Source organism: Flavobacterium erciyesense (assembly GCF_018069925.1).
GTDB classification, from domain to species: Bacteria; Bacteroidota; Bacteroidia; order Flavobacteriales; family Flavobacteriaceae; genus Flavobacterium; species Flavobacterium erciyesense.
Genome location: NZ_JAGPXB010000019.1, coordinates 1 through 57069 on the forward strand (window position 1 = coordinate 1; position 57069 = coordinate 57069).

At 35.9% G+C, this 57069-nt stretch carries 47 protein-coding genes; 31 read left to right on the forward strand and 16 right to left on the reverse strand.

Going from position 1 to position 57069, the window contains the following annotated elements; genetic code table 11:
* Together KBJ98_RS14370 and KBJ98_RS14375 are read left to right on the forward strand one after the other, a co-directional pair.
* The coding region (locus tag KBJ98_RS14370) for a methylmalonyl-CoA mutase family protein (RefSeq protein ID WP_210791674.1) at nt 1-3165 on the forward strand (3165 nt) is incomplete at its 5' end.
* 277 nt (nt 3166-3442) lie between these two features.
* Nucleotides 3443-4309 carry an alpha/beta hydrolase gene (locus KBJ98_RS14375; protein ID WP_210791675.1) on the forward strand — a complete coding sequence of 289 codons (867 nt, stop codon included), beginning with the start codon at nt 3443-3445 and terminating at the stop codon, nt 4307-4309.
* A 91-nt stretch (nt 4310-4400) separates the two neighbouring features.
* Here the strand turns inward: KBJ98_RS14375 and KBJ98_RS14380 are convergent, their stop codons facing one another.
* Both KBJ98_RS14380 and KBJ98_RS14385 read right to left on the reverse strand, forming a co-directional pair.
* On the reverse strand, nt 4401-4970 hold the full coding sequence (locus tag KBJ98_RS14380; protein ID WP_210791676.1) for a DUF1543 domain-containing protein: 570 nt from the start codon (nt 4968-4970) through the stop codon (nt 4401-4403).
* Nucleotides 4971-5124: 154 nt separating this feature from the next.
* On the reverse strand, nt 5125-8499 hold the full coding sequence (locus KBJ98_RS14385) for a T9SS type B sorting domain-containing protein (protein WP_210791677.1): 3375 nt from the start codon (nt 8497-8499) through the stop codon (nt 5125-5127).
* A gap of 536 nt (nt 8500-9035) precedes the next feature.
* Between KBJ98_RS14385 and KBJ98_RS14390 the strand changes: the two genes are divergently transcribed.
* Nucleotides 9036-9533, forward strand: a complete 498-nt coding sequence (locus tag KBJ98_RS14390; protein ID WP_210791678.1) for a hypothetical protein — start codon at nt 9036-9038, stop codon at nt 9531-9533.
* Between the two features lie 52 nt (nt 9534-9585).
* Here the strand turns inward: KBJ98_RS14390 and KBJ98_RS14395 are convergent, their stop codons facing one another.
* Nucleotides 9586-10530: a TerC family protein gene (locus KBJ98_RS14395; RefSeq protein WP_210791680.1), complete on the reverse strand. Its 945-nt coding sequence runs from the start codon at nt 10528-10530 to the stop codon at nt 9586-9588.
* A 156-nt stretch (nt 10531-10686) separates the two neighbouring features.
* Nucleotides 10687-11700 (reverse strand): glutamine synthetase beta-grasp domain-containing protein, encoded by a 1014-nt coding sequence (locus KBJ98_RS14400; RefSeq protein ID WP_166136859.1) that lies wholly within the window; start codon nt 11698-11700, stop codon nt 10687-10689.
* Between the two features lie 259 nt (nt 11701-11959).
* Between KBJ98_RS14400 and KBJ98_RS14405 the strand changes: the two genes are divergently transcribed.
* The 11 genes from KBJ98_RS14405 (at nt 11960) to KBJ98_RS14455 (ending at nt 23176) form a co-directional block, all read left to right on the forward strand.
* Nucleotides 11960-14149, forward strand: coding sequence for a glutamine synthetase III family protein (locus KBJ98_RS14405; RefSeq protein WP_210791682.1), 2190 nt, complete (start codon nt 11960-11962; stop codon nt 14147-14149).
* A 466-nt stretch (nt 14150-14615) separates the two neighbouring features.
* The gene (locus KBJ98_RS14410) at nt 14616-15842 is read left to right on the forward strand and encodes a hypothetical protein (protein WP_210791684.1); all 1227 of its coding nucleotides are present in this window, start codon (nt 14616-14618) and stop codon (nt 15840-15842) included.
* Nucleotides 15843-15905: 63 nt separating this feature from the next.
* Entirely contained in the window at nt 15906-16400 is a 495-nt protein-coding gene (locus KBJ98_RS14415) for an uL18 family ribosomal protein (RefSeq protein ID WP_210791686.1), read from the forward strand.
* 4 nt (nt 16401-16404) lie between these two features.
* Entirely contained in the window at nt 16405-16803 is a 399-nt protein-coding gene (locus KBJ98_RS14420) for a hypothetical protein (protein ID WP_210791688.1), read from the forward strand.
* Nucleotides 16804-16826: 23 nt separating this feature from the next.
* Nucleotides 16827-17126, forward strand: coding sequence for a CsgE family curli-type amyloid fiber assembly protein (locus KBJ98_RS14425; RefSeq protein WP_210791690.1), 300 nt, complete (start codon nt 16827-16829; stop codon nt 17124-17126).
* A gap of 11 nt (nt 17127-17137) precedes the next feature.
* Entirely contained in the window at nt 17138-17542 is a 405-nt protein-coding gene (locus KBJ98_RS14430) for a curli production assembly/transport component CsgF (protein WP_210791692.1), read from the forward strand.
* A 1-nt stretch (nt 17543) separates the two neighbouring features.
* Nucleotides 17544-18941 carry a CsgG/HfaB family protein gene (locus KBJ98_RS14435; protein ID WP_210791694.1) on the forward strand — a complete coding sequence of 466 codons (1398 nt, stop codon included), beginning with the start codon at nt 17544-17546 and terminating at the stop codon, nt 18939-18941.
* Entirely contained in the window at nt 18938-20476 is a 1539-nt protein-coding gene (locus KBJ98_RS14440) for a carboxypeptidase regulatory-like domain-containing protein (RefSeq protein WP_210791696.1), read from the forward strand. Before KBJ98_RS14435 ends, KBJ98_RS14440 begins: the two co-directional genes overlap by 4 nt.
* Nucleotides 20477-20642: 166 nt before the next feature.
* Entirely contained in the window at nt 20643-21482 is an 840-nt protein-coding gene (locus KBJ98_RS14445) for an OmpA family protein (RefSeq protein ID WP_210791698.1), read from the forward strand.
* A gap of 98 nt (nt 21483-21580) precedes the next feature.
* Nucleotides 21581-22759 carry an AIR synthase related protein gene (locus KBJ98_RS14450; protein WP_210791700.1) on the forward strand — a complete coding sequence of 393 codons (1179 nt, stop codon included), beginning with the start codon at nt 21581-21583 and terminating at the stop codon, nt 22757-22759.
* A gap of 60 nt (nt 22760-22819) precedes the next feature.
* Entirely contained in the window at nt 22820-23176 is a 357-nt protein-coding gene (locus tag KBJ98_RS14455; RefSeq protein ID WP_210791701.1) for a hypothetical protein, read from the forward strand.
* 427 nt (nt 23177-23603) lie between these two features.
* Here the strand turns inward: KBJ98_RS14455 and KBJ98_RS14460 are convergent, their stop codons facing one another.
* From KBJ98_RS14460 to KBJ98_RS14475, 4 genes are all read right to left on the reverse strand, one after another.
* Nucleotides 23604-26483 (reverse strand): M16 family metallopeptidase, encoded by a 2880-nt coding sequence (locus KBJ98_RS14460; protein ID WP_225899147.1) that lies wholly within the window; start codon nt 26481-26483, stop codon nt 23604-23606.
* A gap of 41 nt (nt 26484-26524) precedes the next feature.
* A complete protein-coding gene (locus KBJ98_RS14465; RefSeq protein WP_210791703.1) occupies nt 26525-27001 on the reverse strand; it encodes a DinB family protein in 477 nt (158 codons plus the stop codon).
* A gap of 45 nt (nt 27002-27046) precedes the next feature.
* Nucleotides 27047-27616: a hypothetical protein gene (locus KBJ98_RS14470; RefSeq protein WP_210791705.1), complete on the reverse strand. Its 570-nt coding sequence runs from the start codon at nt 27614-27616 to the stop codon at nt 27047-27049.
* Between the two features lie 69 nt (nt 27617-27685).
* The gene (locus tag KBJ98_RS14475; protein WP_210791707.1) at nt 27686-28600 is read right to left on the reverse strand and encodes an ABC transporter substrate-binding protein; all 915 of its coding nucleotides are present in this window, start codon (nt 28598-28600) and stop codon (nt 27686-27688) included.
* 275 nt (nt 28601-28875) lie between these two features.
* Between KBJ98_RS14475 and KBJ98_RS14480 the strand changes: the two genes are divergently transcribed.
* From KBJ98_RS14480 to KBJ98_RS14490, 3 genes are all read left to right on the forward strand, one after another.
* Entirely contained in the window at nt 28876-30204 is a 1329-nt protein-coding gene (locus tag KBJ98_RS14480; protein ID WP_210791708.1) for an ATP-binding protein, read from the forward strand.
* A 5-nt stretch (nt 30205-30209) separates the two neighbouring features.
* A complete protein-coding gene (locus tag KBJ98_RS14485) occupies nt 30210-31448 on the forward strand; it encodes a tetratricopeptide repeat protein (protein ID WP_210791709.1) in 1239 nt (412 codons plus the stop codon).
* Between the two features lie 126 nt (nt 31449-31574).
* Entirely contained in the window at nt 31575-32015 is a 441-nt protein-coding gene (locus KBJ98_RS14490) for a hypothetical protein (RefSeq protein WP_210791710.1), read from the forward strand.
* An 80-nt stretch (nt 32016-32095) separates the two neighbouring features.
* On the opposite strand, the gene KBJ98_RS14495 is transcribed toward KBJ98_RS14490, so the two are convergent.
* The 5 genes from KBJ98_RS14495 to KBJ98_RS14515 form a co-directional block, all read right to left on the reverse strand.
* Nucleotides 32096-33343: a peptidylprolyl isomerase gene (locus KBJ98_RS14495; protein WP_210791711.1), complete on the reverse strand. Its 1248-nt coding sequence runs from the start codon at nt 33341-33343 to the stop codon at nt 32096-32098.
* Between the two features lie 23 nt (nt 33344-33366).
* Entirely contained in the window at nt 33367-34491 is a 1125-nt protein-coding gene (locus KBJ98_RS14500) for a peptidylprolyl isomerase (protein WP_210791714.1), read from the reverse strand.
* A 15-nt stretch (nt 34492-34506) separates the two neighbouring features.
* Nucleotides 34507-35172, reverse strand: coding sequence for a gliding motility-associated peptidyl-prolyl isomerase GldI (gldI, locus tag KBJ98_RS14505; RefSeq protein WP_210791716.1), 666 nt, complete (start codon nt 35170-35172; stop codon nt 34507-34509).
* 4 nt (nt 35173-35176) lie between these two features.
* Nucleotides 35177-36181 carry a DHH family phosphoesterase gene (locus tag KBJ98_RS14510; protein ID WP_166136950.1) on the reverse strand — a complete coding sequence of 335 codons (1005 nt, stop codon included), beginning with the start codon at nt 36179-36181 and terminating at the stop codon, nt 35177-35179.
* Between the two features lie 81 nt (nt 36182-36262).
* A complete protein-coding gene (locus KBJ98_RS14515) occupies nt 36263-37504 on the reverse strand; it encodes a chloride channel protein (protein WP_210791718.1) in 1242 nt (413 codons plus the stop codon).
* A gap of 343 nt (nt 37505-37847) precedes the next feature.
* On the opposite strand from KBJ98_RS14515, the gene KBJ98_RS14520 reads away from it, so the two are divergent.
* Nucleotides 37848-38507 (forward strand): hypothetical protein, encoded by a 660-nt coding sequence (locus KBJ98_RS14520; RefSeq protein ID WP_210791719.1) that lies wholly within the window; start codon nt 37848-37850, stop codon nt 38505-38507.
* Between the two features lie 72 nt (nt 38508-38579).
* On the opposite strand, the gene KBJ98_RS14525 is transcribed toward KBJ98_RS14520, so the two are convergent.
* Nucleotides 38580-39107: a hypothetical protein gene (locus KBJ98_RS14525; RefSeq protein WP_210791720.1), complete on the reverse strand. Its 528-nt coding sequence runs from the start codon at nt 39105-39107 to the stop codon at nt 38580-38582.
* Nucleotides 39108-39277: 170 nt separating this feature from the next.
* Here KBJ98_RS14525 and guaA point away from each other — a divergent pair, with 170 nt between their 5' ends.
* The 6 genes from guaA (at nt 39278) to yidC (ending at nt 47362) form a co-directional block, all read left to right on the forward strand.
* A complete protein-coding gene (gene guaA, locus KBJ98_RS14530; protein ID WP_210791721.1) occupies nt 39278-40807 on the forward strand; it encodes a glutamine-hydrolyzing GMP synthase in 1530 nt (509 codons plus the stop codon).
* 161 nt (nt 40808-40968) lie between these two features.
* The gene (locus KBJ98_RS14535; protein ID WP_210791722.1) at nt 40969-42912 is read left to right on the forward strand and encodes a PBP1 and LysM peptidoglycan-binding domain-containing protein; all 1944 of its coding nucleotides are present in this window, start codon (nt 40969-40971) and stop codon (nt 42910-42912) included.
* A complete protein-coding gene (locus tag KBJ98_RS14540) occupies nt 42912-43313 on the forward strand; it encodes an OsmC family protein (protein ID WP_210791723.1) in 402 nt (133 codons plus the stop codon). The genes KBJ98_RS14535 and KBJ98_RS14540 overlap by 1 nt, the downstream gene beginning before the upstream one ends.
* Nucleotides 43314-43376: 63 nt before the next feature.
* Entirely contained in the window at nt 43377-43607 is a 231-nt protein-coding gene (locus KBJ98_RS14545; protein ID WP_210791725.1) for a DUF3820 family protein, read from the forward strand.
* Nucleotides 43608-43772: 165 nt separating this feature from the next.
* Nucleotides 43773-45386: a CTP synthase gene (locus KBJ98_RS14550; RefSeq protein WP_210791727.1), complete on the forward strand. Its 1614-nt coding sequence runs from the start codon at nt 43773-43775 to the stop codon at nt 45384-45386.
* A gap of 65 nt (nt 45387-45451) precedes the next feature.
* A complete protein-coding gene (yidC, locus tag KBJ98_RS14555) occupies nt 45452-47362 on the forward strand; it encodes a membrane protein insertase YidC (RefSeq protein ID WP_210791729.1) in 1911 nt (636 codons plus the stop codon).
* Between the two features lie 447 nt (nt 47363-47809).
* On the opposite strand, the gene KBJ98_RS14560 is transcribed toward yidC, so the two are convergent.
* On the reverse strand, nt 47810-48772 hold the full coding sequence (locus KBJ98_RS14560) for a fasciclin domain-containing protein (protein ID WP_210791732.1): 963 nt from the start codon (nt 48770-48772) through the stop codon (nt 47810-47812).
* 429 nt (nt 48773-49201) lie between these two features.
* Here KBJ98_RS14560 and KBJ98_RS14565 point away from each other — a divergent pair, with 429 nt between their 5' ends.
* The 5 genes from KBJ98_RS14565 to KBJ98_RS14585 all read left to right on the forward strand — a co-directional run bounded on the left by KBJ98_RS14565 (nt 49202) and on the right by KBJ98_RS14585 (nt 54232).
* Nucleotides 49202-49918 (forward strand): toxin-antitoxin system YwqK family antitoxin, encoded by a 717-nt coding sequence (locus KBJ98_RS14565; protein WP_210791733.1) that lies wholly within the window; start codon nt 49202-49204, stop codon nt 49916-49918.
* Between the two features lie 73 nt (nt 49919-49991).
* Entirely contained in the window at nt 49992-51179 is a 1188-nt protein-coding gene (mnmA, locus tag KBJ98_RS14570; RefSeq protein WP_210791736.1) for a tRNA 2-thiouridine(34) synthase MnmA, read from the forward strand.
* Nucleotides 51180-51244: 65 nt separating this feature from the next.
* Nucleotides 51245-52858: a S8 family serine peptidase gene (locus KBJ98_RS14575; protein WP_210791738.1), complete on the forward strand. Its 1614-nt coding sequence runs from the start codon at nt 51245-51247 to the stop codon at nt 52856-52858.
* A gap of 15 nt (nt 52859-52873) precedes the next feature.
* A complete protein-coding gene (locus KBJ98_RS14580) occupies nt 52874-53818 on the forward strand; it encodes an NAD(P)H-dependent flavin oxidoreductase (RefSeq protein WP_210791740.1) in 945 nt (314 codons plus the stop codon).
* Between the two features lie 3 nt (nt 53819-53821).
* Nucleotides 53822-54232: a hypothetical protein gene (locus KBJ98_RS14585; RefSeq protein ID WP_394369384.1), complete on the forward strand. Its 411-nt coding sequence runs from the start codon at nt 53822-53824 to the stop codon at nt 54230-54232.
* Nucleotides 54233-54249: 17 nt separating this feature from the next.
* Here the strand turns inward: KBJ98_RS14585 and KBJ98_RS14590 are convergent, their stop codons facing one another.
* Nucleotides 54250-54690 carry a DUF4268 domain-containing protein gene (locus tag KBJ98_RS14590; protein ID WP_210791742.1) on the reverse strand — a complete coding sequence of 147 codons (441 nt, stop codon included), beginning with the start codon at nt 54688-54690 and terminating at the stop codon, nt 54250-54252.
* 96 nt (nt 54691-54786) lie between these two features.
* On the opposite strand from KBJ98_RS14590, the gene KBJ98_RS14595 reads away from it, so the two are divergent.
* Both KBJ98_RS14595 and KBJ98_RS14600 read left to right on the forward strand, forming a co-directional pair.
* Entirely contained in the window at nt 54787-55428 is a 642-nt protein-coding gene (locus KBJ98_RS14595; protein WP_210791744.1) for an NUDIX hydrolase, read from the forward strand.
* A 94-nt stretch (nt 55429-55522) separates the two neighbouring features.
* Entirely contained in the window at nt 55523-56332 is an 810-nt protein-coding gene (locus KBJ98_RS14600; protein ID WP_210791746.1) for a lysophospholipid acyltransferase family protein, read from the forward strand.
* The last annotated feature ends 737 nt before the right edge of the window (nt 56333-57069 follow it).

Genomic DNA, 57069 nt, shown 5'->3' on the forward strand with positions numbered 1-57069 from the left:
GAAAAAGGAGCGGGTCAAATAAAAATATTTGGTGGCGGTGGTGGTGTAATCCTACCTTCTGAAATTGCAGAATTACAAGCTTACGGAATTACCCGTATCTATGCACCGGATGATGGGCGTGCCATGGGATTGCAAGGAATGATAAACGATTTAGTTCAAAAAGCTGATTTCCCAACAGGAAATCAACTGACTAATGAGTTGGAGCAATTGGAGTCGAAAAACCCTACAGCATTAGCGCGTATTATTTCTGCAGCCGAAAATTTCCCTGAAGTTGCCGCTAAAACTTTAGAAGCAATTCAAGAAAAAAATGCCAATAGCACGACTCCAGTTTTAGGAATAACAGGTACAGGTGGTGCTGGTAAATCATCTTTGGTTGATGAATTGGTACGTCGTTTCTTGATTGATTTTCCTGAAAAAACAATCGGTTTAATTTCTGTTGACCCATCAAAAAGAAAAACAGGTGGCGCACTTTTAGGCGATCGTATTCGTATGAACGCCATAAACAACCCTCGTGTTTACATGCGCTCTTTGGCTACACGTCAATCTAATTTGGCTTTATCAAAATATGTTGCCGATGCGATTCAAGTAATCAAAGCAGCCAACTACGATATTATTATTTTAGAAACTTCAGGAATCGGCCAGTCTGATACTGAAATCATGGACCACTCTGATGTGTCTTTATATGTAATGACACCAGAATTTGGTGCGGCTACCCAATTAGAAAAAATCGACATGCTTGATTTTGCTGATTTAGTAGCGATCAATAAGTTCGACAAACGAGGCTCACTTGATGCCTTGCGCGATGTTAAAAAGCAGTACCAGCGCAACCACAATTTATGGGATGCTGATTTAGATTCGTTGCCAGTTTTTGGAACTATTGCTTCGCAATTTAATGATCCAGGAATGAATACGCTCTACAAAGCCATCATGGACAAAGTAGACGAGAAAACAAATTCTGACTTAAAATCGACCTTCCAGATTACGCGCGAAATGAGTGAGAAAATTTTCGTAATTCCGCCACATCGTACGCGTTATCTTTCTGAAATTGCCGAAAATAACCGAAAATATGATGAAACTGCACTTACTCAAGTGGAAGTGGCTCAGAAATTATACGGTATTTACAAAACGGTAGAGTCAGTTTCAAATACGACTTTAGTGCTAAACAAAGCCGGAATTGATGATGCTTTTGTGAGTGCTAGTCAGCCAGAATCGCAACTCTTTTTACAGTTGTTGTTGAAAGAATTTGATCGTGTAAAGATGAATTTAGACCCGTACAACTGGGAAATCATTTTAACATGGAAAGAAAAAGTAGATAAATACAAAAATCCGGTGTATACCTTCAAGGTGCGTGACCGCGAAATTAAAATGGCTACGCATACAGAGTCGTTATCGCACACGCAAATACCAAAAATTGCTTTGCCAAAGTACCAAGCTTGGGGCGATATTTTACGTTGGTCGTTGCAAGAAAATGTACCAGGTGAATTCCCTTTCGCTGCCGGATTGTATCCTTTTAAACGTGAAGGTGAAGATCCATCTCGTATGTTTGCGGGAGAAGGTGGACCTGAAAGAACCAACAAGCGTTTTCATTATGTGAGTGCGGGATTACCTGCAAAACGTTTGTCTACTGCTTTTGATAGTGTGACATTGTACGGTAATGATCCTCACGTGCGTCCTGATATTTACGGAAAAATTGGAAATGCAGGAGTATCGATCTGTTGTCTTGATGATGCTAAAAAATTATATTCTGGTTTTGATTTGGTTCATGCTATGACATCAGTTAGTATGACTATTAACGGACCAGCACCTATGTTGCTTGGGTTTTTTATGAATGCAGCTATTGATCAGCAGTGCGAATTATACATAAAAGCCAATGATTTAGAAGCTGAGGTTACCGCTAAAATTGAAGCGATTTATAAAGAAAAAGGTGTAGCAAGACCGAAATATCAAGGCGAATTGCCAGCAGGTAATGACGGTTTGGGATTAATGCTTTTAGGTGTTACTGGTGATCAGGTTTTACCGCAAAATGTATATAACGAAATTAAAGCAAGAACTTTATCACAAGTTCGTGGAACGGTTCAAGCAGATATTTTAAAAGAAGATCAAGCACAAAACACTTGTATCTTTTCTACTGAATTTGCCCTCCGATTAATGGGTGACGTTCAAGAATATTTTATTGCTAAAAACGTTCGAAATTTTTACTCCGTTTCTATTTCAGGGTATCACATCGCTGAAGCTGGTGCAAATCCAATTACGCAATTGGCATTTACCTTGTCCAACGGATTCACTTACGTAGAATACTACTTGAGTCGCGGAATGAATATCAATGATTTCGGACCAAACTTATCGTTTTTCTTCTCAAATGGTGTCGATCCAGAATATGCAGTAATTGGTCGTGTAGCACGTAAAATTTGGGCGAAAGCCATGAAAAACAAATATGGAGCGAACGAGAGAGCACAAATGTTGAAATACCACATTCAAACCTCAGGACGTTCATTGCACGCACAAGAAATTGATTTCAACGACATTCGTACGACCTTGCAGGCTTTGTATGCGATTTATGACAACTGTAACTCATTGCATACCAATGCGTATGACGAGGCAATTACAACGCCTACGGAAGAATCAGTACGTCGTGCAATGGCAATTCAATTAATCATTAATAAGGAATTAGGTCTAGCCAAAAACGAAAACCCTATTCAAGGTGCTTTTATAATTGAAGAATTGACTGATCTTGTTGAAGCTGCAGTATTGTTAGAATTTGACCGAATTACAGAGCGTGGCGGTGTTCTTGGTGCTATGGAAACAATGTACCAACGTAGCAAAATTCAAGAAGAAAGTTTGTACTACGAAACATTGAAACATACTGGCGAATTCCCAATTGTGGGCGTAAATACATTCTTGAGTTCAAAAGGTTCTCCAACTGTAATACCTGCCGAAGTAATTCGTGCTACTGAAGAAGAAAAACAATATCAAATTGATATGTTGAATAATCTTCACCAATCAAATCAAGATAAAGTAAATGAACAATTGAACAGTATTCAAGAAGCAGCCATTAAAAACCAAAATTTATTTGAACATTTGATGGAAGCAACTAAAGTATGTTCGCTTGGGCAAATTACAGCAGCTTTGTTTGAAGTAGGCGGACAGTACCGCAGAAATATGTAAGCAGAGAACCACTTTTTGCGGAGCAAAAAAGTGTGTGAATCGCTTATCCCGATTTCTGTCGGGATCTCAGAGAACCACTTTTTGCGGAGCAAAAAAGTGTGCGAGTTGCTTATCCCGCTTTTGGGTGGGATTTTATCAAATAAAATTTAATTTAAGTCAAGCTTAATTGCAATAATAATTCAAAGGTCTTTCTTCACAGAAAGACCTTTGTTTGTTTTGTGGATATCTAAGTCAAATAAAAGTAATGTGTTATATTTACATATTAAACTTTATAACTATGAAAAAATTTCAAGTATTGCTGGTTTTCTGCTTGTTAGTGGTGACTATGAATATGTATGCTGCGAAGGTGGATACATTGCAAATTCCAAGCGTTGCCATGAGTAAAACCTATAAGGCTGCTGTAGTTTTACCTAATTCGTACGCAAAAAGCAAAAGTAATTACCCAGTTTTATATTTGCTACACGGTGCTTATGGACATTTTAATGATTGGCTGTCTAAAACTCCAGATAAAATGCTAGTTCATAATTTAGCAGATAAATACAACATTATTATCGTCATGCCCGAAGGCGAAACTTTTAGTTTTTACTTAGATAGCCCGGTTAATAAAGGCAGTCAATTTGAAACCTATATCACCAAAGAAGTAGTTCAAAAAATAGATCAAACCTATAGAACGGTAGCTGATAAAAAAGGTCGGGTAATTTCTGGATTGTCAATGGGAGGACACGGCGCTATGTATCTTTCAACAAGACATCCTGAATTGTTTAGTGCTGTGGGTAGTATGAGCGGTGCTCTTGATATGGGTAGTATTGTTACGCCTGAGAGTAAAGAGCGTGTGACCAAATTGTTAGAGCCTGTATTTGGGCCAAATGGTGCTCCTCAAGAAGTTTATGCTGCCAATGCGGTGATGAATATGGTTGATAAAATCAAAACTAATAAACTACCAACCATAATTGATTGCGGGGTAGATGACTTTTTGATAGAAACAAATAGAGAACTGCACCGCAGATTGGTCTATGCCAAAGTACCGCACGAATATATAGAGCGTCCAGGTGCACATACGTGGGAATATTGGGAAAGTGCTTTACCAACTCATTTGTTATTTTTTCAAGGAGTTTTAAAAAGTAATGGAGTTTTGATTCCGTAAATTAGCGTGATTTAGTTCTAAAAAAAGGTCTTTCAGAAATAACTGAAAGACCTTTTTTGTGGAGTCAAGTAAAAGAAAGTTTATAAAAGTATTACTTTAAACCACTAATTTTTACATAACCAATATGTAACTGATCATCTTCAATAACATTTTCCGATTTTGTTATTTTCAAACCGTAAAGTAATTTCGTTGTTGAAGGAAGCATATCATCTACTCGATAACGATCATCCACATCAACACCATATTTTTCGTCAATATGTGATTCCGCACCTTTAAAACCGCAATGTTTAAAAAAGGCGGTGGTTTTTGATTTTCGTGTTGCCAGTCCCAAGGTTTTAGCAACTGCAAGCATTTTGTAATGATATTCTTCAAAGTCATTTTCTTTGTAACCACCTAGATTGAGAAAAAATAATTTTTCTGTGCTACTTTCATCAGAATGTTCGCGTAGCACAATTTCAATATGGTGATTGTTTACGTGAGTCACTTCGCGCCAAGCATCAATATGAATTTTGCCTTTAGCTTCAGGCCAAAAAGCTTTCATTTGAGGAACTAAATCTTTGAGTGAAGTTCCTATTCCAAAAAAAATATCGTGCTGTTCTGTAAATCTTCCATCCGGCTTGCAGCCTAGCATGATCATGTATAATTTGTGTTTTGTATCCATAATTGAAAAGTTATTCTATCCAGATGAGTTTGTTTTTTTGCGCCGTAGGATTTGCCTTGTTTTGATTTATGTTTGGGTTGCATTTTTTATCAGAGCAAAAGTAAATTTAATATTTTTCTAGTCAATTTGTAAAACCACAGTTATTAGAATCGTGCTATCTTTTTAAACTAAAATGGCCTCGGTACTCTTTTCCATTTTCTCTAGTAACCACAAACCAGTAGTCATCAGATGAAAGGTTATTCCCATTGTGTTTACCGTCCCAAGAATCGGCATTTTGTAATGTTTTAAAAAGCTTACCATAGCGATCAAAAATATTTACTTTTAAATTTGGTTCTGTATTCGAGAATTTAATTGACCAAGTATCATTATGACCATCTCCATTTGGAGTGAAAAATTTAGGGTACATTAGTAAAAATATATTTTCTTGAGTGATTCCACACCCTTTTTTATCGCGAACATAGACCTTATAATCGCCACTATTTAATCCTGAAAAAATATTGCTATCTTGATAATTTACGCCGTCTATCGAAAATTCATAATTTCCAATGCCATTTGAATTTATTATAATAACGTTTTCCGCGTCAGTCCAGTCTTGAGTTTGGATATTAATTATTGTTGCGGCATTTGACAAAGTAACCGTGAAATTTTTTGTTGTAGAACATTTTTGTGTTCCATGATCGATTGTTGCTGTAACATAATAATTACCTGGTTGTGAAATTGTAATTGATTGTGAGGTAGAACCATCGGACCACAAATAGCTGTAGGAATTATTATTAGCATTAATGATGACACTTTCGTTTTGGCAAAGAACTACTGTATCTGAAATCGTTTTTAAAGAAGGAGTTTCTAAAAACGAAAAGTTTATTTGGGCAATACTTCTGCAATTATTTGGAGATTCTATTGATACATATACAAAAGGCTGTTTTTTTTGTAACTCAAAAGTTTTAAAATTATAAATTTGATTACTTAAGTTTAAATTTTGAGCATCTGTCAAAGATAAAAAGTAATAGTAATTATGATTGGTATAATCTGCTGTTAGGTAAGCATTATAATCTGTTAAATTTATTCGTTCAATTTCGTTATTATCAATATCACAAATGTTTGCATGGTAGTCAGAAACAACTGGGCTTGGTAGATACGTTGAGTTGAAATTTACATCAAGAGATTGTGAATAACAATTATTCTTTTTTACCAGTAATGTATAGTTGAAATTGCCGGATAGATTTGATAAAGTGTTATCTGATGACCAAGTAATACCATTGTCAAAGCTATAAAGGTCAGCTAGAGTTGTTATGGAGATATTACCATAAGTATTACAGCCAGCGTCAGTTATTTGGTATGTTGGACTTAATTCTATAAAATCTCGAAGATGAACAGTTATTTGGTCGGATTCACAATTAACACCATTCCGAACTTTTAGTTGATAGTAATTAGCAGAAAGTTGATTAAAAAATGCAGTGCTAGACCAAGTAACACCGTTATCTATGCTATACTCTTGTGCTTGGGTTAGGATTTTAATACTGCCGTTATTTCCACAGCTTGGATTACTAATAAAATATTCAATTTTAACACTTGATTTGTAAGCCTCTAAAAAAACAAGTTCTCCTACGGAAGTACAATTTTTTGCATCTTTTATTTTTACGATGTGATAACCTGGCTGTAAATTTGTTGCAATGTTGTTGCTTGACCAAGTGTTTCCATTGTCAAAGCTGTATTGCTCCGCTTGTGTTACTACTGAAATTGAACCTAGTGATCCGCAACTAGGTTGTGTGAAATTAACTGTAGGTTTTTCTATATTATCTTCCCCGACAAAAACAATGCTTACTTGAGAGATGCAATTAAATTGATTTCGGACCATTACGTAGTAATCTCCAGAACTTAAATTAGTAAATTTTGAGTTGGTGGACCAGTTGACACCACCATCTATGCTATACTCATGGGCAAGTGTAGAAAAGCTTAAAGTACCACCAACACCGCATCCTATATTCGTAGTAGTTGCCTGTGGCTGAGGAAGTCTGAATGGTTGCATTGCAATGTGTTTAGGTATGCTTATGCATCCCAACAAAGTTTTAATTCTTATTTTATAATCAAAAGAAGGATTTGGTGGTAAGTTTTCCAGGGTCGGATTTGTTGTCCAAGTCACACCATTATCAAAACTATAGGCTAATGCTGGTGTCGTTACTGTAATTGATCCATTTGATTGACATCCTGGCTGAATTACGGTTAACTCTGGCTCCGTATAAATAGTTGCAATAGGTGGAAAAATAAGTGTAACATATCGTGCACTTGATATACATCCATTTTTTTTAATTAAGATTTGAATTGGATTATAAGATGCATTTAAATTTTCTTTTGAGGGGCTTGTTGACCAAGTAGCACCATTATCAAAACTATATTCATCTGCTGGTGTGGTGATCGTTATAGTTGTTTCACCAGGAAAGCAAGGCGATTGGTCAATTGTATAATCAGGAATATCAAGCACGGTGTTCACATTGTAAAAAGGACTTATTTTACACAACCCAGATTTGCTAATCTTTACTTGATAATTCCCAATATTAGTTGTTTCATTAGGTACGCTTATTGTACTATTTGTAGCTCCAAAAATTGCAATTCCATTTTTATACCATTGAAAAGAATAGCCTCCGCCGATATTTGAATCAATACTGGCATTCAATTTTAATGTATTTTCACAGAAATTACCAGTTGGGTTAATTTTTAACCCTAAATTGGAGCTAGTGTTTAAAATGAGGTTGTCAAGATAAAAATACGGAAAACAGGCCATGTAGCTGCTTTCATCGGAATATGTGTCAGGTAGGTTGTTTGGAGCCCCCAACATGATCGAATTTACATTTATTGAAGGGGTAAAAATAATGGTTAATTGATTCCAGGTTTTTGAAGGTAGGTATGTTGCGGTTCCTAATGCTTGCCAGCCCGGTGGGAAATTGTTTGTGCTTGGTGGTGTACTCGTGTCGCAGTCTGCTCTTCCGTACAAAGTAATTTCAATTTTCCCAGCGTTCAATATGCCGTCATTGCAAACTTGACCGATATTTGGGCCGGTATCAATAATTCTGCCAGATGTAGAGGAGGCGATGTCAAAATTTAACTGATATTTAGTACCGGCTACTAGCGTCATAGTTGTACAGCTAGCGATAAACTCTTTATAATCTTGTGAAACTAATATTCCAGCAACGCCATTACCATTAGAGGGGGGGAGAGGATAAATTCCAGCATCTGTTGCAGATGCTGGTACAAAACCACAAGAATTAATATAATCTGAAGTTCCTGAGCTCGGTAAAAACCAATTTGTAGCGGCATTAAATTGTGCAAAATTATTTGGACAAAAGTTCTTTTGTTCAAAATTATGGTTTTTAAGGAAACTAGAGCTAATTGTGTTTTGACAAGCACAGTCGGTATCATTCAAATCAATTTTGCCATCTGAATCATCATCAATGCCGTTTTCACAATTTTCTTGTCCGAAAGAATGAGAGCTTATTAAGACAAAAAAAAGTAAGAAAAATAATTTCCGCATAAACATGTTTTGTTTCAACTTTTTAAATTTCGAGCCACAAATACCAATATCAAATTAGTGCTGACAATGTTCATGTACTTCACTTATATTGCTAAATTGGTAGCATTGTGCTAAGATACTGTTTTTTGTGTAGGAAAAACGTGAGTTCAGTACGTTTTATCTTATTTTCAGAAACTACTAATTCAAAAACTATTTTTTTTCAATTGATTTGGGGTGGTTGTTTTTAATTAGTTAACTCAAGAAGTTAAAATATTGCACTACTATTTTAAAGAGCAGGAGTATTATTTGAAAAAAAGGGATTTAGATCTGTTTTTCTACATTTTTTTTGGTTTAAGTGGCTTGTGGGAATGTTTAATTTGGAAGTAAATATCATTTTATAAAAAAAAATAAAGCCTTGGAAGAAGTCAAAGTATTGAAATTATTAATAAAATTACTTGCAATAAATGTCAAGCTGCGTTTGCTTGATCTTTAAAATTAAAGTTTGGCATAGTTCATGAATAGTCATTTTCAACACAAACCATAAAAACATAAAGATCATGAAAAAAATTACCTTATTGTTGGTTTTCATCGGGATGATTACACTAACAAGCTGTGAAGTTACAGAAATATATGATGAGACGGATGCACCAAGAACAGAAGTATTTGAAGTAAACACTTCATTTAATAGATTGAATAATTACGAAAGAAGAGTGATTTTTGATCCACCAATATATTCGTCTGATTCCGTTTTGGTATATCACCTGTATGACGTAGTAAATGGCCAAGATGTTTGGAAATTAATGCCGCAAACCTATTATTTCTCCGGAGGAGATGAATTAGATTTTAACTTTGACTATACTAGGTCTTATGTTGATATTTACCTTTCAGCTAATTTTGATTTGAATTCTTTGTCGCCTGATTGGACTCAAAATCAAACCTTTAAAATTGTAATTATCCCTGACGGTTTTGCAAAAACTATAGATAAAAATAATATGAGTGCGGTATTGTCTGCTCTAAAGGTATCACAAGCTGATGTTAAGATGATCAATTTGTAATTCAAATTACAATTATAAAAAAAGGAAATCTCTCGATTTCCTTTTTTTATTTTTACTCTGATTGTTTTGCTTTTTGTAGCGAAACAATTATCCCTACGCCTAAAGCCACGGCTATAAAAGCTAACGAAACCCATTCAGGCAATTTTATAAAATCATGAGCAATCATTTTAACACCTACAAAACTCAAAATTGCAATCAAGCTGTATTCTAAGTAGCTAAATTTAGCCAGCATATTGGCAAGGAAAAAATACATAGAACGCAATCCTAAAATAGCAAAGATATTCGAACTAAAAACTAGAAAAGGATCATTGGTAATAGCTAAAATAGCCGGTACACTATCTATTGCAAAAACAACATCCATCACCTCTATTACAACTAGTGCTACAAAAAGTGGGGTTGCAGCAGTAATGTGTCTTCTTTTTACAAAAAAATGTTCCTCATCAATATGATTCGAGATTGGCATTATTTTTTTTAGACTCTTGTAAACGAATGATTTTTTGGGTTGAAATTGCTCGTCATCGCCACTAAACAACATTTTCATCGCTGTATAAATCAAGAATGCACCAAATATATAGGTCATCCATGAAAACTTATTAATCAGCATTACACCAAAAAAGATCATTAAACCTCTAAAAATAATGGCTCCAAGTATACCCCAAAACAATACGCGGTGTTGGTATTTTTGTGGAATTTTGAAAGCTGCAAAAATAATGGCTATCACAAAAATGTTGTCAATACTTAACGAAAGTTCGATTAGATAGCCTGTTATAAATTTCATTGCAGCTGCACTAGGTTTAAGTGCATCTGGGTTGGGAATATAATTGGTGGTATAAAGCCAGTAAACAACTCCGGAGAAAAGAAACGATAATGTAACCCATATTCCAGTCCATTTCCCAGCTTCTTTTGAGCTAATGATATGTGGGTTTTTATTAAATACTCCCAAGTCTAATGCTAAAAAAACGAGAACTGCAGCTAAAAAAGTGATCCAAACAATCATAAGTTTTATTTTAAAATGTAGCACAAAGATAGTTCGAGAATCTTGAAACAAGAATAGTATTGCAGATAAAGTTGAGGGCTAAATATTAAAAGATAGTTAAAAAAAAATGCCCTCAGTACAGAAGGCATTTTAGTTCAAAAAATATAGTGTTCAAAATTATAAAGCAGAGTTTACTGTTTTGATAATTCTAGCTGCAATTTTATATGGATCACCGTTTGAAGCTGGTCTACGATCTTCAAGCCATCCTTTCCATCCTTTTTGAACGGTCATCAATGGAATACGGATTGAACATCCTCTGTCAGATACTCCATAAGAGAAATCGTTGATTGAAGCGGTTTCATGTTTTCCGGTTAAACGCTGGTCGTTGTAAGCTCCGTAAACCGCGATGTGCTCTGCAGTTACAGGTCTGAAAGCTTCACAAATTTTTTCGTATGTTTCTTGAGAGCCACATGTTCTTAAAACTTCGTTAGAGAAGTTGGCATGCATACCAGAGCCATTCCAATCAGTATCTCCAAGTGGTTTTGGGTGGTATTCAATGTAATATCCGTATTTTTCAGTCAAACGATCTAGTAAGTAGCGCGCTACCCAAATTTCGTCACCTGCTTTTTTAGCACCTTTTGCAAATAATTGAAATTCCCATTGTCCGCAAGCAACTTCTTGATTGATTCCTTCAAAGTTAATTCCTGCAGCAATACAAAGATCAGCATGCTCTTCAACTAATTTTCTTCCGTGAGTGTTTTTTCCGCCTACTGAACAGTAGTACATTCCTTGTGGTGCTGGATAACCTCCAATTGGGAAACCAAGAGGCAATAGTGTTTTGGTATCCATAATAAAGTATTCTTGCTCAAATCCGAACCAGAAATCACCATCATCATCAATAGTAGCTCTTCCGTTTGAAGGATGTGGTGTACCATCTGCATTCATAACCTCTGTCATTACTAAATAACCATTGATACGAGTAGGATCTGGATAAATTGCTACTGGAACTAATAAACAATCAGACGAACCACCTTCGGCTTGTCTCGTAGATGAACCATCAAAAGACCAATTTCCAAGTTCTTCTAAAGTTCCTTGAAAGTTTTCATGCTCTTCAACTTTTGTTTTACTTCTAAGATTTTGTGTTGGTTCATAACCGTCTAACCAAATGTACTCTAATTTTATTTTCGCCATGACAATTTAAATTACTTCGTGATTATTAATGGTACAAAATTAAAATAATTTTTTTAACCGTAAAATTTAGGGGGTTGTTTTTGTAATTTAATATGTTATTTTTTGAATATGATTATTTTTGATAGGGGTAAAACTATATATTGGTAATTTTATGGGGGCTAAATATAGAATTCTATAAATGCTGAATTAAATTTTCAAACGAAATTGCTTATATTTGACCTTTATCAAAATCAGGAATACTAATTTAAACAAGAACAACATGCCAACATTACGTTTTCAAGCTTTAAGAGAAGCAGCTACTAGAAAGCCCGTTCAATTTGATGAAACAGGAAAAAAATCAGTCATTTTTGGTTCGAATGTATTTAATGACAAAGCCATGAGACAATTTTTGACCTCAGATGCTTTAAAAGGAATACAAAATGCAGTGCAACATGGTACTAAAATTGATCGCAAACTAGCAGATTATATTGCCATGGGAATGAAAGAATGGGCGCTTTCAAAAGGAGTGACGCATTACACGCATTGGTTTCAACCTTTGACAGGAACAACTGCTGAAAAACATGATGCTTTTTTTGAAACCTCTTTTGATGGTAGTGATCCGGTAGAAAAATTTGGTGGTGCGCAATTGGTTCAACAAGAGCCTGATGCCTCTAGTTTTCCTAATGGTGGTATTCGAAATACTTTTGAAGCTCGAGGATATACTGCTTGGGATCCTACTTCTCCGGCCTTTATTTTTGGAACAACCTTATGTATTCCAACTGTGTTTATTTCTTATACAGGGGAAGCTTTAGATTATAAAACACCTTTGCTTCGTGCGCTTATGGTTATGGATGAAGCCGCTACTGAGGTTTGTAAATATTTTGATAAAAATGTAAAAAAAGTTACTGCCACTTTAGGTTGGGAACAAGAATATTTTCTGATAGACCGCGCATTAGCTAATTCGCGTCCTGATTTGATTATGACCGGACGAACACTTTTAGGACATACATCTGCCAAAGGACAGCAGTTAGACGATCATTATTTTGGATCGATTCCAACGCGAGCTCTTACCTACATGAGAGATTTGGAGCAAGAATGCATGTTACTTGGCATTCCAGTTAAAACTAGACATAACGAAGTAGCGCCAAATCAATTTGAATTGGCTCCTATTTTTGAAGAAACTAATCTTGCCGTAGACCACAACTGTTTATTAATGGATGTGATGCAAAAAGTTGCGGAGCGTCATGATTTAATGGTGTTGTTCCACGAAAAGCCTTTCAAAGGTGTAAATGGTTCAGGTAAGCATAACAACTGGTCTTTGGCTACAGATACAGGAGTTAATTTATTGAGCCCGAGCAAAACACCAATGAGTAACCTACAGTTTTTAACTTTTTTCATAAATACGATAAAAGCAGTTAATGATAACGAATCCTTGTTAAGAGCCGCTATTGCATCAGCAAGTAATGATCATAGGCTTGGAGCCAATGAAGCACCACCAGCCATAATTTCGGTTTTTATAGGTGAACAATTGACCAAAGTTTTGGCCGAGTTAGAAGGTGTTACCGCAGGCAAATTATCACCTGAGGAAAAAACAGAGTTAAAATTGAATGTAGTTGGTAAAATCCCAGATGTACTTTTAGATAATACAGATAGAAACAGAACTTCTCCGTTTGCTTTTACAGGAAACAAATTCGAATTTAGAGCAGTAGGATCAACAGCCAATTGCTCTAATGCAATGACTACCTTAAATGCTATTGTTGCTAAGCAGTTGCGTGACTTTAAAGTTGAGGTTGATGCATTGATTGATTCAAAGGATATGAAAAAGGATGATGCGATTTTTAATGTATTGCGCGAGTACATCAAGCAATCTAAAAAAATCCTTTTTGAAGGCGATGGCTATAGTGAAGAGTGGGAAGTTGAGGCAAAAAAACGCGGGTTGAGTAATTTTAAAACTACGCCAGAAGCTTTAAAAGCTAGAATTTCAAAACAATCTTTAGACTTGTTCTCAGAGTTAAACATCATGAATCACGTTGAACTTGAAGCACGCTACGAGATTGAATTAGAAGAATACACCAAAAAAATTCAAATAGAAGGGAGAGTTTTAGGGGATATTTCTAAAAACCACGTGATACCAACGGCAATTCGTTATCAAAATACTTTGATTGCCAATGTAAAAGGTTTGAAAGATATTTTTGGTGCTGAATTTGAGACTATAGCTAAGGAGCAAATCATATTAATCAAAGAAATTTCAGGTCATATTGAAGGCATCAACTCAAAAGTAGAGGAAATGACAAACGAAAGAAGATTAGCCAATACGTTAACCAACGTACAAGAAATGGCTGAAGCGTACTGCAATAATGTAAAACCTTACTTTGAAATTATTCGCAATCACTGTGATAAATTAGAGTTACTTGTTGATAATGAAATTTGGACACTGACCAAATACCGTGAACTGCTGTTTACAAAATAATTTAATTTACATTTTGACCGGAAAGCTCCTCTACTAAGAGGAGCTTTTTTTAGTTTCACAACTTGTGGGATTGTGCTCTCCAAAGTTTTTTTAGGTAGAAGTCATCATTTTATATTAAGAAATGTTTAATTATATATTATCAAATAAATACTTGGATTTATGATAAATTAGCAATGTCAAACCTAACTTTTAATGGTATTTATAATTTAGTACAAAAAAGTGTGTTATTTTATTTTACTACAGTGTAGTTCGTCGATGTAGGATTACTTTTCATCGAAAAATAATTTACTAAATTGAAAAACAGGTATTTATACGTGCTTTTTTTGATTCGTCTTTTCTATCTTTGATATGTTGAAAGACAAAAAAGATGTATTTTTTTGTTGTAAAATATGAAGAAGGATCCCCCAAATCACTTTTTTGAACCTACATAATAACTTGTATTAACAACCAATTAAATATATTTATTATGAAAAAAGTAGTTTTAAGCATCTCCGCGATGCTGATGTCCGTTATCGGATTTGCACAAGCCAATACAAGTACCGTTAGTTCTGTTGGAACAGGCAACAATGCAGCTGTAAACCAAACTGGTAATCTAAACGATTCTAAAGTTAATCAATTAGGGTCTAATTTCGTTGATGGAGGGCATTATAATAATGCTCAAGTAATGCAAAACGGTAAGAAAAACAAATCTGATGTTAAACAAGCAGGGGATCAAAATTTTGGCTCAGTTTCTCAATTAGGAGACAAAAATAAAGCAAAAATTGATCAAGGAGTTGGAAATGCAGAAACGAATTCGGCTTCTACAACTCAGGTGGGTGACATGAATACCTCTAGTCAAACTCAAAGATTTGACAATAACATGGCAACTGTATTGCAAAATGGTGATAGAAATAAAGCGACCCAAAATCAAAACTCAGGTCCAAATCAATCTCCTGGAAATACCGCACTTGCCATACAAAATGGTGATGACAATACTTCATGGCAAAACCAAGATGGAAGTAGTAATTCTGCTACCGTTAATCAATCAGGAACTAATCATGATGCCATTCAAGATCAAATGGGTTTAAGTAATGTGGCTTTATCGAATCAAAGTGGAGATAACAATACATCAACTCAAATGCAATCTGGTAGTGGTAATAATGCCTATGTATCTCAATCCAATCTTAATAATATTGCCGGTCAATCACAAGTTGGAGATAGTAACAGCGCTGTAATATGGCAAGACCAACCGGGATCATTAGGAAGCGATCAAGCTTATCAAATACAACAAGGAAATGGTAATTATGCAGCTGTAGATCAAGGTACTTCTGGAAACGATTTGCCTTTGGCAGCTGATTTTGGGTCAATTGACATTACCGCTGTAGGTGGCGTTACAGTTCCTTTTGCACCACATGGATCAAATTTGGCAGTTCAAGTACAAATGGGAGACAGTAATGTTGCCTATGCTAGTCAAGGCGGACAATTAAATCAATCGTACAGTTGGCAAGATGGTATTGGAAACAACACCAAAAGTTTTCAATATGGTAGTGGAAATATTGCTGGATCAGGACAATTAGGTGATGGCAATTTCTCAAGATCGTTGCAAATTGGAACATCAAACATGTCAGGCACTGGGCAATCAGGAACAGGTAATGTTAGTGCTACTTTCCAAAATGGAACTGCTAATACTGCTTTAGTATTGCAGTCTAACTAAAAATAATCTTAACTGGATGAATTGTTTAATGCAATTCATCCAGTTTTTTTAAATTTTCTCAAAATGAAAAAATTTATTGCATTTACCGGATTATTTTTTCTTTTCCAGTATAATAACTATGCTCAGGCACAGTTTGCATTAGCTGAAAATTATACTAAAGCTGAAACACAAATAATATTGTCAAATCAATATGAAAAAGCAATTGGCAATGTTGGTAATAATAATGGGGTGTATATACAGCAAATTGGGGATTTTAATTCAATAAGCACTAATGTACTTGCAAATAGTGCTGAAATAAAGCTTTACCAACAAGGTGATGGCAATAGTATAGCCGTTTCAAAAGAAGCTGTTTCGGTACAGCAAAGAATAATACAAAAAGGTGATAATAACACCGTTTTTGATTATGGTGGTTATTCTAATCATGCTGTTTCTTTAGATTTTATTCAAAAAGGGAACAATCAAAGTATTCATTCTTTTGGAAGCAATTCACTTTCAAAAGACATGAAAATAACACAAAGTGGTAATGGGTCAACAGTTATAATAGTCAATTTAAAATAGCACAATGTTTAGACTTAACTTTTTTTTATTCTTTTTTATTTTTCTCAATGGGATTAATGCTCAAGTGATTCAAGATGAGATTAAAGCAAAAATTGAAATTAAAGATGTGGAAGGGAATACTATTATTACAGGCACTGCTGAAAATATTTCAGATATTTTAAAAAGTGCTAGCTATAAATTAACTGTGATTAAAAAAAATAATATCAATAACAATCAAACAAATAATGCTCAAGAAGGTATGTTTACTTTAAATCGTGGTGAGTTTAAAAAACTTTCTTCTACTGAAATAAACATCGATAATGGTGATGAAGTAATTGTTATGTTGCTTTTTTATGATGAAAAAAAACAAATTATCAGCAAAGACAGAGTAGTGCTTGGCGAGCAAAAAAAAAAGATGAAATAAAAATACCTATTGATGGTTTTGAGTTGCGAGGGGTTGTACTCAACGAAACTAAGACACGAATTGGACAGGATTTTTATGATCGATATTATTACAAGTATAATGAAATTGGAGTAAATGCTAAGAAAATTGTAGTTATAAGTGAAGAATTCACATTTGCACGAAACACAAAAATTTTGATAAGTATAGACAATTCAGTAGTGTATGAGTTTCTAGCTCGTCCAGATGATGAATACTTAGAGTCGGTTGCACAAGAATCGGTTGAGGGTACTTATCAGTTTTTTAAAGAACTAGAAAAACAAAGCAAATATTTCATTCAATATTAATTTTTTTAACCATGAAACCAATTTTAACGCTTCTTTTTATTTGCTTTTTTAGTCCTGCTTTATTTGCACAGAGTTTGGTCTATAAACCAAGAAACCCTGCATTTGGCGGTGACACTTTTAACTATCAGTGGTTGATGAGCTCTGCTGAAAATCAAAATAAATTCAAAGATAAATCTCTGGAAAAAGTTGAAAAAACGGAACTGGAAAGGTTTACAGAGAGCTTGAATTCTCAATTGTTAAATCAAATCACTAGATCTCTTTTTACTCAACAATTTGGTACTTCAGGTGTAACTGAAGGGTCTTATACATTTGGAAGTTTGTCTGTAGATATTTATCCCTCAGAGGGAGGACTTAGTGTAACTATTTTGGATACCAATACAGGGGAGCAAACTACTGTGATAATACCAAAAAAATAGTATGAGAAATCAAAAGTATCTACTAATGACTTTGGTCATTATGCTTACGAGTTGTGGGGCTTATTTTAATCAACCCAATGGAGTGCAAAAAGCCGTTATAGGAGAGAGTACGCCAGCTACTTCGTTATTGAAAAATCTGCCTAAACCTCAAGAACCCGTGGTTGTGGGGATATACAAATTTAGAGATCAAACCGGACAATACAAAGAAGCCGAAACCGGAACTACTTTTAGTACCGCAGTTACTCAAGGTGCGACCTCAATATTGATTAAGGCACTAGAGGATTCCAAATGGTTTGTTCCAATTGAAAGAGAAAATATTGGAAATTTATTGCAAGAGCGTAATCTTATTCGTTCAACTCGTCAGGAGTATTCAAAAAGTACTAATCCAAATGAAGTTCAAATTACACCTTTGTTATATGCTGGAGTATTATTAGAAGGAGGAATAATTTCATACGATTCTAATATTTTAACAGGAGGTTTTGGGGCACGTTACTTTGGTGCAGGAGGATCTGTCAAGTACAGACAAGACCGAGTGAGTATTTATTTGAGGATGATTTCTACGGCTAATGGTAAAATCTTAAAGTCAGTTTACGTTTCTAAAACCATCCTTTCACAAGCAATTGACCAAAGCTTGTTTCGCTATGTCAATTTTAAAAGATTATTAGAGGTTGAAACAGGTTTTACTACAAATGAACCTGTGCATATGGCTGTTACAGAAGCTATTGAAAAAGCGGTTCAGTCTTTAGTATTAGAGGGTTTAAAAGATGGAATTTGGAAATCATCGGAACCTCAAAAAGCCGTAGATGATTATATAGCAAGTTATTCTAATGAGAAAGAAGAAGCTGAAGTTACTCTACTACATGGAAGAGATAAAACGGAAAAAAGAGGCCGTTTTGGTTTTGAGGCGGCTGCAGGGGTAACTTTGATGGACGGGGATTATAGCAGTCCCATATTTCGTCCAATGGGTAGAGTTGGATTTAAATATTTTTTTACACCAAGTTTTAATATAAGTACCTCGGCTTCAGTTTTCAAATTAGCAAATAAGGGTTTACTCGATGTAGGTTATGGTACTTTTGATTGTAATGCAGAACTAATTCTTTTGCCTAAAGATAAATTTACTCCCTTTTTATATGGTGGATTTGGTGTTGGAGCCAATAAAGTTTTTGATAATGTACATGCAAAGGTACAATATGGAGCAGGACTAGAATATCTCGTTAGCAATGTGGTTGGGATTAAGATTTTTGCTGAACAAAACGTTAATTTTAGTGATACAATAGACTACCTAGAACGAGGAATTCGAGATGATTATTATTTCCGTTTTGGCTTAGGACTAAACTATTATTTTCCAAATAAAAAAGTAAATCCAAAATCTGGTGGGATTTCAAATTTAAAAAAATGATGAAAAAAGAACATATCTTCAATTCGGCATTCGCAAAGACTGAAAAGCTAAGTTTTAAAATAGCCTTCGTGGCTTTACTTTTATTTTTCGTTTCCTGTGCCGAAGAAAAATTTGCAGGCGAAGAATTCGGTACAATTGAAGGTAAAGTCGTGAGTGCAGTCGATTTCAAGCCCCTTGCTAATGCAAAAGTGTTTTCTAACCCTAGCAGCAGTATTGTATTTACTGATGATCAAGGCAAGTTTGTCATAAAAGATGTAAAAGTTGGCGATTATTCTTTTGAGGCACAAAAAGACGGGTATATTGCTAAATTTGAACCAGCCACAGTGAACGCGAATAAAACAACAAATTTAGTTTTTGAACTGAAATTATCAACCTCAAACAATAAACCACCCACAACCCCAACTTTGGTTTCGCCTGCTGACAATGCCACTAATCAAGCTATCGAATTGAATTTATCTTGGACTGCCACAGATATTGAAAAAGACAGTTTGAAATTTGAAATTACTTTAAGAAAGGAAAATAGTACTGAAGTAGTTACGTATCAAAATGGAAGTAAGAAAAGTTTATTACTGAAAAACCTATCCTACAGTACCAAGTACTACTGGCAAGTTTCAGTGAATGATGGTATAAATCCAGCAGTTTTAAGTCCAATAAGAGCATTTACAACTACTGCTTTTCCAAATGGGCGCTTTTCATTTGTCAAAAAAGAAAGTAACAACTATGTGATTTACTCCGGCGATGATACTGGCAATCTTGTACAATTAACAAGTACAACAGTAAACAGTTGGCGTCCTCGAAAAAATAATCAAGCAAAAAAAATAGCTTTCATAAGATCTAATGGAGGTCAAAATCATATCTATACTATGAATTTTGATGGTACAAATGTCTTGAAAGTGACTAATTCTGTGCCTATTTCGGGATTTAATTCGGATTATATCACTTTTTCTTGGAACACTTCAGGCAGCCAAATCATCTATCCTTACTTTGACAAATTGTATCGCATCAATGCCGATGGAAGTGGCTTGACAAGATTGTATCAAACTCCAAACGGAAAATTCATTTCAGAATGTGACTGGAGTAATGATGGATCTAAAATTGCCCTAAAGGTAAATGATGCCAATGGTTACAATGCTGAGGTTTATCTTATCAATACTTCTGGAGCTGTTCTAAATCAAGTTGTATCTGGTTTTAATGGAGCTATTGGAGGTTTGAATTTCTCTGTAAATGGACAACGATTGTTGTTTACACGTGATGTTTCTGGCTTTGAAGCCGCCAATTACAGACAATTAGATAGTAGGGTTTTTCAAGCGGTGTTAAGTTCCGGCGTTATTACAGAAATGAATGCTGACAAACCTTTGGGAACTATAGATGTTGATGTCAGGTACTCACCAAACGAAGCTGAATTTATTTTGATGAATACCTCAAATGATGGGTTATCGATAAAAAATATTGTCAAGTTTAATCCAGCAATAAATAATGCTGCTGCTTCGCGAACTATTTTATTCAGTAATGCTAGTATGCCTGATTGGGAATAGAAATATTATTTAATGTACTACTTAAAAGAAAGCATCCTTTTTATAAGAAATGGATGCTTTTTTCGTTCTAGTAGCGAAGTAATGCTTCTGGTTTTTTAAAATGGTCCGATTTAGTTCAGATACAATCCAAAAGTTTACTATTTTGTACTAATGGAAATTAAAAAATATGATTAAATATTTATTCTTTGTTTGCCTACTATGGAGCGGAACAATATTTTCGCAAGACCAAGCTACTTTTTATTTTGATGTTGATCAAGATTATCTCAACCGTACCTCTGAAGTAAAATTTACCCGATGGTTACAAGATAATCAACAAATTAAAATTTCTCGCATTGAAGCCTACTGTGATAGTACAGCTAGTTTTGCATACAATAAACGGCTCGCTAACAGCAGAGCTGAGCACATCAAAAAACGGTTAGAAGAAAATACAATTCTTATCGATTCTACCGCAATTGTTGTAGCATTTGGAGATGATTTTATAGGAGCCACACAGCATGGAATTCACCGTAAAGTAGTTGTTTTTTATCAAAAAATAGTTCGAAATTCTGATTTGATAATTCCGTCATTGGTACAAAATGTAAACACTGTAAATCCTCTAGAAGCGCCAGTAACATTGACTTCAATTGACTTAACTACACAACTTCAAAAAGCGAAGGCGGGTGAATTTATAATTTTGCAAAATGTAAATTTTAAATTTAATTCCGAGGTGATGGTTGATCCAGCAGCTGATATTTTAAAAGAGTTACTGCGCTTTATGCAATTGGAACCAACTTTAAAAATTGAAATTCAAGGACATATATGCTGTAACAGCGATCCAAAGGATATTAAATTATCTACAAGACGCGCCAAAGCGGTTCGGGATTATCTTATTTCGAACGGCATTTCGCAGCAAAGACTCTCATATAAAGGTTTTGGAAGCAATAAACCACTATTTATACTTCCTGAAAAAAATGAAAAAGAACGAGCTGCCAATCGCAGAGTAGAGATTCTCATTGTCCAAAAATAGTGCAACAAATCCTAAAATGGGTTTCTTTATTCCTAAATCAAATTAGTATCTTTGCCCAACAACTAGCTGCCTAAAAGCAGACTTCACAACTAAATTACATGAGTTCAGATACTTCAAAAAGGTATGCACTTCGCGGTGTTTCGGCATCAAAAGAAGATGTGCACAATGCAATCAAAAATATTGACAAGGGTTTGTTTCCGCAGGCTTTTTGCAAAATTGTACCCGATTATTTAACTAACGATCCAGATCATTGCTTGATCATGCACGCTGATGGCGCTGGAACAAAATCGTCTTTAGCGTATTTGTATTGGAAAGAAACGGGCGACATCTCGGTGTGGAAAGGCATTGCACAAGATGCTTTGATCATGAATATTGATGACCTGCTTTGTGTGGGTGCAACCGATAATATTTTGCTGTCATCGACTATTGGTCGCAATAAAAATTTAATTCCTGCTGAAGTTATTTCAGCTATTATCAATGGTACCGAGGAACTTATTCAAGAGCTCAAAACCTTTGGTGTAACCATTCACTCTACAGGTGGGGAAACTGCCGATGTGGGTGATATTGTGCGGACTATTATTGTCGATTCAACCGTAACAGCTCGCATGAAACGCAAAGATGTCATTGACAACGCCAATATTCAAGCGGGAGATGTTATTGTAGGTATGGCCTCATTTGGTCAAGCTACTTACGAAAAAAGTTATAATGGCGGTATGGGTAGCAATGGCCTAACCTCTGCTCGTCATGATGTTTTTGCTAAATATTTGGCAGACAAATATCCAGAAAGTTATGATGCAGCGGTGCCCAATGAACTTATTTATAGTGGTCAGGTGCAACTTACAGATGCTGTAGCTAATTCACCTATCGATGCCGGGCAGTTGGTATTATCGCCAACTAGAACTTACGCGCCAATTATTAAGAAAATTTTAGACCAATATTCATCCAATGAAATTCACGGAATGGTGCATTGCAGCGGTGGTGCGCAAACTAAAATTTTACATTTTGTAGAGAACTTGCACATCATCAAAGATAATTTATTTCCGGTGCCACCTTTGTTTCAATTGATTCAGGAGCAGTCTAAAACCGATTGGAAAGAGATGTACCAAGTGTTCAATTGCGGTCACCGTATGGAATTGTACGTACCCGAAGCTGTTGCGCAAGACATTATTGCCATTGCTCAATCCTTCAATGTTGAGGCGCAAATTGTTGGTAGAGTGGAGGAAGCAACGGCCAAAAAACTCACTATTTCTAGTGAATACGGCACTTTCGAATATTAATAAAAATGTCAAAAGGCACGGTGAAAGCTGCTTTTTGCGATAAAAAATAAATTGTTACCCATGTACGAACTAGTTTTTTGGAAATACGAGGACGAAGTCTACCTCAATCACCAGCTTGTTTACGAGGCGCTGCTGGAGGAACAAACCGTTGAAGGTTTAGAGGAATTGCCAGTGCAAGTGATCTTAAATCGCTTGGCGACTGTTTTTTCTGGTTGGGAAAAAGTAGACGAAAACAGTTGGAAAAACACCAAAGGTAAAGGTGCTTTTCAAGTAAAAACCACACCGCAAAGCATCCAAATTGACTGCTACGGCACCGAGGGTAAAACCATGAATTTACTGGCTGACACACTCGAAGAGTTCAAATGCCCGTTGTACGACCCGCAAGTGCCACAGCGCTACGACGAAATGAACGACTAGTTTTTTTAGGAGCTATTTCCAGCCCTATCTTACAATCCGGTTTCAAAAAAAATATTTTTCTACATCCTGCAAGGAGCTTCCGTTGGTCGCTCTTTCAGGACTAGAAAAATTTATTTTTTTTTAAAACCGGGATTTCCAGTTCGGTCTGGGCTAGTGGCGTTTGTTGATGTAATGACGTGTGAGTTGTTCAGTTTGAGTTTATTCTAAACAGTTCAATTACCAAATAAAAAAAACAGAAGCAATCTTTTAAAATAAGATTGCTTCTGTTTTTTTTGTGCTGAAAATTAACTGCCTTGTTTAGCCGCGATGGAAGCGGCATCCTTGCTGGCAAATCCCGAAACTTCGGGATGGCCAGCAAGATACAGCGTACAGCGGGAGTAATTGTGTTCTAGGCAATATGCTTGTGCTACTAAAAATGCTAATCGCTTTATTTTGTCGTTTTAGGATTCAATAAAACGGGTTTGCCAAAACCTATTTGCTCCAATTTATTCAATTGTGTGGCCGCATCACCTACAATGAGGTAAATCATTTTATTGGCATTCAAGTACAAATCTGAGAATTGTTTCAGTTCATCCATGCTTATATTTTTCACGATGTTTTCTTGCTGTTTGGCGTAATCATCAGCGTAATTGTAATTGCTGATGTCGTACAGCATTTCAAGTTTTGAAGACAAGGTTTCAAAAGCTCTTGCGTTACTTTTGATGAGGTATCCTTTAGTAACTTCTAAATCATTTTCATTAAAGTTTTTGCCGTAGTTGCTCACGATATCTTTGATAAGCTGCACGGCCTCAAAAGTTACGTTAGAGCGCACACCACTTGCAATGGTAAACGGACCTTTGTTAGCACTGCCACTAAACGAGGAGCTGATGCCGTACGTATATCCTTTGCCTTCGCGCAATTCTTGCGTAAGTTGCGATGCAAATCCGCCGCCACCCAAACGGTAATTTAAAATTTGAGCTGGGTAAAAATCAGCGTCAGTGGCCGCTAAAGCAGGATACCCAATTCGAATAACCGATTGTTTTGCACCGGGTACATCGTAAAAATATATTTTCGAAGCGGTAATTTCTTTTGGTGTTGCTACCGCAGGAATACTAACATTTTTTGGCTCCCATTTTTTGTTTAAATCAGTGAGTGCGGCTATCGCGTCGTTCGAGGTAATCGCGCCTACAATGTGTAATTGCGCTAAAGTAGGAGTGGCATTTTGGTAGTAATAATTTTTTACGTCCTCTAGCGTGATACTTTTTACGCTGCTTTCAGTTCCCACACGATTGTTGGCCAAAACCGAATTGGCGCCATAAATTAATTTTTTATACTCATTTCTGGCAATGCTGTTTGGGTCGGCTTTTTGTTGTAAAATTTGACTCAAAGTACTTTGTTTGATGAGTTCAAATTCGGCTGCATCCCATCTTGGTTGCAAAATAATTTCAGAGACCAAGGCCATTGTAGCGTTGTAGTTTTTGGCCAAACTTGTTCCTGAAATAAGTATCGACTCGTCAGTGGCAGCAGCACGAATGGTAGCTCCGAGACTTTCGATAGCATTCTCGAGTTGTTCTGGAGTTTTGTTTTTGGTTCCTTTGGTCATTAAATCAGCCAAAATACTAGCTACGCCGGTTTTATTTTTAGGTTCTAATAATATGCCGCCTTTTAACTGCAATTGAAATTGTACAAGTGGTACTTCTTCATTGGCTATACCAAAAACTTTTAAACCAGATGATAATTGGTTTTTCCAAACGCTTGGCAAAATGACATCAGGGCTTGCGCCGTAAGGTGGCTCAATGCTACGATCAAATTTTGATGGCGTTTTTTTATAAGTAGCGGCAATGCTCGCATCAAATGCTTCCTCTTTTCCTTCAATAATTTTTTCTTCGACTACATCTGCCAAAATAGAGCCGTCAAGAATGAGGTTTTTTTGTCCTTTTGGTACAAAGCTGGTAGCCACAAAATTTTTGCCTTTTACATATTTTTGGTACACGCGCATCACATCTTCTCGCGTTACAGCTAAAATATTTTTTACATCTTGGTTGATGTATTCTGGCGTTCCCGCAAATATTTCATATTGTGCCAGCTGAAAACCTTTTCCTAAAACACTCGATAAAGTGGTGTAAAAGGCGGTTTCTTGGCCTGCTTTGATACGGTCTAAGTCTTGTTGTGAAATGCCTTCGGCTTCAAAATTTTTGAAAGCTTCTTCGATTCCTGCATGTACTAAGTTGAGGTTGGTTTGGTCAAAAGCAGTTACGGTAATCATGTATTGACCCGCTATTTCTGAATTGTATTGAAAAACATCAACACCATCAGTTAGTTTTTTTTGCTCGACTAACGTTTTATACAAAGGTGCTTTTTTGCCTTTTGATAAATAACTAGCCAAAACCTCTAGTGCATAACTATCCGGATGGTATTCGTAAACAGAAGGCCAGGTCAAGGTAAGTTGCGGTAGTTTGGCAAAATTATCTTCGTAAAATAGTTTTTTAGTAGTAGCTAGTGTAACGGCTTGTTTTTCCATTTTTGGGATCGCTTCACCTCGCTTGATTTCGCCAAAATATTTTTCGACCCAAATTTTAGTTTGTGCCACATCAAAGTCGCCCGAAATAGTCAACGTTACATTGTTGGGCACATACCAACGGTTGTAAAATGCTTTTACGTCCTCAAGTGTCGCGTTTTGTAAATCTTCAAGAGAACCAATAACTTCCCAGCTGTACGGGTGCGATGCTGGATATAGATTTTTTGATATCACAGAGAAATTGTGTCCGTAAGGTCGGTTGTCATAGCTCTGACGTTTCTCGTTTTTTACAACTTGTTTTTCTTTTGCCAAAACTGGTTCCGTAACTGTATTGATAAAAAAGCCGAGTTTGTCCGCCTCGGCCCAAATCATTTTTTCGAGAGCATCTTTCGGAACGGTTTGAAAATAATTTGTTCTGTCGCGACTAGTTGAGCCATTAGCACCTTCGCCACCAATGCGGGCACTCATTTTATCCAATCCTCCTTTTCCTAAATTTTCAGATTCTAAAAAAAGCAAATGTTCAAACAAATGGGCAAATCCGGTACGGCCTGCTTTTTCTCTTGCAGATCCTACGTGACTTGTGAGCGCAACGGCTACAACAGGATCAGAGCGGTCAATATGCAAAATAACTTGTAAGCCGTTAGGAAGTGTAAATTTTTCAAACTCGACTTTAAATTCGGAGGATTTTTGATTTTGAGCAAAACTGCTACCCCTACCAAAGATTAGGCAAGCTGCAAGCAAGAAGTAAAATGATCTCATGGAGTTGATTTTGGTTGTTTTTTGAGCAGTTAAAAGTACGTATAAATCCATAATTTTAGACAAGACTCTAATGAAAAACTAAAGATTAGAATTTATTTTGTAGTTGAGGCAATTAATTTTTTAAGCAAAACAATTTGTCCCAAATGGTAATAGCTGTGCTCGATGACTCCTTCAATATTTCTTAGGTAAGTTCCGTATTTGGCATCGATAAAATCTTCATCAAATACAGTATCGTTGAATTGAGCGACCGCTGCTGCAAAATCTTCCGCATTATTGATGAACTGAGTGATTCTTTGGTCCCAATCTTCAGCAGAAGTTACTGGGGTATCGTCATAACTAAATTGATCTCTGATGGTGAGTTGGCCCGTCTTGAAAGCGCTCAAAAGTCCTTCTAAATAATAATTAATGTGAAAAGTCAGGTTGCCAATGGTATTCAAATTTCCTATTTTGAAATTGGCTTCTTCCCAGCTTGTTCGGGTCAATTGGTCTTGATAATTGGTGTTGGCAATCCAAGTTCCGTTTAAAAAAACTTCGCGTAGACGGTTAGATAGGTATTGGTTTCGTTCCATGTCAAATAAATTTTAATGATGCTAAAATGCAAACAGTGGTTGGCTTTATAAAATTGCCTTTCGCCATTTGTACAAAACCAAACGCCTGCGATCGTCAATGTCATTCACTCTAATTTCGGTTACATCTTCTATTTTGAATAAAGAAGTTCCCAAATCCTCACCGTTTTTAGCAATGCAACGCAAGATGAAATCTTCTTCAGAGTAGGAGTGAACAAAGCCGGTGAAATATTCATTTCCGTTGATTTCGTAACTAGCAATTTGATCTGTTGCTGCAAATAATTGCGTTATGGCTTGGTGCTGCCAATAATCTGACAGCTGTAAATTTAGGTTAAACTGCGAGGGCTGATCTATGATATTGGAATATTCGATCAAACATTCCATTACTTTGGTGTAATCATCGTTAAAATCGACACTTTTAATATTCCCCACTTTGATAAAGATAATGCCATCTGCTTTTCCAAATCTTGTAAAATGACGAAACCCGATATATTCCTCGCTAATTTCAGTGATGTAGCCTACTAGCGAACCTTTGTCGCTGTTGTATTGCCAAATAGAAATTATTTCTTTCGTATCTCTGGATCTTTCGAATATGGATTGCATGATGGTTCCGCTCATAGTATTAGTTTTTTTTGGTTGTTATAGTTGTAAAATTTTTGAGTTTGATAGGTGTTTTTCGTTGGCACGTTAGTTATTGCAAAAAGTATTGTTATATAAAGTCTGATTTAAAATTTGCTCCTCTTCTAAATTATGAATTACGAGCCATTTCAAGAACGATTCAACACGTTCTGGTTTCATGAAACCCATGTTGTTTTCTTCTCCAAAATAGGGTATCGTTGCTTCAAGTGCTTGCGTAAGATCAATTGCAGGTCTATCTTCTTCAGTGACGTATTGACTCAAAATTGCAACTGCTTTTTCTTTATGCTGCGAAGCAAATAAATAACCACGTTGGGTTGCTTTTACAAATGCTTCGCATAGTTCAGCTTCGTCTTCAATCGTTTTTTGTGTAGTAATTACCACCGGCGAATATCCATACGGAATGCCAAAGTCTGTCATCGACCAACATTCTAGAGCAATGTTTTTGTTCTTTGCCTCAATACCTTCCCAATTGTTAAAAATCCAAGTTGCATTCGCTTGTTTGGATAATAAGGTATTCCAAATTCCTAATTTGGCGGGATAAGAAATCTCAAAATCACCTGTTCCGCCGTCGTTTTTCACGAGTTCTTGCACAATTTTGTCTTCGTATCGGGCTTGGTAGGATGCGTAAATTTTTCCATCTAAATGACGTGGACTTGTCATTTTTGAACTTGACAAAGAGGCTATGCTGCTCAAATCTTCCTGTAGCAAAGCATATATTGCGCGGGCCTCAACTTTGTTGGCTTTGTTGTTTAAACTAATCACGGTTTCAAATGGTGCTAGTACAAAAGTGGCGAGATCCAATTCGAGTTTCTTGCCTGGTGTGAATTGGTAATTATCGGTTAGCGGACTTCCTATTTCAAGATCTATTCCTAATTCTGTGTAATATCCTAATTCTTTTGCGACTAAAATCCCTATGTGGTTTACGTTGGGAGTCCAATCTAAGGCAAGTGTGATTGTTTTCATGAAAGTAAAAATGTTGTCAGTTTATTTTGTTTTCTCTGTAAAAAAGAACTTTCAAATATAATAATTTACTTTCAAATAATTGTGGCTGGAGTTTATTTCATCAATGGTTTTTAGTGGACTTTGGAAAGCTGAAAATTTGAATATTTTTGATACATTTTATTTTTTTTACTGAAAAGCTTGAAGAGAAGATTTAGATTGATTTTTAAAAGTAATTTGTGACAGAATTGAAAAAGAAGTCCTAAATTCGTTATTCAAAATTTAAAAATATACCCGTAATGGATACTATCGATAGCTTAGAAGAAGCCTTACAGTTTTCACCCAATAATATTCCCTTAAGGCTGTTGCTTGCCAACACTTTAGCAAAAAAAATCCGTTTTTCAGAGGCCGAGGCTCATTATTTGGCCATCTTAAACTTAGATTTCAATCACATTGAGGCCAAATTAGGTTTGTCGTCTGTTTATTTTCAGCAAGCGGCTTACTCTAAAAGTATCGTTATTTTAGAAGACGTTTTGCGCATGCAGCCTTCAAATGTGACTGCATTACTTTTATATACACGTGTTTTGGTTCAAGAAAACTCTATTGCTGATGCTATTGAAAGCTATCAAAAAATACTGGCCATACAACCTCAATTTCAAGATGAAGAGTTAGATGCTATTTTAAAAAGAAGTACTTTAACTGAGGCAAAACCATTTGGAGCCAATGATGACGATGCTAATGAAGCGATCGAAAAAGCTTTTATAACGACCAAACCTTCTATCAATTTTGAACATGTTGGCGGAATGGAAGAAGTGAAAAAGGAAATCGAAATGAAAATTATCCATCCTTTGAATTTTGCTGATTTGTATAAATCGTATGGTAAAAAAACGGGTGGAGGAATTTTATTATATGGTCCTCCGGGTTGCGGAAAAACTTTTATTGCTAAAGCTACCGCTGGTCAAATCAATGCTAATTTTATTACCGTTGGGTTGAATGATATTTTGGATATGTGGGTGGGCAATAGTGAGAAAAATTTGCATGAAGTTTTTGAATATGCCCGTCGCAACACGCCTTGTGTTTTGTTTTTTGATGAGATTGATGCCCTTGGCGCCAGCCGAAATGATATGAAACATTCCAGTAGCAAAGTATTAATCAATCAATTTTTGCAAGAGTTGGATGGGGTTGATACCTCCAATGATGGTGTACTAATTTTGGGAGCAACCAACGCACCTTGGCATTTGGATAATGCATTCAGACGTCCAGGCCGATTTGATCGTATTATTTTTGTACCGCCGCCAGATGATGCTGCCAAAGAATCAATTTTGAAAATTAAATTAAAAGACAAACCACGGCAACAAATCGATTACAAAAAAGTAGTAAAGTCGCTCACCGATTTTTCAGGGGCTGACATTGGTGCTGTAATTGATATTGCCATCGAAAAAAAGTTGGAAGTTGCTTTTAAAACTGGAATTCCTGAACCGTTAGGGAATCAGGATTTAATTGAAGCATCAAAAAAACACAAACCGAGTACCAAAGAGTGGTTTCAAACGGCGAAGAATTTTGCTTTGTACGCCAACGAGTCGGGATTGTATGATCCTATTTTGCAGTTTTTAAAAATAAAAAAATAATACCGATGACGGATGTAATAATGGAAAGAGCCTACGTTCTTTTTCAACAAAAGCGATATGCCGAAGCAGAGAAAAGTATACTCGAAGTTTTGGCAATTGAGCCGGGCAATACACAATGTTTACTGATGTTGGCCGAAATTAAAATTGATAGTGATCGCATTGAAGAGGCGCTTTCAATAGTAAATGATGCTATTGGTTTGGATCCTGATTTTGACCCGTTATACCATACCAAAGCACGCATTTTACTGGAAAAAGGTCAGCCAGATGCAGCGTTGCAAGTATTGAACGAAGCCTTGATTCTAGATCCTTATGAACCGGATTATTACGCGCTTCAAGGTTTTATTTTGAATACAAAAAAAGATTTTACAGCTGCACTAGAAGCAGCAAATCAAGTACTCGCAATTGATGCATCGCATATTTTAGGACTCAATGTTCGCAGTACGGCCTTGCTAAAACTCAACCGAAAAGAAGATTCATTCGCTACTATTGAAGAAGCTTTAGAACAAGATCCAAACAATGCAAATACACATGCCAATTATGGCTGGGGTTTGCTTGAAAAAGGTCAAAATGATAAGGCTTTGGTCCATTTTAGAGAATCTCTTAAAAATAATCCTAACTCCGAATACGCACAAGCGGGAATGGCAGAGGCGCTGAAAGCCAAATACATTTTGTACCGTTGGTTTTTGCGTTATAGTTTTTGGATGCAAAACATGACCTCTAAAAATCAGTGGGTTTTCATTATAGGTTTCTACTTATCCACTAAAGGTCTGCGCGCTTTGGCAAATACGAACGAAGTTTTAGATACTTATTTGTCACCAATAATTGTATTGTTAGCCATCTTTGCTTTCTCCACATGGGTGATTGCACCTTTGAGTAATTTGTTATTTCGCTTAAATCCCTATGGAAAACATTTGCTTACTAGCACAGAAATAAAATGTGCCAATTGGGTAGGAGGTAGTTTGCTCTTGTTGCTTATTGGTTTAGGCATCTTGTTTGTAAACATGAATTTGGGTACCGTTTTGATCGCTTTTGGGTTTTCGATGATGCTGCCTTTGGGCAAGTTGTACGCAAAACCAAGACTGTTTTTTACAAGTTATGCCATTGGTTTAGCCCTTTTGGGATTTGCCTCAATTGCAGTTGTAGTTGCTACTAATGAGTTGTATTCTATTTTTAGTGCTATTTACATCTTGGCATTTATCGCTTTTCAATGGTTGTCTAATTTTTTTATTATGAGAAATAACTAATTTGCTTGGGGCAAAATTGGTAAAGTAAATAGTGAAAGTTGCTTAAATCTTTACGAACTTTGCGGTCTTAAATTGGTGATTTTTCTAATGTAGAGACCACTTGATAATTTTAATTAAATTAAAAACATGAAAATAAATCCAAAAATCGGAATTGACAAGCTCATTTTCGGAATGAAACAAACTGATGTGACGTCAGCTTACGGGAAACCGGATCGCAATTACAAAGACGAAGACAATAATGTTATTTTTGCTTATAACAAATTAAAAATGCGTTTGACATTTTACGTTGAAGAGGATTTAAAATTGGGATATATCGTAGCTTCAAGTCCGGAATTGCTTCTTTTTGGAAATAAAATAATCAACAAAAAGATCAGCGATGTAAAAAAAGATTTGACTTCAAAATCAATTACAAAGTTCACTCAGGAAGAATTTGATACTTTTGAAAATTATTTCAATGAAGAAAATTGGATGATTTTCCAGACTGAATTTGATGAGGTAGTTAAGTTTGAAATTGGCGCCATTATCAATCAAAAAGATGAATTTGACTGGAAATTTGGCAAAAAGTAATCTTGTTCAAATAGTTTAAAAAAAATAAAAACCCGCTTTAGCAATGTTAAAGCGGGTTTTTTATGATTTTGATTAAAGATTTACTCTTGTTTTTCGCGCATTTCTAATTCGAAAATGAGCATTGTATTTGGCGGAATCACGCCACCTGCGCCACGTTCGCCGTAAGCGAGGTTAGAAGGAATAAAAACAACTGCTTTGTCACCAAAGCCCATATTTTCAAGCCCTTCAATGAAACCAGGAATCATTCCGTCTTTTTTACCAGCCTCGAATGGAAAAGGGCGGTAGCCGTTTTGAGCAGCGCGATTGGCATCGTATTTTCCGAATGTTTTGTTCACTTCTTCCATGCTGCTATCAAATAAATTTCCATCTTCAAAAAAGCCCGCATAATGAAAGTAAAAGGTTGTTCCAGCAGCTGGTTTTACTCCCGTTCCTTTTTGAGTTATGGCATACATTAATCCAGTCGGAGTTGTGGTAGCAGTAGTTTTTAAATTGGCAAAATAGGATTTTTTATTTCCAATTACAGCACCGTATTTCTCATTATAAGCTTTTTTAGATTGTTCTAAAAAGGCCATTTGCTTTGCTTTTGCCTCAGCATTTGCTGCGTCTTGCTTTTTTTGATCTTCCGCTTTGTTTTTAAAGTAATCAGAGAAAACTTTTGGAGCATCGAATTTTTCTGCTAACGGTCCTTTGCGTGTGATGGTCACTTTTGTGATTACGTCGTTTCCAACAATAGCGTTAACAATTGGCATTCCTTCAGTAACATAACCAAAAACGGTGTGTTTTCCATCCAACCAAGGTGTGTCTTTGTGAGTGATAAAAAATTGACTTCCATTGGTAGCGGGACCTGCATTTGCCATTGACAATGTTCCTGCTTTATTGTGTTTTAAATCAGTTATCTCATCTTTGAAAGAGTACCCGGGACCACCTGATCCGTTTCCAGATGGATCTCCACCTTGAATCATAAAATCATTTATTACGCGGTGAAATTTTAAACCATCATAAAACGGTTTTCCTTTTAAACTTTCAACAGTAACATAAGGATGTTTTCCTTCAGCAAGTGCAATAAAATTGGCAACAGTAACCGGTGCTTTTTTAAAAGCGAGTTCCAATACAATATCTCCTTTGTTAGTAGCAATGGTAGCATAAATAGCATCTGTTATTGCTGGTTTCACGGCAGGTTTTGCAATAGGTTTTGCAGCTACTTTTGGAGTAACTTTCGCTTTTGCGGCAGTAGTAACTGTTTTTTTGGCAGTGATAGGTTTTTTAACCGATTGTGCTTGAAGGCTTACGAGTCCAAAAAGAAATACAAGAAGCAATTTAATTTTCATAGTGTTCATGGTACGTGTTAATATTATTGAGGCATTTTTTCTAAAAGTTCAATTTCGAAGATAATGTTAGCGTTTGGTGGAATAACACCACCAGCACCAGCAGCTCCATATCCTAAACGAGAAGGGATAAAAATTATAGCTTTATCGCCAAATGATAACTGTTCAATTCCTTCGATAAAACCAGCAATCAATCCTTCTTTTTGTCCAGCAGTAAACGGAATTGGTTGGTATCCGTTTTGCGCAGCTCTATTTTCGTCGTATTTTCCAAAGGTTTTAGCCACGTTTCCAATGCTTGTATCAAACAATTCGCCATCTTCTAGGAATCCTGCATAATGAATAAAAACGCTTGCACCATTGGCAGGTTTTTTGCCTCCTCTTTTACGTGTAATGTTATATTTTAATCCGCTTGGTGTTATGGTTGATTTGCTTTTTAGTGCCGCAAATTCCGCTAGTTTAGCTTCGCGAACAACTTTGTATTTCTCGTTATAAATACGTTTGTTCTCTGCGTCAAGCGCTGCTTTTTTCTTTTGGTTTTCAGATTCTACAGCAAAATAATCTGTAAAAACTTTCTCTGCATTGAACTTTTTGGCTTTTTCGCCATTGCGAATTATGGTAACCGTTTTAATGTAGTCATCTTGCTGAATAGTATTGACTACGTCCATTCCTTTTTCTACAACATGTCCAAAAATGGTATGTTTGCCATCTAGCCAAGGAGTTGCTAAATGAGTGATGAAAAACTGACTGCTGTTAGTTGCTGGACCGTTATTAGCCATTGCTAAAACACCACCTTTGTCAAAACGTAAATCTGAAAATTCATCTTTGAATTTATACCCAGTATCTCCTGAACCTGTTCCCAACGGATCACCAGTTTGAATCATAAAATCAGCTATCACACGGTGAAATTTTAATCCATCAAAAAAGGGCTTGTTCTTTAAATTTTCATTGGTTACAAAGTCATTTTTTCCTTCGGCAAGGGCCACATAATTGGCTACAGTTATTGGTGCTTTTTCAAAATCTAATTGAACAATAATTTCACCTTTGTTGGTTTCAATTTTAGCGTACAATCCGTCTGGCAAATTATTGTGATCTTCCTTACATGAGTATAAACTCGCAATAGCTACTAGGGCAATTAAAATCTTTTTTTTCATTGTTGTTATTCTGATTTAGTTTAAGCTGTCGGTAGCAAGTTTAGTACCAACTTTGATCTTTTTTGTTTTTTTAGGTTTGACAATACTATCAATAGGTGCAGTTGTTGGGCTTGAAATCGCCATTTTGTATTTATTTTCAGGCATGAAATCACGTAAAAACACAGAACAAATTAATGGTTGATTGGTTCCAATTTTTTTGTTGTCGCCTCGATATCCATAGGCCATATTTGATGGAAAAAGGAAGTTGACTTTTTCGTTTTTACGCATGAGTTTGATACCATCACGTAACCCCATCAAAATATTTTGTTTGTCAACATAATAGGTTTGTGGAGCCAATTCCGTTTTACTGTAAATTACGTTTCCAGATAAATCTTTTATTTCGTAATCAAATAAAGCAACATCTCCTTTGATTGGTGTTAGAGTATCCGACACATTTCGGGTTTCATAGCTATACCAATAGCCTTTTTTAGATGCTAGATAAACAATATTGGGATTGTTTTTGATTACGTTTTGGATTTGCAATTCTTCAGTAGCTACTAATTTTTTATTCCTCAGAATTGATTTTTTCATAAAACTACCTGATGAATGCGATATTGGTCTTCGTGCATCTTGAGACTGCTTGCAGCTGCTTATGAGCAATAACATAATAATTACGAGGGCAATAGGTGTGCTATTTTTCATAGAATTAGATGCTTATTTGTGTTAGTAAGGCTTCAAATTTTTGTTGCGTTTCTTGTAAAGATAGGTCTGATTTACCACCTGCTGCATTGCGATGTCCGCCACCGTTAAAGTGATCACGAGCAAATTGGTTTACATCAAAATCACCTTGGGAACGGAATGATATTTTGATAATGTTTTCGTCTTTGTTTTCAATAAAAATGGCCGCGAAGTCAATTCCTTTGATACTTAATCCGTAATTAACAATTCCTTCGGTATCACCTTTTATATAATTAAACTCGTCTAATTCTTGCTGGCTTAAAGTTATGTAAGCTGTTTTATATTGCGGATGAATGATCATATTTTGCAATGCTCTTCCTAATAATTGTAATCTATTGTACGAACTGTTATCAAACAGTAAACTAGGAATAGCTGTGTTGTCAACCCCTAAATCTATTAAATCAGCAACAATTCGGTGTGTAGTTCCTGTTGTTTTCGGAAAACGAAATGAACCAGAATCGGTTAAAATACCTGTGTAGATGCAGGTTCCAATGGTCGTGTCAATATCTTCTTTTTTTCCTAAATAGGATATAAAATGATACAGCATTTCGCAAGTAGATCCATAGGCGGTATCGCTAAAAGTTACCGTTGCATAATCATCCGGTTTTTGGTGATGATCAATCATTACAAAAGGAGCGGTAAGTGTTTGTAACACTTGTTCCATTTCGCCCGTGCGATGAAAAGCGTTAAAATCGAGTGTGAAAATTAAGTCCGCTTCTTGTAATATCGCTGTACAATTGATTTTGTCTTTTTCGTAGATTTTGATAGTATCTGAACCCGGCATCCATGCTAAAAAATCAGGGAATTCATTTGGTGAAATAACAGTGGGTTGGTGATTGTTTTTGAGTAAAAAATGATACAATCCTAAGGTTGAACCCATAGCATCACCGTCTGGGCCACGGTGCGGGATGATTGCAATTTTTTTTGGACTAGCCAATAGCGACTCTATCGCTTGTATATCTTGTGTATTCATAGTTTGCGAAATTACATTTTTTTGCGCTACTATTGAAATCATTTATACAATTAACAAAGTTTTTGAGAGTAAGTAATCAGCCTAAAATTTGAGTTGTAACCAATGGTAAATTTTCATTTTTGGTCCGCCCAAAATTTGTGATTTATAGATTCCAACGGGGCCCGAAAATAGGTAAGCAACTGCGCAAGCCAGCGCAATACAGATGCCGCTTTCTATTCCAAAAAGTTCAATGCCCATAACAGAGCAAGCAATTGGTGTGTGAGTTGCTCCTGAAAATACAGCAACAAAACCTAGTCCTGCCAACAACGCAATTGGTAAAGGTACAAAAACAGATAAGGCGCTTCCTAAAGTAGCTCCTACTATAAATAAAGGAGTCACTTCGCCACCTTTAAAACCAGCACCAAGAGTAAAACTTGTAAATAGAATCTTTATGGCAAAATCTTGTATGGCATTTGCTTGTACAAATGCTCCCGTAAGCATTGGTATTCCTAAACCAATGTACTTTGTGGTGTCAATTGCATAAACTACGATTGCAATTACGATTCCTCCAATAAAAGGGCGTAATGGCGTATAAGTTACTAAACTGAATATGCGCGACCAAAATTGTGTACTTCTGGAGAATAGCATTGATGCAAATCCAAATAAAACACTGCATCCTACTACCCAAAAAATTACGCTCATGCTCAATTCAGGAACTTGAGGAATGTGATAATGCGTATGTGAAACGGACCAAAGCAGTACGGTATAGTGCGCCACATATGCAGTGATAAAACTCCAAATAATACTTTTCGGTCGTACTCCACTAAAATAAACAACTTCTAAAGCAAACAATGCACCTGCAAGAGGAGTACCAAAAACGGCTGCAAAACCTCCACTGATTCCCATAATTAAGATGGTTTTGCGATCAATTGCCTCTAATTTAAAAACGCGGGTAAATTGATCGGCTATTGCTGCTCCCATTTGCACTGCGGTACCTTCTCGACCGGCAGAACCTCCAAATAAATGCGTTATTAAAGTTCCGATTAAAACGAAGGGCGCCATTTTTAAAGGAATTGTTCTTTTTGGCTGCTCGTATTCTTGTAAGATTAAATTATTTCCTGCTACTATACTTTGCCCGTAATAGTGGTAAACTAAACCTATGAATAAGCCGCCGATTGGTAATAGCCAGATAATTTCAGGTTGTTGTTCTCTAAGTTTTGTAACCCAATCTAAACTCACCAAGAAAAAAGCTGATGCGGATCCTGCTGCAACACCAATAAGTAAAGCAAGCAAAAGCCATTGTGCTATTGCAATCAATTTTGGTGGTAATGGGACAACATTCATAAAGTGGCTGACATTTTATTTACAAAAGTACCACTTTCTCAATAAAAGAAAGTTACAAAGTACGATGGTTTAGTAGTTGGAGAGCTGTACTATTTGAATTTAATTGTTTGTTTCTCTAGTGGCATGCTTTTTGGTGCAAACTAAAAAAAATTAGGCAAAGCAAGGCATTTTTTATTTTTTAAAGAAGTGGAATTGAAAAACCTATTTTTTGGTGAGCAGGCACTAAAACTAGAAAAGCATAGTTATAAATGAAAGTTAAAGTATAGCACTTGGCCTTATTTTACACATTTCATTTTCTATTTTTAAGCCGGAAAAAAATATTAAAAACGTTTAGAAGCATATTATGAAAAGGATATTATTTTTACTCTTACTGTTAGGTTGGACGTACTTAGGACAGGCGCAGAGTGAGTTTAGTTCTAAATTTAAAGCCATTCCGCCAAAAAACAATACGCCAAAGATTAAGAAAACAACGCCACCAAAAATTGATATTCCGCCAATTAGTTCGCCAAACACGCCAAAAGTGGTTAATCCGAATCCAATAGTTACAGAGCCAAACTTGCCAGAAAAGGAAATTTCAATGACTCCTAAAAATGAATTTATCAATCCGGGAGATATACTGCGAGATAAATTCAACAAAAAGGAACCTGATCCAGAAGGCGTAGTTTATAGGCGAAATCAAGATTTAGGTAGTTTTCCTACAGGGTCAGTATCCGCGAAAGTAATGTATCGCGATGCGGCTTATGTTGATGGCGATTTAATTCGTGTATATTTAAATGATAAGGTGATTCAGAATCAAGTATACCTTGATACAAACTATAAGGGTTTTGAAATCGTGCTCGAAAAAGGTTTTAATAAAATTGATTTCGAAGCGATTAATCAAGGAAGTTCAGGACCTAACACCGCCGAGTTCAAAGTGTATGATGACAAAGGAGCGCTTATATCAGCCAGTCAATGGAATTTGGGTACTGGTTTTAAAGCAACTATCATTTTGGTAAAAGAATAAAATAGTAACAGTGAGCGATAATTAAAAGACTCTTGATTTAGATTTCAAGAGTCTTTTTTTATGTTCTTTATTTTAGAAAGGATCAGCAGTAACCCTAAACTTCATTGCGGCATTTACGGAGATATCTTCGGTGATAGACTCTTTAATTACCGCTTGTGTTCTAATCTTATACTTTGAAGCTTTTACATATTTGTCTAATTTTGCTGTGGTGCAAATTAAGTCTAATGTATTGGATGAACTATTAATGTTATCCAATTTAGCTAGTTCAATTTCGTCATTACCATCAGTTGAAATAAATAAAACAATCGATTTTAAAAAGCTGAAATTTTTCCCACTAGGATTGGTAATACTCACTTTTAACTGAGTGAGTTTAACATCCTTTACCAAATCAGCTCGAGTGTTGTTGTTTTCAAAAGTGCTACTAGAGTTGGTAGTTACTTCGGGTGTAACGATTGTTAAGGCTGAGCCAACAGGAAAAGCGCTTTCGATTTTAAAATTAGTTTGATTGTCAATTGAAAATGTCAAGAGGTCATCAACAACATTGCATGAGCTACAACATAGTAATAGGGCTATTAATCCTGTAAAAATTGAATTTTTCATTATTTCGGGTTTTTGTGTTTTTGAAATTTACAGTGACACTTACGATAATTTTCTTGTTTGGGTTTAAAAAAAATACTTGAACCAAAACTTTTTGCATTTCAAACTCAAAGAAATTGATTTTTTTTCAAAAATCAGTTTTTCAAATCAAAATATAAAAAGTATTTTTGCGCATGCAACACAACGTACTTATTTTAGATTTCGGATCGCAATACACACAGCTTATTGCGCGTAGAGTTCGCGAATTAAATATATTCTGCGAAATTTTCCCATTCAATAATTTTCCAACAGATTTATCGCCGTATAAAGCAGTCATTTTAGGAGGTTCCCCTTTTTCTGTTCGTGCCGAAGATGCGCCTCATCCTGATTTATCACAAATTAGAGGTAAGCTTCCCATGTTAGCTGTGTGTTACGGAGCGCAATATTTGGCTCACTTTAGCGGAGGCGAAGTAGCTGCGTCTAATACTAGAGAATATGGTAGAGCTAATTTATCGTTCATAAAGGAAGATGAAATTTTCTTTGAAGGAGTTTCTGAAAATAGCCAAGTTTGGATGAGTCATAGCGATAGTATCAAGGCGCTTCCAACCAATGGAGTGAAGCTGGCAAGTACTCACGATGTGGAGTTTGCTGCTTATAAAATTGAAGGCGAAACTACTTATGCGATTCAATATCATCCTGAAGTTTTCCACTCGACGGATGGAGCAAAAATGCTTGAAAACTTTCTGGTAAAAATAGCCGAGGTTCCTCAAACCTTTACACCAAATGCATTCGTGCAGGATATGGTTGCCGAGTTAAAAGAAAAATTACAAGATGATAAAGTAGTATTAGGGCTTTCAGGAGGAGTCGATTCGACTGTAGCTGCGGTACTTTTGAACCAAGCTATCGGTAAAAATTTATATTGCATTTTCGTAAACAACGGTTTGCTTCGTAAAAATGAATTTCAAAATGTTTTAGACCAGTACAAAGGTATGGGACTAAACGTGAAAGGCGTTGATGCTGGAGATCGTTTCTTGTCAGAATTGGCAGGTATCAGTGATCCTGAAACCAAAAGAAAAACAATCGGCCGCGTTTTTATTGAAGTTTTTGACGATGAATCAAAAATTATCGAAGACGTAAAATGGCTGGCTCAAGGAACTATCTATCCTGATGTTATTGAATCAGTATCTGTTAAAGGTCCATCAGCAACCATAAAATCGCATCATAACGTAGGTGGCTTACCTGATTATATGAAATTAAAAATTGTTGAACCTTTGCGAATGCTTTTTAAAGATGAAGTGCGTAGAGTAGGAGCTTCCTTAGGTATCGATCCAGAATTGTTAGGCAGACATCCTTTTCCAGGTCCAGGTTTATCGATCAGAATTTTAGGTGATATTACACCAGAAAAAGTACAAATTCTACAAGATGTTGATGCTGTTTTTATTGATGGCTTAAAGTCATGGGGATTATACGATAAAGTTTGGCAAGCAGGCGCCATTTTACTTCCTGTAAATAGTGTAGGAGTAATGGGTGACGAGCGTACTTATGAGAAAGTAATTGCGTTACGTGCTGTGGAGTCAACAGACGGAATGACAGCTGACTGGGTGCACTTACCTTATGAGTTTTTAATGAAAATATCAAATGATATTATCAATAAAGTGAAAGGTGTCAATAGAGTAGTTTACGATATTAGCTCTAAACCGCCAGCAACTATAGAGTGGGAATAATCAACCATCGAAATGCAGTTTTACAGATTAATTTCACGCGGAATTAAAGTAAAATTGAGTTCTCATTGGTAAATACAACAAGTGACGGTATCAGATTTTTGGAATAAAATTTGATACCGTTGCTTCATTAATAGATTTGAATAATTTAGACAACAAATACAATGAAATATTTTTTTGCAATTTGCCTATCGGTTTTGATGTTTCACCAAAATGGTAAAGCACAAGCTAAATCAAGTACTCACAAGGTTGAAAAAGGAGAAACAATTAATCAAATTGCGCAGAAGTATCAAGTGACACCTTTTGATATTTACCAGTTGAATCCAGATGCCCAAAGCGGTTTAAAACCTAATAGCGTTTTAATTATTCCAACTAAAGCAAGTAAAAAAGCAGTTGTTCCTGCTGCTGCAAAAGCTAAAGTGACTTCGCACGAAGTGCAACCCAAAGAGACACTTTATGGCATTGAAAAAAAATACGGTATTACTGATGAGGCACTGAAAGCCGCTAATCCATTTTTAGAATCAGAAGGGTTGCAAATTGGCCAGGTGCTAACTATTCCTAAGTCAGGCGAAATGAAAGCTGTAGCAAAACAAAAAGTGGAGTCAGCTATTTTTCATACCGTACTTGCTAAAGAGACCAAGTATTCGATAGCAAAAAAATATGGACTGACTGTTGAAGAGTTAGAGAAAAAAAACCCTGAGATTGTTGCTAATTTGCCTGTTGGCTATGAATTAATCATCAAAGGGAATGCAAATAAAGCGACAAAACCTGCAGTAGTTGCAGAAGTTAAAAATGAAGTTGCTCCTACGGTACCGACTGTCGCTGTAGCTAAAGTAAAATATGTGAGCTATGAGGTAAAACCAAAAGAAACGCTTTATAGTTTGTCAAAAATGGCAGGGATTTCACAAGAGGAGTTGTTGCAACAAAATCCAGCTTTAGCCAACGGAGTCGAGGTAGGAATGGAAATCAATATTCCTGAAACAGCAGCAATATCAGCTTCTGCGGAAGCGAAAAAAGATTACACAACGATCACCAAAAAAAGCAATGCCAAGAAGAAATTAGCTTTGCTGTTACCATTCAATATTTCTAAAATTGAAAATGATACGGTCAATTCAATTAGTTCTCGTATAAAAAAGGACAAGTTTTTAAACATGACTTTAGATTTTTATGCGGGTGCCATGATGGCTATTGACTCAGCAAAAGTTTTAGGTTTAAATATGGATATTAAAATTTTAGATTCGCAAGAAACTAAAAATAGCACTGCCGTTGCAGCTTTGATTAAATCAGAAGGTTTATCAAGTTTTGATGCTGTGATTGGACCATTTTATCAAAACAATGTCGAGAAAGCTGCCGAAATTTTAGCAGCTAATCAAGTTCCTGTAGTCTCGCCTTTATCGAAAGATTTGGGAGTTTCATATCCTAATTTAGTACAATCTATTCCAGATCCTGTGGCTGTTAAAAATGCCGTTTTCGATTTTATGCGAAGCAAAGGAGGAAACATAATTGCCGTAGTGGATAAAAAGAAAGGTTCTGTGATTAAATATATTACTGATACTCATCCAGATGTTCGATTCGCGCCTTTGACAGCGACCGGCGGTGTAACAGCAGAGAGCATCAAAGGCATGTTGAAAAAAGATAAAATCAATTATGTGATCATGGAAACGGCTAATACAGGAATGATCAAATCAACTGTAGCAAGCCTAATGAGTGCCATGGCAACGTATAAAGTGCAGCTAGTTATTTTAGAGCCAAACGAAACTTTGGATACGGACGAAATTAACTTCAATAATTTGGTCAAGTTAAAGTTGATGTATCCTTCGGTAACACGTGAAAGTTATTCTGAACAAGCTGCCATTTTTGAAAAAGAGTTCAAGAAAAAAAATAAAAGCAATCCGAGCGTTTTTGCCATCCGAGGATTTGATGTAACTTTTGATACAATGATGCGTTTGGCACAAGATAAAAGTTATTTAGAAACTATTGGTAGTACCGCTACAGAACAAATGGATAATAAATTTGAGTTTTATAAAAACAACGAGGGTGCTTTCATCAATAAAGGAATTTACATTTTGCAATACGAAAGCGATTTAACAATAAAAGAAGCTAAATAATGACATCAAAAGTAACCTATCTCGGAGATTTAAGAACATCATCGATTCATTTACAATCGGGAACAGAAATTATATCTGATGCGCCATTAGATAACAATGGCAAAGGCGAGGCCTTCTCTCCAACAGATACCGTAGCCAATGCGCTAGCCTCTTGTATGTTTACCATTATGGGAATAAAAGCAAGAGATTTAGAAGTTGATCTTTCTGGGTCAGTAGCTGAAGTAACTAAAATTATGAATGCCGAACCAAGACGAATAGGAGCAATTGAGATTGTTTTTGCGCTGAAAGGAACGGATGACAGTAAGCAGAAAACAATTTTAGAACGTGCGGCAATGACCTGTCCTGTTTTTTTGAGTTTGCATCCAGATATTGAAAAACGAATTACTTTCAATTGGATTTAAAAATAATTAAGAATGAAATAAAGAAGCAAGTACCGAAAGTTCTTGCTTCTTTTTTATAACACTATGGATCAAAATCAAAAACAGCTCATAAAACTGGCGCATACCAAAATGCCTTTCGGCAAATACGAAGGCTGGTTTCTTATTGATATTCCAGAGTATTACATTGTTTGGTATAGCAATAAAGGTTTTCCAAAAGGTGAATTGGGAATACAATTGCAATTAGTTTACGAATTGAAATTAAACGGTTTAGAAGATTTGATTCGCAATATTAAAAAGCAATATCCAAAGCTGTAACTGTGCTTTTATACTTCAAAATCTCTGACAAAATGCTCTTGTACAAATGGGTTTTTCAGACAATAAAAACTGAGAAACATATCTTCCAATAGTCCAATTAAATTTGTACTTTTGCCAAGTTTTTTACACAACTACAACACTAAACACAACACAAAACACAATACAATGAATCAAACGAAATATATTTTTGTTACTGGCGGTGTGACCTCTTCTTTAGGAAAGGGAATTATTGCTGCGTCATTAGCTAAATTATTACAAGCAAGAGGTTACCGTACTACTATTCAAAAATTCGACCCGTATATTAATGTCGATCCAGGAACGCTAAATCCTTACGAACACGGAGAATGTTACGTAACGGATGATGGTGCTGAGACTGACTTAGATTTGGGGCACTACGAGCGTTTCTTAAATGTTCCAACCTCTCAGGCGAACAATGTCACTACAGGTAGAATTTATTTATCTGTTATTGAAAAAGAAAGACGTGGTGAGTTTTTAGGTAAAACGGTGCAAGTTGTACCTCACATCACAAACGAAATAAAAGATAGAATGCAGTTGCTAGGCAATTCGGGCGATTACGATATCGTAATTACTGAAATTGGAGGGACTGTTGGAGATATTGAGTCTCTTCCTTACATCGAATCCGTACGTCAATTGGTATGGGAGTTAGGAGAGCACAACGGAATTGTGATTCACCTAACGCTTGTGCCATATTTGGCTGCAGCTGGAGAATTAAAAACAAAACCAACACAACACTCTGTAAAAACCTTGATGGAAAGTGGTATCAAAGCCGATATTTTGGTATGCAGAACAGAACACGAAATTACAGAGGAGTTACGCAACAAATTAGCACTGTTTTGTAATGTAAAAAGAGAAGCTGTGATTCAGTCGATTGATGCTTCTACTATCTACGAAGTACCTAACTTAATGTTGGAAGAGGGGCTTGACGTAGTGGCTTTGAAAAAATTAGATTTACCTAAAAAAGCAGCTCCAGATCTTAAAAATTGGAACATCTTTTTGAAGCGTTTAAAAAATCCAAAGCATACCGTAAATATTGGTTTGGTTGGTAAATACGTAGAAATGCAAGATTGCTATAAGTCGATTTTGGAGGCCTTCATACATGCAGGTGCTGCCAATGAGACAAAAGTAAATGTAATTTCTATTCACTCTGAGCATATCGATGCGAGTACTATCAAAGAAAAATTCGCCAATTTAGACGCTATTTTGGTAGCGCCAGGTTTTGGTGAGCGCGGAATAGAAGGAAAAATTGCTGCGGTACAATACGCACGTGAAAATAAGGTTCCATTTTTCGGAATTTGTCTTGGGATGCAAATGGCTGTTATCGAGCACGCTCGTAACGTTTTGGGGTATTCCGATGCCAATTCAACCGAAATGAATGCACACACAGCTCATCCTGTGGTGAATTTGATGGAAGAACAAAAAACAGTGACAGATAAAGGCGGTACAATGCGTTTAGGCGCTTGGAAATGCGACATTCAGAAGGATTCGTTGGCATACAAAATTTATGGAACAGATTCAATCTCTGAACGCCACCGTCACCGTTACGAATACAACAGTAGTTATGTAGAGCAATTGCATAATGCCGGATTATTAGCCACAGGTACAAATCCTGATACTGGATTGGTTGAAATTGTAGAGATTAAAGATCATCCGTTTTTTATTGGCGTACAATACCACCCAGAATACAAGAGTACAGTTGCTAATCCGCACCCAATTTTTGTAAATTTTGTTGCTGCTGCGGTGCAAGCAAAAAAGAAATAGTAGGTTGCTTTTGAAACAAATTTTGCAACTTGCTACTAACAGTGTAAACACTTTTAAATATTATAATGGAACAAAAGAAATTTGACCTTAATTCGATTATTGGTTTTGCCTTGATTTTTGGAATCTTGGCTTACATCACGTACACCAACCAACCCGATCCAAAGGTAGTTGCTGCTGAAAAAGCGCAAAAGGAATTGTTGATTCAAAAAGCAAAAGCAAAAGAAATTGAAATAAAAGCAGTTGAAAAAGCAGCAATGGCTGTAGCAGCAACAGGCGACTCAACTCAATTGGCACAATTGCAAAAATCATTAGGAAGTTTTGCCTATTCTGCTACTTTACCATCTGCAAAAGGAGGAGTTACAACCCTAGAAAATGAGGTTTTAAAACTTACCGTTGCGAACAAAGGAGGATATATTGTAGAAGCAACCTTGAAAGGTTTTGAAAAATACAAAAAAGGTTCGGGCAAAATTGTTCAATTAATTAAGGACAATAATGCAAGTTTGAATGTACAGTTGATGACTAATGACAATCGTGCACTAAATACGAAAGACCTTTATTTTGAGCCAAGCTTAACCAAAATTGGTGAGGATCAAATTTTATCCATGAAATTGAAAGCAGGTGCTAATGAATTTCTAGAGTATAAATACATTTTAAAACCAAAAGATTACATGATTGGTTTTGATATTCGTTCTCAAGGATTAAATAAAGTAATCAGTACTGCAAAACCTTTAGACTTAGAATGGAGTTTAAAAGCATTCAGAAATGAAAAAAGTATTTCTTATGAGAACAAATACACTGAAATCTATTTTGAACACAAAGACGGCAAAGTAGATTACGCAGGTTTGGGTGCTGAAGAAAAAGAAGAATTGGAACAACCAACTTTCATCGCTTTCAAACAGCACTTTTTCAGTTCAATTTTAGTTTCTAAAACACCATTTGAAAATGCAGTAGTAAGTTCAAAAAATTTAGTAATTAACGAAGAAGTTGATACTACTTTCACCAAATCATTCAACGCAAAATTGCCTTTGGCGTTTACCAATGGTGAAATTGATTATAAGTTGAATTGGTACATGGGACCATCTGACTACAAGACTTTATCAAACTATGATTTGAATCTTGAAAAAATTATTACTCTTGGTTGGGGAATAATCGGTTGGATTAACAGATTTATTTTTGTACCTCTTTTTGGTTTCTTAGGATCATACATCGCATACGGAATTGCAATTATCATTTTTACAATCTTGATTAAATTAGCAATGTCGCCAATTACTTTTAAATCGTTCCTTTCACAGGCAAAAATGAAAGTATTGCGTCCTGAAATTGCTGAGTTGGGTGAAAAGTTTAAGAAAGATCCAATGAAAAAGCAGCAAGAGACGATGAAATTGTACAACAAAGCTGGTGTGAACCCAATGGCGGGATGTATTCCTGCTTTGATTCAAATGCCGTTCTTGATGGCTTCGTTTCAGTTTTTCCCATCTGCTTTTGAGTTAAGACAAAAAAGCTTTTTATGGGCTGACGATTTATCTTCGTTTGATGAAGTTGTAAAATTACCATTTAATATTCCGTTTTACGGAGATCATATTAGTTTGTTTCCAATTTTTGCAGCTATCGCAATTTTCTTCTACATGAAAATGACAAGCGGTGATCAGCAAATGGCGGCGCCACAGCAAGAAGGAATGCCAGATATGGCTAAAATGATGAAAATCATGATTTACGTTTCGCCAATTATGATGTTGTTTTTCTTTAATAGTTATGGATCAGGATTGAGTTTGTACAACTTTGTATCGAACTTGATTACTATAGGAATTATGATTGTTATTAAAAAGTATTTTATTGATGGAGATAAAATTCATGCTCAAATTCAAGAGAACAAATTAAAAGAGCCTAAAAAGCAAGGTAAATTTCAGCGCAAGTTGCAAGAAGTGATGGAACAAGCCGAAGCTCAAAAAGCATTAGATAAGAAGAATAAACAATAAACAATAAAGTTGCTATTTAAAACCTCAATATTTTTATTGAGGTTTTTTTATGCGCTTTAGTCAGGCTAAAGTTGAGTGATAATATGTGTTTTAGTTATATGTAGTTTTCATCTGGCTTATCTATCATTGCATTAATAGCGAGTATATTGAGCTGTTAGTATCTTATTTTATTATTAATTTTGGTTTTATTGCACTGCTCCACAAAAAAGATTTCCTACTCAGTTTCGAAAGTTTATTCAAATACCAAACAGTGATTGTTTGTATTCTAGAAACTTTGAAATCAATACTTTCTGTTTTTTTTGAATTGAAGCAAAATTATTAGCTCAATTCTAATTTTGGACAAAATGTTTTAAAAAAAAGAACCAATTAGTATGAACTAATTGGCTCTCTAAGTAAGTAAAAAATAATAGATATTGGAATATTGTAGTTTATTCCTCGTCTTATTTTTTAGTTAGCTGGAAAAGTTGGTAATAAAACTTTGTCCAATACATGAATCACACCATTTGAACATTGCACATCAGTTGCAGTAACGTTAGCAACTCTATTGCGAACATCAGTGATTTTTGCTCCACCCGTTAGTGAAACAGTAAATGATTGTGGTGTTTCTAATGTTGCTACACTTCCAGCCATTAATGACGCTGCTAATACATTTCCGCTAACAACGTGGTATCTTAATACTCTAGTTAGGTTAGCCGCAGATACGCTAGCAATTCCGCCCGGTGCCAACTCTGTATTCAAAGAGGTGAAAGCCGCATTTGTTGGAGCAAAGACTGTAAACGGACCTGTTCCAGATAAAATTTCAACAAAGTTTGGTTGACCTTGACCTGTTAACGCACCCACAAGTGAAGTGAAATTCGGGTTAGCCGTTGCGTGCGTTACTATCGTAGGTAAATTAATTACAGCATCTACAATATGAATTACACCATTAGACGCTACTACGTCAGGTGTTGTTACAGATGCTACTCCATTCAAACGAACACCAGATGCAGTATTAACAAACATACTCATGGTATTATTTCCCGAAGTTGCACTAGTTGCTAAAGTCTTGATGTAGCCTGTTTGTAGGTTTGCGGCTCTGAAATTTCCACTTACTACGTGGTTTAATAAAATTCTGGTCAATACATCTTGTGGAACTTGATTAATATTTGCAAAATTATTGGCTTGCAAAAATGCGGTGAAGGCAGCATCAGTTGGAGCAAAAACGGTAAATGACCCAGAGCCCTGTAGCGTTGTTGCTAAATTAGCTCTAGTTAAGGCTTGAACTAAAATACTTAGGTTTGGACTTTTAACAGCCAATCCCGTGATTGTTTCGTCAGCAACTGCTTTGTCATCGTCGTTGTCACAAGAAACCGAAAAAATTGCCAGCAGGGCAATCATTAATAAACTTTTGAATTTAATTGCGTTTTTCATAATGTTTGTTGTTAATTGTTAATTTTTGTTTGGCCAAACTAAAAAAACAATTTTAGTATTTTGTTTAAAATTTTCTTAAAAACGATAAACGGTAATTAAATTTATTATTTCATTAAAGTGTGTTTAAGTTATTTTATTTAATCATTATTGTTCTTTTTAGTAAGAATATTTGATCTGAGATTGCCATGGATGTAGGCGAAGGCAATGTATTTGTTTATTAATATATGTGTTTTATTAAACAAAAGTTAAGGTTGACTTGAAAAGAAAGTGTTGTCGCTGTATTGGGTTGATATTGTTGTCTTTGTTAGATTTTGAAACTTCTTGAATCGTGATTTGCTTCTACCATATTTAAATTTTTAATATTTGTACTTTTGCAATACTAAAATGAAATATTGCAAGTTGTAGGTTGCAACTAAAATGATTATTACTATGTATACTTTTAAATTTCGATCTTTGATTTGTGTCTTCATGATGTTTTTGTATACTTTTATGTTTGCGCAAGCAGAACTTAACAAACTTGATGCGAACGGTAAAAAACACGGATTATGGAAAGGTTTTTACGAGCAATCCAAACGGCCTCGTTACGAGGGGACTTTTGATCATGGTAAAGAGGTAGGTGTTTTTTACTTTTATGATGACACCAAAGCGAAATCAGTAATTGCCACACGAGAGTTTAATACGAAAGACAATGGAGCGTACACCACATTTTTTGATCAAAATAAAAATAAAGTGAGCGAAGGCAATGTGGTAAATAAACTTTTTGAGGGCGTTTGGACTTACTACCACAAATACTCAAAAAACATTATGACTACAGAATTTTACAAAAAAGGAAAGCTCGAGGGTATTCGGAAAGTTTTTTTTATCAGTGGAGCTTTGGCTGAAGAAATGACTTTCGCAAATAATTTGAAAAATGGGCCTTATAAGAAATATACTGAGCGCGGTGTTGTTTTAGAAGAATCAAATTATAAAAATGACCAGTACGAAGGAAAAGCCATTTTTAGGGATGTATTCGGAAATGTAGTGTCGCAAGGTATATTTGTTCAAGGTAAAAAAGCTGGAATGTGGCAGTTTTTTGAGAAAGGTAAATTGGTTAAAGAAACCAATATGAGTGCGCTTCCAAAAATGGAAAAAGTCAAAACAAATTAACACCATTTTCAGCAATAGGAGTACTAAATGTTTTTGTACCTTTGCACCCTTGTAAAATTTTAATTTTTCCAAAATGAAACGTGTAGTTGTAGGTCTTTCTGGTGGTGTCGATTCAAGTGTTGCTGCGTATTTATTACAAAAGCAGGGCTATGAAGTGATTGGACTTTTTATGAAAAATTGGCACGACGACTCGGTTACCATTTCAAACGAATGTCCATGGCTTGAAGATAGCAATGACGCTTTGTTGGTTGCTGAAAAGCTTGGGATTCCTTTTCAAACTGTTGATTTGAGCGAGCAATACCAAGAAAAAATCGTTGACTACATGTTTAATGAGTACGAAAAAGGAAGAACGCCAAATCCTGACGTACTCTGTAATCGTGAAATCAAGTTTGATGTTTTCATGAAAATCGCCTTAAGTCTTGGTGCAGATTATGTTGCAACGGGACATTATTGTAGAAAAACAGAATTTGAACAAGACGGACAAGTTATTTACCAATTAAAAGCAGGTGCCGACAATAATAAGGATCAGTCTTATTTTTTATGCCAATTATCGCAAGGACAATTAGCGAAGTCGTTATTTCCTATAGGAGAATTGACCAAGCCAGAAGTACGCGAAATTGCTGCAGAAATGGAATTGGTAACTGCTGAAAAGAAAGATTCACAAGGTTTGTGTTTCATAGGTAAAGTGCGTTTGCCTGAATTTTTACAACAAAAATTACAACCTAAAGAAGGTTTGATTGTTCAAGTTGACAAAAATGATCCAATCTACCAAACCGAATTACCAGCGGATAGTACAACAGAACAAGAATTGCAATATCATGCTGCCAAAAGAAACTACAATCCGCAAATGGGAAAAGTAGTAGGAAAACACCAAGGTGCTCATTACTTTACTAACGGACAAAGAAAAGGCTTGAACGTTGGCGGAACTACTGATCCTTTATTCGTAATTGCCACTGATGTTGATACGAATACCATTTACACCGGACTCACAAGTCAGCATCCTGGTTTATTTAAAAAAGGTCTTCGAATTGCCACCGAAGAAATTCACTGGATTAGAGAAGATTTAGCGCTAAAAAATGGCGAAACTATGGAGGTGATGGCTCGAATTAGATACCGTCAACCATTGCAAAAAGCTACACTTCATCAATTAGAAAGCGGTTTGTATCTATTATTTGACGAACCTCAATCTGCCATCACCGAAGGTCAATTTGCTGCTTGGTACCATGATGATGAATTGATAGGCTCAGGAGTTATTTCCTAATCAAATTCTAGTAATTGCCTTTTTCATTTGATGCAAGAATAGTATCTTTATAAAAAATAAGAAAGATGAAAAAGCGCCACCTACTATTTTTTTTCCTAATCTCTCTGTCGTGTTTTGCACAACAAGATGCATGGGTTTACTTTAAAGACAAGCCAAGTGCAGCAACCTTTCTTGAAACACCTACAAAGATGCTTTCACCACGTTCTTTGGAGAGAAGAACAACTCAAAAAATAGCATTGGATTTGCGAGATGTGCCTTTAGAAAACACCTACCGATTACAAGTCCGTAACTCAAATGGAATTACTATTCTCGCTCAGTCTAAGTGGTTGAATGCGTTACATATTCGTGGTTCGCAAGCCAATATCAACGCACTTAAAAATTTAGCATTTGTTTCAAATATTGATTTTGCAGATAAATCTTTAAATCAAAATTCCGGTGCCAAGAAACTAACGACTTCTAAAAAAACACTGAAAACTCAAAAAACCAAAGTCGAGTATGCCTACGGTTCTTCTTCGAACCAAATAAAAATGTTACAAGGCGATGTCTTGCACCAACAAAATTTTACGGGTGCAGGAAAAATAATTGCTGTGATGGATTCAGGTTTTCCGGGAGTCAACACAGCATTACCTTTTAAACGTTTACGCGATAATAATCAAATTTTAGGTGGGTACAATTACGTGCAGCGTGATCCTAACTTTTACTCGGGAGGTTCCCATGGAACGGCTGTTTTATCTACAATGGGCGGTTATACAGAAAATGTACTTGTTGGTACGGCTCCCGACGCTTCATATTATCTTTTTATAACCGAAAATGAATCTTCAGAAAATCCCGTCGAAGAATCGCTTTGGGTTGAAGCGGCCGAAAAAGCAGACAGTCTAGGAGTTGATGTAATCAATACTTCATTGGGATATTTTGATTTTGATAATCCGGCTTACAACCATACTTATAGCGAAATGAACGGAAAAACCGCATTCATGTCTCGTGCCGCTGATATTGCTTTTGATAAAGGGATGTTGGTTGTAACTTCGGCAGGAAATTCAGGAAATTCTTCAAGTCCAACAATTGCAGTTCCAGCTGATGCTATTTCTGTACTTGCAATTGGTGCGGTAAATTCATCAGAAGTTAAAACTTCATTTAGTTCAATCGGGCCTTCTTTTGACGGTCGGATTAAACCAGAAGTTATGGCCCAAGGGGAAGCGGCAGTAGTTTCGGATCAATTTGGTAATTCAAGAATAGCCAATGGTACTTCATTTTCCAGTCCAATAATGGCGGGTTTAATAGCCTGCTTGTGGCAAGCGCTTCCGCAAAAAACAAACAAAGAAATTCGAGATATTATCATTCGATCTGCTGATAGATTTTTAATTCCCGATAATCAATACGGTTATGGCGTCCCTGATTTTGCGTCTGCCCTCAATACCAATTTGGGTCTAATGTTACCAAGTCAAGAGAGTTTAGTGGTTTTTCCCAATCCCGTTATGGATATTGTGACGCTACAACTTCCTGCAAGTACGGTAAACGGTTTATTTAGTGTTTATAATGTTTTGGGACAAAAAATGATTGAGCAGACTATTTCTCAATCGACCACAGATATAAATCTTCAAAGTATAACCAACGGTATTTATTTCTACCGATATCTTTCCGCAGATTATTCTACATCAGGAAAATTAGTAAAACAATAATTTTTAATTACAAAAATGAATAAGATTACCTCTCTTTTCAATATAAAATACCCAATCATTCAAGGTGGAATGATCTGGAATAGTGGATATAAATTAGCAAGTGCAGTTAGTAATGCTGGTGGTTTAGGTTTAATTGGTGCGGGATCAATGTATCCAGAGGTTTTGCGCGAACACATTCAAAAATGCAAATTGGCAACGTCAAAGCCTTTTGGTGTAAACATCCCAATGCTTTATCCTAATATTGATGAGATTATGAAAATCATCATTGAGGAAAATGTAAAAATTGTATTCACTTCGGCGGGTAATCCAAAAACATGGACTTCCTTTTTAAAGCAACACGGTGTAACTGTCGTACATGTTGTGAGTAGTTCCGTTTTTGCCCTAAAGGCACAAGATGCAGGAGTAGATGCGGTTGTTGCCGAAGGTTTTGAGGCGGGTGGACATAATGGTCGTGAAGAAACGACAACATTAACCTTAATTCCGATGGTGAAAGAGAAAATTACCATTCCACTCATCGCTGCGGGAGGTATCGCTACCGGTGCTGGAATGCTTGCAGCTATGACTTTGGGTGCTGATGGTGTTCAGATAGGGAGTAGGTTCGTAGCATCAACAGAATCATCTGCGCACATCGATTTTAAAAACACTGTTGTAGATACAAAGGAGGGTGGAACACAGTTAACACTTAAAGAATTAGCGCCAGTGCGATTAATTAAAAATAAATTCTTTGATGATGTACAACGTTTATACGAAACAGCACCAACAAAAGAAGAATTACAAACACTTCTTGGTAGGGCCCGCGCTAAAAGAGGAATGTTTGAAGGTGATTTAATTGAAGGGGAACTTGAAATTGGTCAAATTGCAGGCCTTATTCACGACATTAAACCAGCTGCAGCAATTATTGACGAAATGATTGCCGATTTTGAAAAAGCAAAACAACGTGTAGCTCAGCTAAATTTTTAAATAATGACTAAATTACAATTAATAGCTCTCGTGGGAATGTTTTGCGCAGGCATAACTACAGCCTCTGCGCAAACCTACAAATTTAAAACCTCAGGTTTTAGTGTACTCGAAAAAAACGATAAAGGGAAATGGGGTAAGTGGTCTGATTTAAATCTAACCAATTTACTAGTAACTTTAGATACTAACAAAAGCCGCATTGTAGTTTACTCGCAAATTATCCAACTATTTGAAATAATAGAATACCATCCTGCAGAAGAAAATGAAACTGATCTGGTGTATGGCTTTACGTGTAAAAACAACGAAGGTGAAGATTGTACCTTATCCATAATTACCAGAAAAAAACAAGACAACCGTAAGCAATTGTATATTACTTACGATAACCGCGTCATTGTTTATAATATCTTTAATATGTAAAGACGCAAATAAAGCGATTACACAATTTCAATGTCTTTTATAAATTCATCGTATTCCTGAAAAAATAATTCAAGAGCGTTCATTTTTTCAAAGTAAAATAAAAAAATAGCATCCCAATTATTCCGATTACTTACGCCAACGCCAGTCAATTCAACCCAAATTCTGCTGATAGTTTTGCCGCTTTCTAAAGTGTAGTCGCGCTCATAGACCAAATCTTTTACAAACTCGTCTTCTAAAATTGATTTCAAGGCTTGTAGTTTTTCAAAGTAAGCAATACGTTTTTCAGTACTTCTGGGTTCAATGTCAATTAAAACTTGGGTTTTTTTATTGTCAACGTAAAATTTAAAAGAGAAATCTTTGATTTTAGTATCGTACAAAACCCATTTTCTTGGATATTTCTCTGCAAATGCTACCCAAAATTCGCGCTTCAATCGTTGTGTTTCCTCTTTACTATACATATCAATTGTTTTTTGTTCCCTTTTATTTCTTGTGCAGTTCTAATTTGTGACCTACATTTAGGCTTATTTTTCAATCTACAAAAATAGAATTTGATTATGGATTTTCAATATTTATTACAATTTGTTCCACAATTAGCTCAAGCTGAATTGCCTGCGTTCGATGCTCACATCAAAATGGCTCCTGTTGAGCGCATTCCATCTTTAACAGAATGGTCTTCGCAACAAATAAATCCAAAACAGGCAGCGGTCATGATGCTTTTGTATCCAAAAGACGGAATTACTCATTTAGTTTTGATCCTCAGAAATTCATACAATGGAGTTCATTCTTCCCAGATTGCTTTTCCAGGAGGTAAATTTGAATTGGATGATCCTGATTTTGCTTTTACTGCCTTGCGCGAAACAGAAGAGGAGATTGGAGTAGTCATGGATTATATTGAAATCGTTAAACCTTTTACTAGTTTGTACATTCCGCCTAGCAATTTTTTGGTGCATCCTTTTTTGGGGATTAGCAAACAAGAGTTGGTATTTGCGCCCCAAGCCAGTGAAGTAGCAGGCATAATAGAATTACCATTACAAGTATTTTTAGACGATGCTATTGTTGTAACAACAAATCTGGACACTTCTTCGGTAAAAAATAGTACCGTTCCTGCTTTTAATGTTGAGGGACATATGGTTTGGGGAGCAACGGCTATGATGCTCAGTGAGTTAAAAGAGGTTTTAAATAAGCACATCAAATAAAAGCACTTTAAATTGTAGTTAAAGGCAGTTGAAAATAGCAACAAAATATATTTTTGTAAGTTTGCTTTTCAAATCATTTAAATAAATACTAGTTATGGGATTGTTGAAAAGAAATCCTTTTGGTCATATACTCTTCCTCAAAAAATGGTTAATTCGTATTTTTGGCGCTGTCACGCACCGCCGTTACAGAGGTTTTAACGAATTACAAATAGAAGGTTCTGAGATTATTCGCAACCTGCCAGACCAAAACGTACTTTTTATTTCCAATCATCAAACCTATTTTGCTGATGTCGTGGCTATGTTTCATGTTTTTAACGCCAGTTTGAGCGGTCGCGAAGATAATATTGTAAATGTCGGGTATTTGTGGCAGCCAAAAATGAACATATATTATGTAGCAGCAAAAGAAACCATGAGAGCAGGACTACTGCCTCGCATTATGGCATATGCAGGTGCAATATCGGTTGAGCGTACGTGGCGAGCAAAAGGAGTCGATGTTCAAGAGAAAAAAGAAATCAATCCTGATGATACCGAAAATATCAAGATCGCTCTCAAAGACGGCTGGGTAATCACCTTTCCACAAGGCACGACGAAATCATTTAAACCAGTCCGTAAAGGAACTGCGCACATCATAAAGCAACACAGACCAATTGTAGTACCTATAGTGATAGACGGTTTCCGCCGCTCTTTCGACAAAAAAGGGCTTCGCATGAAAAAGAAGGGCATTTTACAATCTTTTATTATCAAGGAGCCGTTAGAAATAGATTACGATAACGATACCATCGAAGAGATTGTAGAGAAAGTAGAGTACGCCATCGAACAACATCCCTCATTCCTTAAAGTTATTCCTGCCGAAATTATTCAAGAGCAAGAAGAACTCAATAAAACCCGCCGTTGGGATTATTAAATCAAAAGCTAAATTTTTGGCGTTCCGCCTTTCTTGCTCTTGCCTTTTGTTTAGGGCAAGAGCAAGAAAGGCGTCGGGCTCTTCGCTACAAGTCCTCGCCACTCCCTCAAGATGGTCGTGCCTGTGGGCTTTGCGCTGCTATCCCTAACGCGAGCTGCGCGTATTACAGACGAATTTTGCAATAGGTCCTTATATATTGAGTAAAACAAAATCTTATTGAATACTAAAAGGGGAAGACCGATTACCATCAATAACCGCCTAATTTCCTCATCAATCCCGCAAAATCACTCCAACCACTATAGCGAACAAAAAAACTTCATAGTTAACCTTATTGATTTTAAGCCAATTAAAAAATAGTTTAAAATTAAGTTTAGAAAAGTCTTGTAAAAGCGAATAAAGGTTGTAGTTTTGCACCCGCAATCAGCGCAACGTTCTTATAAAAACCTGAAACAAACGAGAAAACAATTTTAAAAAAAAGATTGTAAAAAGTTTGCCAGAGTTAAAATAGATGTTACCTTTGCACCCCGCAATAGAGCAGAGTTCTTATTACATATTGAGAGAAAAAGTAAAGAAAACTTTCGAAAAACATTTTCGAAAAAAACTTTAAATTTTTCTTGCATAGTTAAAAAGAAATTTCTACTTTTGCACCCGCTTTGAGATACACGAAAAGTGAATAAAACAAAGAAGAATACGTTCCTAGACATATTGAATTGACAGCCGTTCCGATGCAAATCGGA

What these genes read in the sequence shown, in the direction of transcription:
- KBJ98_RS14475 (WP_210791707.1), bottom strand. Translation starts at nt 28,600, where the DNA reads ATGAAAACAATCACACTTGCCTTAGATTGGACTCCCAACGTAAACCAC.
- KBJ98_RS14500 (WP_210791714.1), bottom strand. Translation starts at nt 34,491, where the DNA reads ATGAAAAAAAAGATTTTAATTGCCCTAGTAGCTATTGCGAGTTTATAC.
- KBJ98_RS14450 (WP_210791700.1), top strand. Translation starts at nt 21,581, where the DNA reads ATGAGTTCAGATACTTCAAAAAGGTATGCACTTCGCGGTGTTTCGGCA.
- KBJ98_RS14390 (WP_210791678.1), top strand. Translation starts at nt 9,036, where the DNA reads ATGAAAAAAATTACCTTATTGTTGGTTTTCATCGGGATGATTACACTA.
- KBJ98_RS14560 (WP_210791732.1), bottom strand. Translation starts at nt 48,772, where the DNA reads ATGAAAAACGCAATTAAATTCAAAAGTTTATTAATGATTGCCCTGCTG.
- KBJ98_RS14465 (WP_210791703.1), bottom strand. Translation starts at nt 27,001, where the DNA reads ATGGAACGAAACCAATACCTATCTAACCGTCTACGCGAAGTTTTTTTA.
- KBJ98_RS14550 (WP_210791727.1), top strand. Translation starts at nt 43,773, where the DNA reads ATGAATCAAACGAAATATATTTTTGTTACTGGCGGTGTGACCTCTTCT.
- KBJ98_RS14535 (WP_210791722.1), top strand. Translation starts at nt 40,969, where the DNA reads ATGAAATATTTTTTTGCAATTTGCCTATCGGTTTTGATGTTTCACCAA.
- KBJ98_RS14490 (WP_210791710.1), top strand. Translation starts at nt 31,575, where the DNA reads ATGAAAATAAATCCAAAAATCGGAATTGACAAGCTCATTTTCGGAATG.
- KBJ98_RS14565 (WP_210791733.1), top strand. Translation starts at nt 49,202, where the DNA reads ATGTATACTTTTAAATTTCGATCTTTGATTTGTGTCTTCATGATGTTT.
- KBJ98_RS14430 (WP_210791692.1), top strand. Translation starts at nt 17,138, where the DNA reads ATGAAACCAATTTTAACGCTTCTTTTTATTTGCTTTTTTAGTCCTGCT.
- KBJ98_RS14400 (WP_166136859.1), bottom strand. Translation starts at nt 11,700, where the DNA reads ATGGCGAAAATAAAATTAGAGTACATTTGGTTAGACGGTTATGAACCA.
- gldI (WP_210791716.1), bottom strand. Translation starts at nt 35,172, where the DNA reads ATGAAAAATAGCACACCTATTGCCCTCGTAATTATTATGTTATTGCTC.
- KBJ98_RS14595 (WP_210791744.1), top strand. Translation starts at nt 54,787, where the DNA reads ATGGATTTTCAATATTTATTACAATTTGTTCCACAATTAGCTCAAGCT.
- KBJ98_RS14580 (WP_210791740.1), top strand. Translation starts at nt 52,874, where the DNA reads ATGAATAAGATTACCTCTCTTTTCAATATAAAATACCCAATCATTCAA.
- KBJ98_RS14435 (WP_210791694.1), top strand. Translation starts at nt 17,544, where the DNA reads ATGAGAAATCAAAAGTATCTACTAATGACTTTGGTCATTATGCTTACG.
- KBJ98_RS14405 (WP_210791682.1), top strand. Translation starts at nt 11,960, where the DNA reads ATGCCAACATTACGTTTTCAAGCTTTAAGAGAAGCAGCTACTAGAAAG.
- KBJ98_RS14480 (WP_210791708.1), top strand. Translation starts at nt 28,876, where the DNA reads ATGGATACTATCGATAGCTTAGAAGAAGCCTTACAGTTTTCACCCAAT.
- KBJ98_RS14455 (WP_210791701.1), top strand. Translation starts at nt 22,820, where the DNA reads ATGTACGAACTAGTTTTTTGGAAATACGAGGACGAAGTCTACCTCAAT.
- KBJ98_RS14545 (WP_210791725.1), top strand. Translation starts at nt 43,377, where the DNA reads ATGGATCAAAATCAAAAACAGCTCATAAAACTGGCGCATACCAAAATG.
- mnmA (WP_210791736.1), top strand. Translation starts at nt 49,992, where the DNA reads ATGAAACGTGTAGTTGTAGGTCTTTCTGGTGGTGTCGATTCAAGTGTT.
- KBJ98_RS14460 (WP_225899147.1), bottom strand. Translation starts at nt 26,483, where the DNA reads ATGGATTTATACGTACTTTTAACTGCTCAAAAAACAACCAAAATCAAC.
- KBJ98_RS14445 (WP_210791698.1), top strand. Translation starts at nt 20,643, where the DNA reads ATGATTAAATATTTATTCTTTGTTTGCCTACTATGGAGCGGAACAATA.
- KBJ98_RS14515 (WP_210791718.1), bottom strand. Translation starts at nt 37,504, where the DNA reads ATGAATGTTGTCCCATTACCACCAAAATTGATTGCAATAGCACAATGG.
- KBJ98_RS14440 (WP_210791696.1), top strand. Translation starts at nt 18,938, where the DNA reads ATGATGAAAAAAGAACATATCTTCAATTCGGCATTCGCAAAGACTGAA.
- KBJ98_RS14600 (WP_210791746.1), top strand. Translation starts at nt 55,523, where the DNA reads ATGGGATTGTTGAAAAGAAATCCTTTTGGTCATATACTCTTCCTCAAA.
- KBJ98_RS14415 (WP_210791686.1), top strand. Translation starts at nt 15,906, where the DNA reads ATGAAAAAATTTATTGCATTTACCGGATTATTTTTTCTTTTCCAGTAT.
- KBJ98_RS14520 (WP_210791719.1), top strand. Translation starts at nt 37,848, where the DNA reads ATGAAAAGGATATTATTTTTACTCTTACTGTTAGGTTGGACGTACTTA.
- KBJ98_RS14385 (WP_210791677.1), bottom strand. Translation starts at nt 8,499, where the DNA reads ATGCGGAAATTATTTTTCTTACTTTTTTTTGTCTTAATAAGCTCTCAT.
- KBJ98_RS14590 (WP_210791742.1), bottom strand. Translation starts at nt 54,690, where the DNA reads ATGTATAGTAAAGAGGAAACACAACGATTGAAGCGCGAATTTTGGGTA.
- KBJ98_RS14510 (WP_166136950.1), bottom strand. Translation starts at nt 36,181, where the DNA reads ATGAATACACAAGATATACAAGCGATAGAGTCGCTATTGGCTAGTCCA.
- KBJ98_RS14395 (WP_210791680.1), bottom strand. Translation starts at nt 10,530, where the DNA reads ATGATTGTTTGGATCACTTTTTTAGCTGCAGTTCTCGTTTTTTTAGCA.
- guaA (WP_210791721.1), top strand. Translation starts at nt 39,278, where the DNA reads ATGCAACACAACGTACTTATTTTAGATTTCGGATCGCAATACACACAG.
- KBJ98_RS14410 (WP_210791684.1), top strand. Translation starts at nt 14,616, where the DNA reads ATGAAAAAAGTAGTTTTAAGCATCTCCGCGATGCTGATGTCCGTTATC.
- KBJ98_RS14380 (WP_210791676.1), bottom strand. Translation starts at nt 4,970, where the DNA reads ATGGATACAAAACACAAATTATACATGATCATGCTAGGCTGCAAGCCG.
- KBJ98_RS14575 (WP_210791738.1), top strand. Translation starts at nt 51,245, where the DNA reads ATGAAAAAGCGCCACCTACTATTTTTTTTCCTAATCTCTCTGTCGTGT.
- KBJ98_RS14540 (WP_210791723.1), top strand. Translation starts at nt 42,912, where the DNA reads ATGACATCAAAAGTAACCTATCTCGGAGATTTAAGAACATCATCGATT.
- KBJ98_RS14420 (WP_210791688.1), top strand. Translation starts at nt 16,405, where the DNA reads ATGTTTAGACTTAACTTTTTTTTATTCTTTTTTATTTTTCTCAATGGG.
- KBJ98_RS14485 (WP_210791709.1), top strand. Translation starts at nt 30,210, where the DNA reads ATGACGGATGTAATAATGGAAAGAGCCTACGTTCTTTTTCAACAAAAG.
- KBJ98_RS14525 (WP_210791720.1), bottom strand. Translation starts at nt 39,107, where the DNA reads ATGAAAAATTCAATTTTTACAGGATTAATAGCCCTATTACTATGTTGT.
- KBJ98_RS14375 (WP_210791675.1), top strand. Translation starts at nt 3,443, where the DNA reads ATGAAAAAATTTCAAGTATTGCTGGTTTTCTGCTTGTTAGTGGTGACT.
- KBJ98_RS14585 (WP_394369384.1), top strand. Translation starts at nt 53,822, where the DNA reads ATGACTAAATTACAATTAATAGCTCTCGTGGGAATGTTTTGCGCAGGC.
- KBJ98_RS14495 (WP_210791711.1), bottom strand. Translation starts at nt 33,343, where the DNA reads ATGAAAATTAAATTGCTTCTTGTATTTCTTTTTGGACTCGTAAGCCTT.
- KBJ98_RS14470 (WP_210791705.1), bottom strand. Translation starts at nt 27,616, where the DNA reads ATGAGCGGAACCATCATGCAATCCATATTCGAAAGATCCAGAGATACG.
- yidC (WP_210791729.1), top strand. Translation starts at nt 45,452, where the DNA reads ATGGAACAAAAGAAATTTGACCTTAATTCGATTATTGGTTTTGCCTTG.